The 41,276-nt window shown below is 62.5% G+C and carries 38 protein-coding genes and 1 pseudogene; 29 read left to right on the forward strand and 10 right to left on the reverse strand.

The window, feature by feature from the left end; genetic code table 11:
- Together DYI22_RS16810 and DYI22_RS17720 are read left to right on the forward strand one after the other, a co-directional pair.
- On the forward strand, positions 1-251 hold a 251-nt coding region (locus DYI22_RS16810), incomplete at its 5' end, for a hypothetical protein (protein ID WP_213479215.1).
- Positions 193-558 carry a SecDF P1 head subdomain-containing protein gene (locus DYI22_RS17720; protein WP_416234605.1) on the forward strand — a complete coding sequence of 122 codons (366 nt, stop codon included), beginning with the start codon at positions 193-195 and terminating at the stop codon, positions 556-558. The genes DYI22_RS16810 and DYI22_RS17720, both read left to right, overlap by 59 nt.
- A 358-nt stretch (positions 559-916) precedes the next feature.
- Here DYI22_RS17720 and DYI22_RS16815 read toward each other — a convergent pair whose 3' ends face one another.
- Complete coding sequence (locus tag DYI22_RS16815; protein ID WP_213479216.1) at positions 917-1,126, reverse strand: type II toxin-antitoxin system RelE/ParE family toxin; 210 nt, start codon at positions 1,124-1,126, stop codon at positions 917-919.
- A complete protein-coding gene (locus DYI22_RS16820; RefSeq protein ID WP_213479217.1) occupies positions 1,126-1,365 on the reverse strand; it encodes a type II toxin-antitoxin system ParD family antitoxin in 240 nt (79 codons plus the stop codon). Before DYI22_RS16820 ends, DYI22_RS16815 begins: the two co-directional genes overlap by 1 nt.
- A gap of 168 nt (positions 1,366-1,533) precedes the next feature.
- Here DYI22_RS16820 and DYI22_RS16825 point away from each other — a divergent pair, with 168 nt between their 5' ends.
- From DYI22_RS16825 to DYI22_RS16860, 8 genes and pseudogenes are all read left to right on the forward strand, one after another.
- Positions 1,534-1,776 (forward strand): type II toxin-antitoxin system Phd/YefM family antitoxin, encoded by a 243-nt coding sequence (locus tag DYI22_RS16825; protein WP_149391919.1) that lies wholly within the window; start codon positions 1,534-1,536, stop codon positions 1,774-1,776.
- Positions 1,773-2,036 carry a Txe/YoeB family addiction module toxin gene (locus tag DYI22_RS16830; protein ID WP_213479218.1) on the forward strand — a complete coding sequence of 88 codons (264 nt, stop codon included), beginning with the start codon at positions 1,773-1,775 and terminating at the stop codon, positions 2,034-2,036. Before DYI22_RS16825 ends, DYI22_RS16830 begins: the two co-directional genes overlap by 4 nt.
- Before the next feature lie 127 nt (positions 2,037-2,163).
- Positions 2,164-2,985, forward strand: a complete 822-nt coding sequence (locus DYI22_RS16835; protein ID WP_213479219.1) for a methyltransferase, TIGR04325 family — start codon at positions 2,164-2,166, stop codon at positions 2,983-2,985.
- Positions 2,986-3,040: 55 nt separating this feature from the next.
- A pseudogene (locus DYI22_RS16840) lies at positions 3,041-4,242 on the forward strand (monovalent cation:proton antiporter-2 (CPA2) family protein); the annotation flags it as partial.
- A 124-nt stretch (positions 4,243-4,366) separates the two neighbouring features.
- Positions 4,367-5,881: a diguanylate cyclase gene (locus DYI22_RS16845; protein WP_213479220.1), complete on the forward strand. Its 1,515-nt coding sequence runs from the start codon at positions 4,367-4,369 to the stop codon at positions 5,879-5,881.
- Between the two features lie 78 nt (positions 5,882-5,959).
- Positions 5,960-6,826: an MBL fold metallo-hydrolase gene (locus tag DYI22_RS16850; protein ID WP_213479221.1), complete on the forward strand. Its 867-nt coding sequence runs from the start codon at positions 5,960-5,962 to the stop codon at positions 6,824-6,826.
- A gap of 7 nt (positions 6,827-6,833) precedes the next feature.
- A complete protein-coding gene (locus tag DYI22_RS16855) occupies positions 6,834-8,618 on the forward strand; it encodes a SulP family inorganic anion transporter (RefSeq protein WP_213479222.1) in 1,785 nt (594 codons plus the stop codon).
- Positions 8,619-8,654: 36 nt separating this feature from the next.
- Positions 8,655-9,314 carry an energy-coupling factor ABC transporter permease gene (locus tag DYI22_RS16860; protein ID WP_213479223.1) on the forward strand — a complete coding sequence of 220 codons (660 nt, stop codon included), beginning with the start codon at positions 8,655-8,657 and terminating at the stop codon, positions 9,312-9,314.
- Positions 9,315-9,363: 49 nt separating this feature from the next.
- On the opposite strand, the gene DYI22_RS16865 is transcribed toward DYI22_RS16860, so the two are convergent.
- Positions 9,364-9,813: a potassium channel family protein gene (locus tag DYI22_RS16865; RefSeq protein ID WP_213479224.1), complete on the reverse strand. Its 450-nt coding sequence runs from the start codon at positions 9,811-9,813 to the stop codon at positions 9,364-9,366.
- 103 nt (positions 9,814-9,916) lie between these two features.
- On the opposite strand from DYI22_RS16865, the gene DYI22_RS16870 reads away from it, so the two are divergent.
- From DYI22_RS16870 to DYI22_RS16890, 5 genes are read left to right on the forward strand one after another with little or no spacing between them, the layout of a single operon-like run.
- Positions 9,917-11,155, forward strand: a complete 1,239-nt coding sequence (locus tag DYI22_RS16870) for an efflux RND transporter periplasmic adaptor subunit (RefSeq protein WP_213479225.1) — start codon at positions 9,917-9,919, stop codon at positions 11,153-11,155.
- Positions 11,152-14,301: an efflux RND transporter permease subunit gene (locus tag DYI22_RS16875; RefSeq protein WP_213479226.1), complete on the forward strand. Its 3,150-nt coding sequence runs from the start codon at positions 11,152-11,154 to the stop codon at positions 14,299-14,301. The genes DYI22_RS16870 and DYI22_RS16875 overlap by 4 nt, the downstream gene beginning before the upstream one ends.
- Positions 14,302-14,312: 11 nt before the next feature.
- Complete coding sequence (locus DYI22_RS16880; protein ID WP_213479227.1) at positions 14,313-15,038, forward strand: ABC transporter ATP-binding protein; 726 nt, start codon at positions 14,313-14,315, stop codon at positions 15,036-15,038.
- Complete coding sequence (locus tag DYI22_RS16885) at positions 15,035-17,296, forward strand: FtsX-like permease family protein (protein WP_213479228.1); 2,262 nt, start codon at positions 15,035-15,037, stop codon at positions 17,294-17,296. The genes DYI22_RS16880 and DYI22_RS16885 overlap by 4 nt, the downstream gene beginning before the upstream one ends.
- Positions 17,293-18,384 carry a lipocalin-like domain-containing protein gene (locus DYI22_RS16890; protein ID WP_213479229.1) on the forward strand — a complete coding sequence of 364 codons (1,092 nt, stop codon included), beginning with the start codon at positions 17,293-17,295 and terminating at the stop codon, positions 18,382-18,384. The genes DYI22_RS16885 and DYI22_RS16890 overlap by 4 nt, the downstream gene beginning before the upstream one ends.
- A gap of 12 nt (positions 18,385-18,396) precedes the next feature.
- Here the strand turns inward: DYI22_RS16890 and DYI22_RS16895 are convergent, their stop codons facing one another.
- A complete protein-coding gene (locus DYI22_RS16895) occupies positions 18,397-19,605 on the reverse strand; it encodes an ammonium transporter (RefSeq protein WP_213479230.1) in 1,209 nt (402 codons plus the stop codon).
- A gap of 207 nt (positions 19,606-19,812) precedes the next feature.
- Positions 19,813-20,220, reverse strand: coding sequence for a YkvA family protein (locus DYI22_RS16900; RefSeq protein WP_213479231.1), 408 nt, complete (start codon positions 20,218-20,220; stop codon positions 19,813-19,815).
- Positions 20,221-20,628: 408 nt separating this feature from the next.
- Between DYI22_RS16900 and DYI22_RS16905 the strand changes: the two genes are divergently transcribed.
- The 12 genes from DYI22_RS16905 to DYI22_RS16960 all read left to right on the forward strand — a co-directional run bounded on the left by DYI22_RS16905 (position 20,629) and on the right by DYI22_RS16960 (position 32,471).
- Positions 20,629-20,790 (forward strand): Flp family type IVb pilin, encoded by a 162-nt coding sequence (locus DYI22_RS16905; RefSeq protein WP_213479232.1) that lies wholly within the window; start codon positions 20,629-20,631, stop codon positions 20,788-20,790.
- A 21-nt stretch (positions 20,791-20,811) separates the two neighbouring features.
- On the forward strand, positions 20,812-21,252 hold the full coding sequence (locus DYI22_RS16910; RefSeq protein ID WP_213479233.1) for a TadE/TadG family type IV pilus assembly protein: 441 nt from the start codon (positions 20,812-20,814) through the stop codon (positions 21,250-21,252).
- A gap of 24 nt (positions 21,253-21,276) precedes the next feature.
- Positions 21,277-22,137 (forward strand): Flp pilus assembly protein CpaB, encoded by an 861-nt coding sequence (cpaB, locus tag DYI22_RS16915; RefSeq protein ID WP_213479234.1) that lies wholly within the window; start codon positions 21,277-21,279, stop codon positions 22,135-22,137.
- On the forward strand, positions 22,127-23,308 hold the full coding sequence (locus tag DYI22_RS16920) for a type II and III secretion system protein family protein (protein WP_228301104.1): 1,182 nt from the start codon (positions 22,127-22,129) through the stop codon (positions 23,306-23,308). The genes cpaB and DYI22_RS16920 overlap by 11 nt, the downstream gene beginning before the upstream one ends.
- 4 nt (positions 23,309-23,312) lie before the next feature.
- The gene (locus tag DYI22_RS16925) at positions 23,313-24,509 is read left to right on the forward strand and encodes an AAA family ATPase (RefSeq protein WP_213479235.1); all 1,197 of its coding nucleotides are present in this window, start codon (positions 23,313-23,315) and stop codon (positions 24,507-24,509) included.
- Positions 24,510-24,520: 11 nt separating this feature from the next.
- The gene (locus DYI22_RS16930) at positions 24,521-25,726 is read left to right on the forward strand and encodes a CpaF family protein (protein ID WP_213479236.1); all 1,206 of its coding nucleotides are present in this window, start codon (positions 24,521-24,523) and stop codon (positions 25,724-25,726) included.
- Positions 25,723-26,640 (forward strand): type II secretion system F family protein, encoded by a 918-nt coding sequence (locus DYI22_RS16935; RefSeq protein ID WP_213479237.1) that lies wholly within the window; start codon positions 25,723-25,725, stop codon positions 26,638-26,640. The genes DYI22_RS16930 and DYI22_RS16935 overlap by 4 nt, the downstream gene beginning before the upstream one ends.
- A complete protein-coding gene (locus DYI22_RS16940; RefSeq protein WP_323132934.1) occupies positions 26,633-27,508 on the forward strand; it encodes a type II secretion system F family protein in 876 nt (291 codons plus the stop codon). The genes DYI22_RS16935 and DYI22_RS16940 overlap by 8 nt, the downstream gene beginning before the upstream one ends.
- A 65-nt stretch (positions 27,509-27,573) precedes the next feature.
- Entirely contained in the window at positions 27,574-28,257 is a 684-nt protein-coding gene (locus tag DYI22_RS16945; RefSeq protein WP_213479238.1) for a hypothetical protein, read from the forward strand.
- Entirely contained in the window at positions 28,254-28,541 is a 288-nt protein-coding gene (locus tag DYI22_RS16950; protein WP_213479239.1) for a hypothetical protein, read from the forward strand. Before DYI22_RS16945 ends, DYI22_RS16950 begins: the two co-directional genes overlap by 4 nt.
- On the forward strand, positions 28,528-30,357 hold the full coding sequence (locus DYI22_RS16955) for a hypothetical protein (RefSeq protein WP_213479240.1): 1,830 nt from the start codon (positions 28,528-28,530) through the stop codon (positions 30,355-30,357). Before DYI22_RS16950 ends, DYI22_RS16955 begins: the two co-directional genes overlap by 14 nt.
- Positions 30,358-30,395: 38 nt before the next feature.
- Positions 30,396-32,471: a diguanylate cyclase gene (locus tag DYI22_RS16960; RefSeq protein WP_213479241.1), complete on the forward strand. Its 2,076-nt coding sequence runs from the start codon at positions 30,396-30,398 to the stop codon at positions 32,469-32,471.
- 1 nt (position 32,472) lies between these two features.
- Here DYI22_RS16960 and DYI22_RS16965 read toward each other — a convergent pair whose 3' ends face one another.
- Positions 32,473-32,979: a DUF6231 family protein gene (locus DYI22_RS16965; protein WP_213479242.1), complete on the reverse strand. Its 507-nt coding sequence runs from the start codon at positions 32,977-32,979 to the stop codon at positions 32,473-32,475.
- Positions 32,976-34,301, reverse strand: a complete 1,326-nt coding sequence (locus DYI22_RS16970; RefSeq protein WP_228301105.1) for a DASH family cryptochrome — start codon at positions 34,299-34,301, stop codon at positions 32,976-32,978. Before DYI22_RS16970 ends, DYI22_RS16965 begins: the two co-directional genes overlap by 4 nt.
- A 111-nt stretch (positions 34,302-34,412) precedes the next feature.
- Between DYI22_RS16970 and DYI22_RS16975 the strand changes: the two genes are divergently transcribed.
- A complete protein-coding gene (locus DYI22_RS16975) occupies positions 34,413-35,525 on the forward strand; it encodes an S-(hydroxymethyl)glutathione dehydrogenase/class III alcohol dehydrogenase (RefSeq protein ID WP_213479244.1) in 1,113 nt (370 codons plus the stop codon).
- Between the two features lie 66 nt (positions 35,526-35,591).
- On the opposite strand, the gene DYI22_RS16980 is transcribed toward DYI22_RS16975, so the two are convergent.
- The 3 genes from DYI22_RS16980 to DYI22_RS16990 all read right to left on the reverse strand — a co-directional run bounded on the left by DYI22_RS16980 (position 35,592) and on the right by DYI22_RS16990 (position 40,489).
- Positions 35,592-38,483, reverse strand: coding sequence for an Ig-like domain-containing protein (locus DYI22_RS16980; protein ID WP_213479245.1), 2,892 nt, complete (start codon positions 38,481-38,483; stop codon positions 35,592-35,594).
- A gap of 242 nt (positions 38,484-38,725) precedes the next feature.
- Complete coding sequence (locus DYI22_RS16985) at positions 38,726-39,751, reverse strand: peptidoglycan -binding protein (RefSeq protein ID WP_213479246.1); 1,026 nt, start codon at positions 39,749-39,751, stop codon at positions 38,726-38,728.
- Between the two features lie 6 nt (positions 39,752-39,757).
- Positions 39,758-40,489, reverse strand: a complete 732-nt coding sequence (locus tag DYI22_RS16990; protein WP_213479247.1) for a flagellar motor protein MotA — start codon at positions 40,487-40,489, stop codon at positions 39,758-39,760.
- Positions 40,490-40,637: 148 nt separating this feature from the next.
- Between DYI22_RS16990 and DYI22_RS16995 the strand changes: the two genes are divergently transcribed.
- Positions 40,638-41,276: cupin domain-containing protein (locus tag DYI22_RS16995; RefSeq protein WP_213479248.1), on the forward strand; the 639-nt coding region annotated here is incomplete at its 3' end.

The raw sequence follows: 41,276 nt of genomic DNA on the forward strand, positions 1-41,276 counted from the left end.
GCTACGCACTGGTTACCGGTCTCTCGAATGAGGAGCCTGCCATCATCGAGCTGCTGCATGAAGGCCCCCAGCGGCCACTGGGGGTGGGCCTCAATTTACCCAAACACGGCAGGAATTATCCATACAAGTCATTCAAGTTCGTGCGCATAACCGAGTGTCTACTTTTCGTGGATAGGACCAGCAATCGTGATGATGAAATGGGTCGCAACTCTCTTGTTGGTTACCCCCGGTGCCGTACTAGCAGAGACTGAGCTAGACTTTCACCTGTGTTCGGCTTATGTGCAGCAATCGGAAGCAGGTACACAGATCGAAAATGAATGGCCGGTTCACGTAAAGTTGACAGAGGTTGGCGCCATAAGTTTTGAGCGTTTCACTGATGCGAACATTGGCAGAATGAGCCGAATTATTGTCGGTGGTCGCGTATTTTTGAGAGCGACGATATGGACGCCAGTTCCTAGTGGAACCTTACGTGGGAAATTCAGCTCCCAGGAGGTTGCCAAAGCATGGCAGCGAACTCTTGTAGGAGAGTTACCGGCAGCTCCGTGCGGTGTGAACTAAAAAATGCCTAACCAATCGCTCAAGTACGTTATGCACTACATGGATGACGAGACGTGAGTAAGAATCTTTATTTACTGCTGCTGTGTATTTTGGTGGCGGGATGTAGCAGCAAAGCCGTGTACGACAATATGCAGCGGAACAACCGACAAGAATGTGTCAATGTGCCACCGGCTCAGTATGAGGAATGCATCCAACGTTCCAGTAAATCATACGAAGAGTACGAGAGGGATCGGGCAGAGGTGCTCAAGTCCGAGTGATAGTGCTTCGGGCTCTCGAACATCGGGTCATAGGCCTGCCCAGCGGTGGTGGCTGCATAACAAGGCGCATCAATTCGCGGCCGGTGGCCGCCGGACGCCCTTTACATTGCGGCTGCGCCTCCATTCCAAGGGCGCTGAATTTCGGCGTCATTGACTTGCCCCAAGTTCGGATTGTCAGCCAGAAGGTGGAAGCATTGATCGAACTGGAGAACATAGTGGTTTCGTTGATCTCGACCCCATTCACGCTCCGTGTATCGGGCAATAGATTTGAGGTCAGCTTTGGCCTTCCTGGAAAGCTTGAAACTTGGCATCAGCGCCCTTCGTTGTCCAGTTCACGAATAAACGAGTCATAGGAGTAGTCTTCGAAACCACTATCTTCGCCTTCCTTAAGCAGTTTGCGGAGCGTAGTCAGGCGGGTTTCAGACTCTTCGAGCAGGCGCAATCCTGCACGAACAACCTCACTGGTTGAGCTGTATCGGCCGTTTTTGAGCTGTTCTGCAATGAACGCATCAAAATGTCGGCCTAAAGTGATGCTGGTGTTCTTTTGCATGGTTCCATCTCACTAGTACCAATAATTGGTATATTTTGGTTCAGCTGGCATAACAATGCAATCGACGCGACAAGCGCGTGATTGCGGGCGCCATGCAATACGTTCGTCTTGACGTACGTACCTATAGGCGTACACTTGGTTAAAAGTTGAACACGCAAGAGGTGCGTCATGACCGGAATCACAGCAACTGAGGCGCGCAGCAACCTTTATCGGTTGATTGACGAGACCGCCGAGTCCCACCAACCAATCGTCATCATGGGTAAGCGGAACAAAGCTGTTCTGGTTTCCGAAGAAGACTGGTCTGCTATTCAGGAAACACTTTACCTGCTCTCCGTACCCGGTATGCGGGAGTCTATTCGTGAGGGGATGGATACCCCCGCGGATGAATGCGATGAGGAGCTGGACTGGTGACATGGAAGTTGGTTTACACCAAGCAAGCCCAGAAAGATTCAAAAAAGTTGGCCTCCAGCGGCCTCAAACCAAAAGCCCAGGAACTGTTAGCGCTTATAGCGGAAGATCCATACCGCAAGCCGCCTCCGTTTGAGAAGCTCATCGGTGATCTTGCGGGGTCCTATTCACGCCGTATTAATATTCAGCATCGCCTGGTCTACCAAGTACTGGAGGACGAGCAAGTGGTGAAAGTCCTCAGGCTCTGGAGCCACTACGAATAATGCATAACCAGCCGCTGTTGCCGGGCGATCATTGCGATAACGTTTTTCCGGGCTGTTTCCGTCGCTAGCAAAACCGCCTGGAGCTGCTAATCTACATCATTATTGTCTCTTTATAAGGGCAATTGTCATGTACGAGCGAGCCAAGGAACTGTTGCATCAGGTCGAGCAGCTGCCATTGATTAACGAGGCGCTCGAACGTCATTACGCCAGACGCTTCGCCAGTGCCACGAACGCCAATCTGTTCTGCGGAGTCTATCCGGATTTTGCGACCGCGTCGGAGCATGCGCCGGCCGGCAAACCGATCGGTTACGACAACGATGCGCCGGCCTCGGCGGAGATGTATCGGTTCCGCATGGCAGCTATCTCGCCGTGCGACTACCCCGTGGCGTTCTGGCTGAACCGGCTGATGCAGCCTGGCCAGCGGCTGCTGGATTTTGGTGGCCATGTGGGGGTGCTGTACTACGCGCTCTCGCGCTATCTCAGTTTTCCGGATGGGTTTGAGTGGCAGCTCTACGACGTACCCGCTGTTATCCGCGAGGCCCGGCAGTTCGCCAAGGCCAGCAATGCGCCCCCCGCCCTGACCTTCTGTGACGACCTGAAGCAGGCACCCGCTTGTGACTGGGTGCTGTTCTCCGGGTCATTGCAGTATCTGCAAGATTCCTTAAGCAGCCTCGTGGGTCAGCTTCGCACCCGCCCCACTTACGTGTTGATCAACATGTTGCCGGTGCACCGCACCAAAAGCTTTGTGACGCTGCAGAACATCGGTACCGCCTTCTGTCCGTACAAGATCTACAGCGCCGATGAACTGGCCGCCGAGGTGGCGACCCTCCGTGGTGAAGTGGTCGATCACTGGCGAAATGCCGACAAGGCGTGTTCCATCCCGTTTCACGCCGGGCACTCCCTCGACTATTATTGTGGGCAACTGATCCGGTTACCGGCAACGCAGTAAGCATCCCGTTGACTGGCGGCCCCACCCACAGCCATAGACACATGGACTCCCATCGATGACTGAGTATTTCATCCAGGCCTTTATTTACCTGGCGGCCGCGGTGATTGCGGTGCCTCTGGCAAAACGTTTTGGCCTCGGTTCGGTCCTCGGTTATCTGGTCGCCGGCGTGGTCATCGGCCCGGTGACCGGTCTGGTGGGTCAGGAAACCACCACGATTCAGCATTTTGCCGAGTTCGGCGTGGTGATGATGCTGTTTCTGGTGGGTATGGAACTGGACCCGAAATCCCTGTGGGCGATGCGGGTACGTTTGCTGGGGCTGGGTGGCCTGCAGGTGGTGCTGACGTCGCTGGCGGGCATGGCCATCGCCTGGTCGCTGGGCCTGGCATGGCAGACCACGGTAGCGGTCGGGCTGATTTTTTCGTTGTCGTCCACCGCCATTGTGCTGCAAACCCTTAACGAGAAGGGGCTGAACAAGACTGAGGGTGGCCGCGGCGCGTTTTCGGTGCTGCTGTTTCAGGACATCGCCGTTATCCCAATGCTTGCGGTGATTCCGCTGTTGGCGGTAGCAAGCCTCGCCCAGATCGGTGAGGGCGATGCCCAGCCGCATGGAGGCTTCAGCCTGGTGGCGAACCTGCCGGACTGGGCGCATGCGTTGGTGGTGGTCGGCGCCGTTGCGGTTGTGATCGTCGGCGGTCACTACCTGAGCCGACCGCTGTTCCGCTACGTAGTGCAATCGGGGATGCGGGAGGTGTTTACCGCCATGGCGCTGATGCTGGTCATCGGCATTGCCGCGCTGATGAGTGTGGTGAATCTGTCGCCCGCCCTTGGCGCTTTTCTGGCGGGGGTGGTGCTGGCCAACAGTGAGTTCCGCCATGAGCTGGAGGCCAATATCGAGCCCTTCAAGGGGCTGCTGCTGGGGCTGTTCTTCATCACCGTGGGGGCCGGCATCAACTTTGAGGTGCTGTCAGCGCAATGGCCAACGGTGCTGACATTGGGGTTGCTGGTCATTGCGGTCAAGGCCGGGGTGCTGCTGTTGCTGGCGCTGGTGGTGGCCATCGATGACCGCGATCGAGCCCTGGCGCTGGTTCATCAGGTGAAGCAGCATTGTGGGTTCTGGCGCGGGCCTTTGACCGTGGCCATGGTTACGACCTGCGCGCTGCCGGCGCCGATGACGTGGTCAGTGAAACCTATCATTCCGCGCTGGAGCTGGGCGGCGAGGCGTTAACCGCGTTTGGTGTGCATCCCCTGCGCGCCCGACCGGGAGAATCCCGGCTGAACAGCCGGCCCGAATGCCTTGCCGCAGTCGCGGCATGGCCGGCGGTACTCTACACTTTTCTCAGGGGCGGTAATAAACCGCCGGGGAAAGGAACAGGGTTGTTCTATGCACCATGAGCAGGCTGCGGACGATTCGGAGCGCCGGTCGCCGGCGTTCTTCAATAAACTGACCGCCAGTGTACCGGGGGTTATCTTTACCTACTGGCTCAGTGCCGACGGTCTAGAACACCGGTATCCCTACGTCAGTGGCCAGGTCATGCGGCTGTTCGGGATAGAGCCGGCTGAACTGCAGGCCAGTGCCGACGTCATCTTCAGTATTATCCATCCCGAAGACGCCGAGGGCGTGCGTGACAGTATTCATGAATCGGCGGCAAAGCTGACGCCGTGGCAATACCGGGCCAGGCTGCGGTTGCCCTCGGGCGAGTATCAGTGGTTCGAGGCTAATTCGGAGGCCGAGCGGCAGTCAGACGGCAGCACCCTCTGGTACGGCCAGTTTCACAACATTCACCACTACAAGACTTTGGAGCAGACGCTGCGCGAGAGCGAGGCGGAGTTTTCCTTTCACGCCGGTTTCCAGCACCTGATTGCGCGGCTGTCCACCGAGTTCATCAACCTGCAGTTCGGCAGCATCGACGAGTGCATCAACGAATTGCTGAAAGCCATCGGCGAGTTCTTCAGCGTGGATCGCGCCTACCTGTACGAATTCTCCGACGACTACCGGGTGATGACCAACACCCACGAATGGGCCCGCGCCGGTGTGCCCGCCCTGATCGAGACCCAGCAGGCAGTGCCGATCAGCGACTTCCGGTGGTGGCACGACCAGATTGACGCCATGGTGCAACACAACCGGGTGGTGTTTATCCCGGACGTGGCCGGGTTGCCGGCCGAGGCGGTGGCGGAAAAGGCGTTGCTGGAAGAGCAGGGGGTCAGTTCCATGTTCTGCGTGCCGGTGAAGGTGCGCGGGCGGGTGGCCGGCTTTTTCGGGGTGGATTCCCTGCGCCAGCGCGGCTGGCGGGAAGATCAGGCCGATCTGCTGATCATTGTGTCGGGGCTGCTGTCCGGTGCGCTGGAACGTTACCGGCTCGAGCAGGAGCTGTTGAACCAGTCCATCCGGGACCCGCTGACCGGGCTGCATAACCGGCGTTACCTGATGCCCCGGCTGTTCGAAATGCTGGGTCGGGCGGCCCGGGATCAGGAGTCCTTTGCGGTGGCCCTGTTCGACATTGATCACTTCAAGCAGATCAACGATGAGTTCGGGCACCTGGCGGGCGATTTCGTGCTCACGGAATTTGCCCGCCTGCTGGGAATGCAGGTACGCACCACGGATGTGGTGGCGCGCTTTGGCGGCGAAGAGTTCGTGGTCGCCTTTGTGCTGGAAGAGGCGGATAACGTCGCCAGCCTGGTGGGTAGAATCCTGCAGTCGGTGCGCGGCCATGACTTCCTGTTCGAGGGCGCGGCGATGGATGTAACGGTCAGCGCCGGCATTGCCGGGGTGGTGGACCTGCCTTCGGTCCCTCTCACGCCGGAGCCGGTGATCGGCAAGGCGGATCAGCATCTGTATCTGGCGAAGCAGGCCGGGCGGGATTGCTTCGTCGATGCATCAGGCGTATGCCGCCTATAACGAAAGATCATTTCACCTCATATGCAAAAAATGTATATCCTTATTCCTAAATTACCGAGGCATCGGTGGAGGTGACCCATGACCAATCCAATCGTTCAGCATTTTTTCGATGAGCCGACGAATACCTTCAGTTACGTGGTGCGTGACCCGGAGAGCAGCGCCTGTGCCATCATCGATTCGGTGCTTGATTTCGACTACGCCGCCGGCCGCACCGACGTGGGCTCGGCCGACGACATCATTGCCTATGTCCGTCGCGAAGGGCTGACCGTGGAGTGGATTCTGGAAACCCACGTTCACGCGGACCACCTGTCGGCGGCGCCCTATCTGCATGATCAGCTCGGTGGCCGCACCGGCATTGGCGCCCACATCGTCGATGTCCAGAACATCTTTGGCAAGGCCTTCAACGCCGGCACCGAGTTTGTTCGCGACGGCAGCCAGTTCGGCCGGCTGTTCAACGACGGCGACGAGGTGACGATCGGCCATCTGACGGTGCGCGTGTTGCACACCCCCGGCCATACCCCCGCGTGTCTGACCTACGTGATCGGTGATGCGGCGTTTGTCGGCGACACCCTGTTCATGCCGGACTACGGCACCGCCCGTTGCGACTTTCCCGGCGGCGATGCGCGAACCCTGTACCGGTCGATTCAGAAGGTGCTGGCGCTGCCGCCGCAAACCCGCATTTTCCTGTGCCACGACTACAAGGCACCGGAACGGGAGACCTATCAGCACATGACCACCGTGGTGCAGCAGCGTCGCGAGAATGTGCATGTGCATGAGGGCGTCTCGGAAGACGAGTTCGTGCGTATGCGCACCGAGCGGGACGCCACCCTTGATATGCCGCGGCTGATTCTGCCGTCGGTGCAGGTCAACATGCGGGCGGGCCACATGCCTCCGGCGGAAGACAACGGTCAGGTGTACCTGAAAGTGCCCATCAACCTGTTCTGAGCCGCCCATGAGCCTGAAACGTTACCTCCCGCTGCTGCAGTGGCTGCCGGGTTATCGGCGGGAGCACGCCGTCAGTGACCTGATCGCAGCGGTGATTGTTACCATCATGCTGATCCCTCAGTCACTGGCCTATGCACTGCTGGCGGGCCTGCCGGCGCAGGTGGGGCTGTACGCGAGCATCCTGCCGCTGGTGCTTTACGCGGTGTTCGGCACCAGCCGCACCCTGTCGGTGGGGCCGGTGGCGGTGGCGGCGCTGATGACCGCGGCGGCGCTGGCGCCGATCGCCGAACCCGGCAGCGCGGAATACGTGGCGGGCGCGGTATTGCTGGCGGTGATGTCGGGGTTGATGCTGACCGCCATGGGCCTGCTGAAACTGGGGTTTCTGGCGAACTTTCTCAGCCATCCGGTGATTTCCGGTTTCATTACTGCCTCCGGCCTGGTGATCGCCGCCAGTCAGGTCAAACACCTTGTAGGCATCGAGGCAAACGGCCACAACCTGCTGGACATTGTGATCTCGCTGGCGGCCAACCTTGGCAGTGTGCATGGGCCCACGCTGCTGATCGGGGGCGGTGCCCTGCTGTTCCTGATCTTCGCCCGCAGCCACCTGAAACCGCTGTTGATCCGCGTGGGGGCGAGCCAGCGCGGGGCGGAGTTGGTCGCCAAAACCGCGCCCATTCTGGTGGTGGTGGCCACCACGGCACTGGCCTGGGGGCTCGGGCTGGATGCCCGTGGGGTACAACTGGTGGGCGAGGTGCCGGCCGGGTTGCCGGAACTGACCCTGCCACCGCTGGAGTGGGGGCTGTGGAAACAGCTCGCGGTGGGTGCCCTGCTGATCAGCGTGGTGGGGTTCGTGGAATCGGTGTCCGTGGGGCAGACCCTGGCGGCCAAGCGGCGCCAGCGCATTGATCCGGATCAGGAGCTGATCGGCCTGGGGGCGGCCAATCTCGGCGCCGGCTTTTCCGGCGGTATGCCGGTGACCGGCGGTTTCTCCCGCTCGGTGGTGAATTTCGACGTCGGTGCACAGACCCCTGCCGCCGGCGCCTACACCGCAGTCGGCATTGCCCTGGCTACGCTGGTACTGACGCCGGCCATTGCCTGGCTGCCGACGGCGACATTGGCCGCCACCATCATTGTGGCGGTGGCCTCGTTGATTGATTTTCCCGCGCTGGTGCGGACCTGGCGCTATTCCCGCACCGATTTCGGCGCCATGCTGGCGACCATCGTGCTGACCCTGCTGCACAGTGTGGAGGCCGGCATCATGGCCGGCGTGGGGTTGTCGATCGGGCTGTTCCTGTTTCGCACCAGCCGGCCCCACAGCGCCGTGGTCGGGCGGGTGCCAGGCACCGAGCATTTCCGCAACATCCAGCGCCATAAGGTGGAAACCAGCGCCCATGTGACCTTCCTGCGGGTGGATGAGAGCCTGTACTTCGCCAACGCCCGGTTTCTGGAAGAGCGGGTGATGGACCTGGTCACCCGCCAGCCCGACCTGCAGGATCTGGTGCTGGTGTGCCCGGCGGTTAACCTGATCGATGCCTCGGCGCTGGAAAGCCTGGAAGCCATCAACGAGCGGCTGACCGATGCCGGCGTGCGCCTGCACCTGTCGGAAGTGAAGGGGCCGGTGATGGACCGGTTAAAGAGCACGCAACTGCTCAGCCGTCTCGGCGGTCAGGTCTTTCTCAGTACCTTCGAGGCCTGGCGCAGCCTCGTATTGCCTGAAGGGAAGCCCGAAGATAAGCCTGGAGGCGAGCCTGGAGGGAAGCCGGCGGAGATGCCGGCCAGCGGCGCGCGCTGATACACTGGGTGCTCGCCAGATGAAGGTGAATTGCCCATGGGCATGACGGACAACCTGCTCTCACCCACCCAGTGGGTGGTGACTGCACTGCTGTTTCTCGGGGTGCTTGTGGCCGCGGTGCGCCAGGTGGACTGGCAGGCGCTGCGCCGGGACAACGCCCTGCAGCACTCGTTCTTTGGCGCGGCGGTGGTGCTCGGGTTTCTCTGGCAGTTGCGGGCGGGGTTGTCGCCGGGGCTGTCCATCCACATCTTCGGCATGACGGTGATCACCCTGATGCTGGGGTGGGGGCTGGCGGTGCTGGCAGGCTTGCTGGCACTGGTTATAACCGTGATTACCGGGCGGGAACCGCTGGTGATGTTCGCCGCCAATGGCCTGGTCACGGTGATGGTGCCGGCGCTGGTCAGCCACGGCATCATGCTGTGGGAGCGTCGTCGCAATTTCCGCAACTTCTTCGCCTACATCTTTTTCTGTGGCTTCTTCGGCGCCGGCATTGCCGTGGCCTGCGCCGGGCTGGTGATGTGCCTGATGTTGTGGACGGCGGGCGTGTATGAGTTCCGCGAGCTGGTCCACGAGTACATCCGTTACCTGCCGCTGATCATGCTGCCGGAGGGTTTCGTGAACGGCACCTTCGTGACCGGCCTGATGGTGTTTCACCCGGACCGGCTGACCACGCTGGATCAGCGCCGTTACCGCTGAACTTGAAAAATGAATGCCTGTACTAAACTCAGGCTCAATCGGAACGTAATTATCGGGAGGGCCAGTAGCGCTGCATTTCCACGAACAGGAAGGACGCGCTCCAGGTAATCAGCACCAGCCCCGTCAATGCTTCTATGCCGGTAAGAAAACGCAGAATGCCAAGCGCTTCGATGTCGCCGTAGCCCAGGGTGGTAAAGGTGGTGAACGAGAAGTAGGCGCAATCCAGCAGGCTGCCACTGAAGTTGCCGGCGAGCTCGCCCCAGCCGTCTGCGTGGTGCATCAGGTAAAAGGCGCCGGCAAAGATCCAGACCTGGAGGGTGTGAATGGCGAGGATGCCGATAACGCCGGTCACCAGCCGGAAGTGATGGCTGCGACGCATCTGCGCCAGCACTCCACTCAGACGCAGCAGGGCTTCGTTGTGGATAACCACCACGAGCGCAACGATGAGCGCGTTGAGGATCGTGGCGTTGAGTAGATGAACCTGCTCTGCTAGCGACAAGGGTACCGTTCTCGCTGACCCGTTAGTAAGTGCGTATTGATTGTATAGTAGTCTGATATAAAACGCCCTGAAGGCCTTATTCACCTTAGCTGGCCCGCACTCAATGTCCAAACGACTTATTCCAGTACTGATCCTTGCCGTCGGAATACTCGGCTTTCTGCTGCTCAAGCTGACCCGGCCGGAGCCGGAGCCGATCACCGCCAGCGAACGTAGCTGGCGTGTGGAGGTCCAAGAGGTTGAGCCCGGCACCCATACCCCGATGCTGCCCCTGTACGGCGAGGTGCATGCCCCTGAGCAACTGACGGTGGCCGCCACGCTGGCGGGCCGTATCGCCGAGCGTCCGGTGACTGAGGGTCAGCCCGTGGCCGGGGGCGATCTGCTGGTGGCGCTGGATGAGGCGGATATCCAGCCAGCGTTGGCCCAGGCCGAAGCGCAGCAGCGCGACCTGCAGGCGCAGATCCGGTCTGAGCAGGTGCGTTACCGTAACGATCAGGCGGCGCTGGCCAGTGAGCAGGCCATACTCGACAACGCCCGCCGGCAACTGGAACGCACTCGCTCGTTGGTCAGTCGCAACCTGGCCTCCCGCGAGGCGCTGGAGGCCTCCACCGACGCGGCGGCGCGGGCAGAACTGACCGTGAACACCCGGCAGCGAGCCATCGAGGAGCATCCGGCCCGCCTGCAGAGCCTGCAGGCGAAACTGGCCCAGGCCGAGGCCAATCTCGAAAGCACCCGGCGGGATGCTGCCCGGGCACGGATGACCGCGCCGTTCGACGGCATTGTCACCGACGTTCAGGTGGCCACGGGCGATCAGGTCAGCCGCAACGAGCCGCTGCTCTCGCTGTACCCGGTCGACGGTCTTGAGCTCAGGGCGCGGGTGCCGCAGGTGTTTCATGCCGAACTGCTGGCGGCTCTGGAAAACGGCGATACCCTGCGGGCGGTCAGCAGCGACGGGCGTTACCGCTTCCGGCTGGTAAGCTTTGCCGGCACCAGCGATGCCGCGGGTACCGATGCCATTCTGGCTCTGGAGGGCGACCCAAAAGGCCTGCGCCCCGGCGCACTGGTACCGGTCACCCTCCAGCGCGCCAGCCGCGCAGACAGCGTGGTGATTCCGTTCAGTGCCCTTTACGGTGCCGACAGTGTGTACCTGCTGACGCCGGAAGGCCGGATGAAGCGCGTCGAGGTTGAACGTATCGGCGAGGCGGCCGGGCGCAACGGTGAGCGAAGCCTGCTGGTGTCCGGAGAGGCGCTGGTGCCCGGTGCCCGTCTGATCACCACCCACCTGCCCAATGCGGTCACCGGTCTGAAGGTGGATGTCGCCGCCAGCGGAGCCCCCCAGCCATGAGGCGCAGGCAGGGCGTGATCGGGTTCTTTGTTCACCACCGGGTGGCCGCCAATCTGGTCATGCTGGTGATGCTGCTTGGCGGCGTGCTGGCGCTGACACGGATGAACATCCAGTTCTTTCCCACCTTTGCCCTCGATGTGGTCAGTGTGCGAGTGGTGTGGAGCGGCGCCTCCGCCGAAGACGTGGAGCAGGGCATCACCAATCCGCTGGAGCAGCGCCTGCGCAGTGTTGATGGGCTGAAGAAGATGACCTCCACCTCGGCCCAGGGGGTGTCGGCGATTACCCTGGAATTCGAGGAGGACACCAACCCGATTCAGGCACTGGACGACGTGCGCCAGCAGGTGGACGAGTTTACCAACCTGCCCGCCGAGGCGGAGGAGCCACAGGTCACCCGGCTGGAACGCTACGAGCCGGTGGCGCGGCTGCTGGTGGTCGGCGATGTGGATCGCCGCGAATTGCGGCAGCTGGCCTATCGCTTCGAGGACGAACTGCTGCAGCGGGGCATCGACCGGGTGGCCATTCGCGGTCTGCCGGAACAGCAAATCAGCATTGATGTGCCGGTGGAGCGCCTGGAATCGCTGGGGTTATCGCTGGAGCAGATTGCTCAACGTGTCGGCGCCATTTCACGGGATCTGCCGGCCGGCATGATGGCGCAGCAGGACGCCACCCGTGAACTGCGGTCGGTGGAGCAGCGGCGTAGCCCCCAGGCGTTCGAGGATATCGCGGTGCTCAGTGGTGAGCGCATTGAGCTGAACCTGGGGGACATTGCCATCATCCGCCAGGAAGCCAGGGACAACCAGGCCACGCTCACGCGGGACGGCAAACCGGCGGTGGAGTTGCAGCTGCAACGGGCAGAGAACGGTAACTCGCTGGCCGCTGCGAAGGTGCTGGAGGACTGGCTGGCAGACACCCGGCCGGTGTTGCCGCCAACGATTGAGCTTGAGGTATACGACGAAACCTGGCAGCTGCTGGACGACCGTATCTCGCTGCTGGTAAGCAATGGCCTCGGCGGCCTGGTGCTGGTGGTCTGCCTGTTGTACCTGTTTCTGCCGGGCCGGGTGGCCGTGTGGGTGGCGGTGGGGATTCCCACGGCGTTTCTGACGGCGATGGCGGTGCTGTGGCTGATTGGCGGCTCCATCAACATGATCTCTCTGTTTGCCCTGATCATGGCACTGGGGGTTATCGTGGACGACGCCATTGTGGTGGGCGAGGATGCCGACGCCCATGCACGCATGGGGGAGGCGTCCATCTATGCCTCGGAAGGCGCGGCCAAACGCATGGTCTGGCCGGTGCTGGCGTCGTCGCTGACCACGGTGGCCGCGTTTATGCCACTGCTGGTGGTCGGGGGCGTCATCGGCAACATCCTCGGGGACATCCCCCTGGTGATGATCTGTGTGCTGGTGGCCTCGCTGATGGAATGTTTCATCGTGCTTCCGGCGCACCTGCGGCATGCCTTCGTACCCCGCCGCAAACAAAAGCCGCAACTGGAAGCGGCACCGCCGGGGGCCCTTGCGCGTTTTCGTAGCGGGTTCGAGCAGCGTTTCGACCGGTTCCGCCACGGCCGCTTTCGCCGCTTTTCGCGCTACAGCCTGGAACACCGCGGTGCAACGGTGGCCGGCGCGCTTGCCCTCGCCATCGTGACGGTCGGGCTGCTGGCCGGCGGGCGGCTCGGATTCAACTTTTTCCCCACCCCGGAGCCTTCGGTGTTCTACGCCAACGCCAGCTTCGTTGCCGGTGCCAGCCGGGAAACGGTGGAGACGTTTCTCACCGATATGCAGCTCGCCCTGAACGACACCGAAGAGGCGCTGGGTGGCGACCTGATTCGCCATGCGGTCACCACCCGCGGCAGCACCCTCGGCCCGGAGGGCGCCTCCCGTGCCGGTGATGAGCTGGGCGCGATGATGGTGGAGCTGGTGCCGTCGGACCGGCGCGATGTGCGCAATCCCCGTTTCATTACCGAGTGGCGGAGCCGGCTCGAGCTGCCGGCCGGCCTGGATTCCCTCAACATTTCTGAGCGGCAGTCCGGCCCGCCCGGCCGCGACATCAATGTGCGGCTGACCGGAGCAAGCGCCACCGACCTCAAGCGGGCGGCCGAGTCGCTGGCGGAGGCGGTGCGTAGCCTGCCGGGGGTGCTGGATGTGGAGGACGACATGCCCTGGGGGCGGGAGCAACTGGTCTATCAGGTCAGCACCTACGGCGAGGCGCTGGGGCTGACCACCAGCGACCTGGGGCAGCAGCTGCGAGCCGCCTACGACGGTCGCATTGCCCAGATCTATCAGGACGGTAGAGACGAGGTGGAAGTACGGGTCCAGTTGCCGCGGGCGCAGCGGGAGAGCATGGCGTCGCTGGCCGACATGACGGTGCGCATTCCCGACGGTCGCTTTGTGCCGCTGGTTCAGGTCATGAACCTGGATTACCGCCAGGGTTTCGAGGCCCTGCGCCACGCCGACGGCGTGTTGGCGGTAGAGGTCAGCGCGTCGCTGAACACCCGCATCAGCACCGCGGATCAGGTGCTGAACAACCTGGCGGAGAACGTGCTGCCGCAGCTGGTGCGGGATTTCAATCTGCGCTACAGCTTCGAGGGCCGGTCGGCGGACCAGCGGGAGACCCTGGCCGACATGCAGACCGGGCTGGTGATCGGCCTGGGCCTGATGTATGTGGTGCTGGCGTGGGTCTTTGCCTCCTGGAGTCTGCCGGTGATCGTGATGTCGATTATCCCGTTTGCCCTGGTCGGAGCCCTGCTGGGCCACTGGCTGATGGGACTCCAGCTGACCATTTTGTCGCTGTTCGGTCTGTTTGGCCTGTCGGGCATTGTGGTGAACAACGCCATCATTCTGGTGGCCTTCTATGGGGATGCCCGCAAAAAGGGGCTCGGCATCAACGACGCGCTGAACGAGGCGGCGGTGCAGCGAGTACGAGCGGTGTTGCTGACCTCGCTCACCACCATCGGTGGCTTGTTGCCGCTGCTGTTCGAAACCTCCCTGCAGGCGCAGTTCCTTATTCCCATGGCCACCTCCATTGCATTCGGCCTGGGGCTGTCCACACTGTTGGTGTTGTTGGTGACGCCGGCGTTGCTGTCCTACCTGGAGCAGTTCCGCGAGTGGCGTGCCCATCGTCGCGGTGAAACCGCCGAACCCATCGGATAAAAGGCAGGACCATGACAGAGCCAGTGGTGCAGGTGACCGGTCTGAGCAAGCGTTTTGCCACGGGGGCGGATGCGGTAACGGTGCTGGCAGAGCTCTCCTTCGCCCTGCCGGCCGGGGCGTCACTGGCGTTGACCGGCCGTTCCGGCTCCGGCAAGAGCACGCTGCTGAACCTGCTGTGTGGCCTGGAAGCGCCAGAAGCCGGTCGGTTGCAGGTGTTCGGCGAAGCCTTTGCCGCCGGTGACGACGGGGTCGCCGGGGATGCCTCGGCGCGCTGGGCCCGGCTGCGCCGCCGCGCCATCGGTGTGGTCTTCCAGGACGCCAACCTGATGCCGGCGCTGACGCTGCTGGAAAACGTGCGGCTGCGAGCCACCCTGGCGGGCCAGCCCACCGCGCCGGCCGCTGACTGGCTGGCGCGGCTGGGGCTGGCGGAACTGGCGAACCGCTACCCGGATCAGGTGTCCGGAGGGCAGCGCCAGCGGGCGGCTCTGGCCATGGTGTTTGCCATGAACCCGGGGCTGATTCTGGCGGATGAACCCACGGGCAGTCTCGACCACCACACCGCGGACGACGTCGCCGATAGCCTGTTCAGCCTGCAGCAACACAGCGGTTGCGGCCTGATCCTTGCCACCCACGATCCGGCCCTGGCGGCCCGCTGTCAGTACCGGCTGGATCTGGGGCACGACCGACCCGAACTGGCCGCCACCTCCGCGCTGCCTTCGGCGGCCGCTCCGCCATGACACTGTTTGCGGCTTTGTTCAGTCACTATCGTCGCCACCCGCTGCAGTTGCTGGCACTGGCGTTGATGATTGTGCTGGCGACCACCCTGTGGACCGGTGTCCACCACCTGACCGATCGCGCCCGGGTCAGCCTCGCCGAGAGTGAGCGGGCGGTGGCCGGCCAGCAACAGCTGGTACGGGACGACGGGCAGCCGGTGACCGTGCAGGATTTCGCGAACTTGCGGCGGGCCGGCCTGTGCGTCATGCCCTGGCTGGAAGTACGGCGCCCGCCCCCGGCGGGTCGGGTGATTGGTGTGGACCCGTTCGCCGCGACCTGTTTCGGCGATCAGGCGCCAGGACAGGCCGGCAGCGATGCTCTGAACGGCGAGCCGTTCCTGGACATCGGCGAGGCGGCACAACTGTCGACCAATGGCGGCGAGGGGGTGTTGTCCCTGCTGGTGCCGCAGACCGTTGACCCGGCGCAGCTGCCCCCCGGGTACCAGTTGAGGGGGTTCTCTCTGGGCCCGGCCACCGGAGAACTGGGCGAGAGTTTCCTGCTGAACCTGGATGCGCTGGGAGTACTGGTGCTGCTGATTACGGCGTTGCTGGTGCGCAGCGTTTACCAGTTGGGGTTGGTGCAGCGGCGGGAGAGTTTTGCCCTGCTGACGCGTTTCGGTGTGCCCGGTGGCCGGGTGTGGGGGTGGCTGCTGGCGGAGATGGCGGCGCTGACAGCGCTTTGTGTGTTACCCGGCCTGTGGCTCGGGCGCTGGCTGGCGGCTTTGCTGGGCGGCGGTTTTGGTGCGGCGCTGGAGAATCTGTTTGATACGCCGCTGTACGCGGTGGGAGCGGGTGGTGTGGCCGTACCGGCGCTGGTGATGGGCGCCGTTGTGCTGGCGGCCTGTTTTGCCGACCGGCGCCTGCTGCGGTACTTGCCGGCGGCCCGGTACGTCGGAACCTGGCCCGCGGCGCTGGTGGGGCTGGTTGTGGGGCTGCTTCTGGTCAGGTTTGCCACGGTCCTCGGTTGGCTGTTTGCCGGTATTGCGCTGGTGTTTGTGGCGGTGGGGGTGCTGACGCCACGAGCCCTCGCCGGGATGGCGCAGTGGCGGGCCAGGGCCGGCGAAGGCCTTGGAAAATGGCGGCGGCGGGAGCTGGCGGTGGTGTTTCGTCGCCTCGCGCTGCCGGTGGTGGCGTTGCAGTTTGCGGTGGCCATGGTGCTGGCCGTGCAGGCCCTGGTGAGCACCTTTGAAAACACCTTTGAGGTGTGGCTGGGCCAGCGCCTGGAAGCGGAGTTCTACGTGGAAGTGCCGGCGTTCGTTGCGGTGGCCGATGGAGTCCATTATCTGGACGGCCTTGCCGGGCTGGGCGACTGGCACCTGGTCCAGCGGGGCCGGGCGCAACTGGAGAGCGCCGGTGGCACGCCCGCCTTGCCCCAGGTCGACCTGTTTGCCATTTCCCCGGTGGGCCCGCTGGTTACCGGCTGGACCCTGCTGGTGGCGGCACCGGATGCCTGGTCCAGGCTGGCGGCAGGTGAGGGCGTGATGGTGAACGAGCAACTGGCGCGTCGCCAGGGTTATGAGCCGGGGGACACCATCACGTTCCGACTGGATGGCCGGGCGCGGACGTTGCCGGTGCTGGGTGTGTACGCCGATTACGGCCGACCCGCGGGGGAAATTCTGACCGCCGGGCAGGTGTTGCCCGCCGCGTTCCAGCCCCGTTTTGTGAGTTTTTCCATCAACCCCGGTGCGCTCGCGATGGACGATGTCCGCCAGGGTCTGGCGGCGGCGTGGGGCACCGAGGCGCTGACGGCGCGAGATAATCAGAGCATACAGACCCTGGCGTCCGGCGTGTTTGACCAGACCTTCCTGCTGACCCGCGCCATCACCGTGCTGACCCTGGTGTTGGCCGGGGCGTCGCTGCTGATCATGGGCTGGGTGTTTTTCACCACCCGGGTCTGGTATTACCGGCTGTTGTCGGTGTGGGGGCTAACGCGCCGGGAAGCGGCCAATCAGTTGCGCTGGCTGGCGGTCGCCCTGACCGGCTGCGTGGCATTGGTGGCCTTGCCGCTGGGTGTCTGGCTAACGTGGGTGCTGGTTGCCCGCATCAACCCGCTGGCGTTTGGCTGGTCCCTGCCAATGGCGGTCTATCCCGGATTCTGGCTGGAGATGCTGGGGTGGTGCCTGCTGATCGGTGTGGTTATTTCACTGCTGATGGGGCGGCAGCTGCGTGGCCTGACGCCGGCCCCGGCAATGGCCAACGTGGCGGCCGGGGGTGAACGATGAGCCGGCACCTGAACGCGCATTGCCCGGTGTTGCTGGCGCTGTGCCTGATGCTCGCGGCCTGTTCCGACACCCCGGAACCCGCCGGTTTTGCCGGGCTGGGGGCCGACGTCACGGAAGAAGCATTCGCCCAGCCGGCGAGGGGCGATGACCTGCGTTTTCCGGACGATTTCGGCCCCCACCCGGACCACCGGATCGAGTGGTGGTACCTGACCGCCAACCTGACCACGGATGAGGGCGAGCCGCTGGGGCTGCAATGGACCCAGTTCCGCCAGTCCCTGGTGGCCAGGAATCCCCTCACACCGGCTCCACCGGCGCACCGCTGGCCGCTGGAGGCAGGCTGGATGGCGCACGCCGCTGTCTCGTTCCGGGAGCAACACTGGTTTGCCGAGAAGCTGGCGCGGGGCGGCACCGGGCAGGCTGAGGCCCGGGCCCGGCCCTTCGAGGTGTGGCTCGACGACTGGCACCTGCAGGCAACCGCCCCCGGGCACTGGCGTCTGCGGGTGCGCGATCAGGGCTGGTCCTACGATCTGCGAATTCAGGTGGAAGGCGATCCGGTGGCCCATGGCGACCGGGGTTTCAGCGCCAAGACCGCCGGTGGCGAAGGCTCCATGTATTTCAGCCTGGTGGATCTGGCAATAGAGGGTGAAGTAACCATCGATGGTATGACCCATGCAGTGGCCGGGCGCGGTTGGTTCGATCGCGAATGGAGCAGTCAGTTTCTGAAAGCCGGTCAGCAGGGCTGGGACTGGTTTGCCCTGCACCTGGACTCCGGCGACAAGCTGATGGCGTTCCGTCTGCGTGAGGAGGACGGGGGCTATCTGTCGGGCAGCTGGGTGACGCCTGAGCGGGCGGTGATTCCGCTGGCGGCGGGTTCGTTCAGCCTGGAGGTGACCGGGCAGCGGCAAACCGGAGCGGGCACCGTGCCCGTGCAATGGCGAATCCGGGTGCCGCAGCAGGGAGTGGATGTCACGATCACAGCACCGCCGGGGCAGTACTGGAACGACGGTCTGTTCCCCTACTGGGAAAGCCCGGTCAGCGTCCGTGGCAGCCACCGGGGAGATGGCTACATGGAGCTGACCGGGTACTGAACGCCGGGGCGATCAGTCCATGGAGGTGGCGCCGATCTTGTGAATGCTCACATCGGCACCGTTGAACTCTTCTTCCTCGGTCAGTCGCAGGCCGGAGATGGCACTGATCACGCCGTAGACGATCAGGCCGCCGCCGAAGGCCACGACAACGCCGGCCACGGAGCCGATGATCTGGGACATCAGGCTGACACCTCCGAGGCCGCCAAGGGCTTCCTGACCAAAGATGCCGGCGGCGATCGCGCCCCAGACACCGCACACGCCGTGCAGCGGCCACACACCCAGTACGTCGTCCAGGCGCTCGATTTTCGCCTGCGCCCATTCGAACAGGTACACAAACACTGCGCCGGCGACACCGCCGGTGATCAGCGCGCCCACCGGATGCATCAGGTCAGAACCGGCACACACCGCCACCAGGCCGGCCAGCGGGCCGTTGTGGATAAAGCCCGGGTCCTTGCGGCCCACCAGCATCGCCACCAGCACGCCGCCGACCATGGCCATCAGGCTGTTCACTGCCACCAGGCCGCTGATGCCGTCGAGGGTTTGCGCCGACATCACGTTAAAGCCGAACCAGCCGACGGTAAGAATCCAGGCGCCGAGGGCGAGAAACGGAATGTTGGAAGGCGCGAACGCCACCACTTTGCCGTTGCGGTAGCGCCCATTACGGGCACCGAGCAGCAGCACGGCCGCCAGCGCGATCCAGCCGCCCACCGCGTGCACCACAACAGAGCCGGCGAAGTCGTGGAAGCCTGCACCAAACTGGTTCTCCAACCAGCTCTGGAAACCGTAGTTGCCGTTCCAGATCATGCCCTCGAAGAACGGGTAGACAAACGCCACGATCAGGCCGGAGGCCAGCAGCATCGGGTAGAACTTGGCACGCTCGGCGATGCCGCCGGAAACGATGGCGGGGATGGCCGCGGCGAAGGTCATCAGGAAGAAGAACTTGACCAGATCGTAGCCGTTGGCGGCGGTCAGTTCCGTGGCGCCGGCCATGAAGTGGCTGCCATAGGCGATGTAATAGCCCACGAAAAAGTAGGCCACCGCCGATACGCCGAAGTCGGTCATGATCTTCACCAGGGCATTGACCTGGTTCTTGTGGCGAACCGTGCCCACTTCCAGGAAGGCGAAGCCGGCGTGCATGGCCAGCACCATTATGGCGCCGATCAGTATGAAAAGCGTGTTGGCGCTTTCAGTCAGGGTATGTACTGCACTCGTGATGTCCACGGGTTTTCTCTCCTGATAGATAGAGTGGCTGCCTCTTGGCGGGCAGTGCGTGCATTGATGGAGTGCGCTTCAAGCAAGAGGTGTTCCAAAACAATGCAAAATCAGAAGAGGTAGGAGGTTGGATGGCTTGAGAGTCGAAAGTCCGGTGGTTTTCGGTGCTTTAATGCACCAAGAAGGTGCGTTTATGCCTGCCGCGCACCGTTATGGTCAGGGTTGTGCGTGTTCTTCCTGCTGCTCTTTCCAGGCGGCGTAGCGAATCAGATCCGACTCCACCAGTTTCAGACACAGCGCCACCACGCCGGCATCGTCCACAAAGCCAATGCCGAGGATCAGGTCCGGGATGACATCCAGCGGGTTCAGCACGTACAGCAGTGCGCCTGCGACCGCCGCGATGCTTTTCCAGGGCACGTTGCGATAGTGGCCATTCCAGTAATCACCGATCATCGCGAACATCAGCTTGATGTCACCGCTGAAGCGTTGCAGTTTGCCGCTGCTGCGTACTTTGTCTTCGATTGCCTGTTGACGGCGCAGCAGGTCGTCGAGCTTGTCGCGATCCACCCTGCCGGCTTCCGCCTGAAGCTGGGCTTCGGCGTTTTTCTGGCTGAACCGTGCCATCTGACGTCCTCCTGAAATGCGGTTGCCCAGTATCCCACCCCGGCGGCGCGGCAGGCAATGCATTGGCTGCGAAGCGGCAAATGGTACGCATGTTCAGCTATTGGCCGAGTTGGCCAAGAACCTTGTCATTCTGGGCAATATTTTGCTCCGCCTCGCGGTGGTACTGTCGTGTGACGTAATCGACATGAATTGGCTGTCCAATGATGCCCAGAGTTGATCTGCATCAACGACACCGGCAACGAAACGTGACTGTCGGTTACAAAAATCCTGAAAAATCCCGTCGCGCTTTTGACGGTCTGGGGTCTAATTTATAACTCTAAAGCATGACGCTATGAGGAGTACGGCATGACAATCCAAACAATAAAAGCAGTTCCTGCTCGCCTTTCCACCAATCTTGAGCTCCGGAAAATGGCGTTCAGATCTCGCCAGAAAGGCGCTTCCGCTCTCGAATACATTGTTCTCGTGGGTGCTATCGCGGTGGTGCTCGCCGGCGCCGTGGCCATTTTCGGAGGAGAGATTGAAGGCTTCTTCGACGGCCTGATGACGGATATTTTTGGCGAGAGCGCATAAGCCGGCGCGGAAGCCTTGGAGATGCAAACGCAGAGAGGGGCCATCGCCCTCGAGTTTCTGTTCCTGTTCCCGATGGTGATCGCCATGCTTTACGCGGCGACCACCTATGGCGTTCTGTTCTTTGGCAAATACCAGATGCAGAACGCGGTGGAGCAGGCGGCGGCGACAGCGTTGCGGCTGGATCGCAACCGCTTTGCCGCCGATGAACTCGCGGGCCAGATCCTGGTTGCGGCCAACGCGGCACTGCAGCAGAGCTGGGCGAACACGCCTGCGCGCCTGCGCGCGGGTACCGAATCCCTATCCTGTGAAGTCAACGAGAACGGCGGCATCAGCTTCCTGCGGTGTGCTGTGACCCGTGACAATCAGCAGGCGCCGATGGTGCCGCAGATGAATTTCGGCTTTCTCGGGGCGTTCCCGCCGATGCCGGACAGCATGCGGGCGGAAGCGTCCATGGCGTTCTAGTTCGAACAGCAAGGCATAACAACAATGAACAAACGACTGATCTACGCATTGCCGGCGACGGTACTGGCGCTGGTGGCGCTGGGACTGGCGGTTGCCGGACTGCTCGCTAGCGGGAATAAGGCGCCGCCGGCGCAACCGGCCAGTGTGGCAGAGCCGGTTGCGGAGCCCCGGGCACCGGAGTACCGGTACCTGGTAGCCACCGGCCCCTTGTCGCCGGGCGTTGTCATGAACGAGGAAAGCTTTGTTGCAGTGACCTCTTCACAACCCGTGGTCGGCGCCATCCCCGCCGACGAAGCCCCCTTCGGACAGATCATCCGCAGCCGTCTGGGTGCCGGCCAGATGTTGACCGAGGTCAATCTCCGCAACAACAGCGTGCTTGATTCGCTGGTCCCGGAGGGTCACCAGGCGATGGCAATGGCCGTTGATGAGGTGTCCGGTGTTGGCGGCCTGCTGCGCCCCGGTGATCGCGTGGATGTGACTGCCTCGTTTCGCCGCTCCGACAAGGATGCCCCGGCGGCATTGAAACTACTGCGCAATGTACTGGTACTGGCGGTCAGGGGGGTTCCCTATCAGGGGGAGGCGGACGATGAGAACGATGCCCGTCGCAACAACACGGTCGTCCTGTCGGTTCCCGAAGCGGCCGTTTCGCGGTTGCTGCTGGCATCCAGTGAGGGCAGTCTGCGGCTGGCGGCGGTGGCGCCGGCACCCGCCTCGCCTGCCTCCGAGCCCGCCACCGAGACGCCATCTTCGGTCACCGCCGTCTATCTTGAGGATCTCTTCCCCGCCAAGCCGGAACCGGCCCCGGTGCGGCGCGCATCTCCGCCGCCGGCCACCCGGGTGCAGTTGTTTGAAGGCACCGAATCAAGGAGTGTTTATGTACGGTAAGCCCGGGGCCCCAGGCCTGATGTTTCGTTTCTGGCTTGCCATGGTGAGCAGCCTGTTGGCTGCCGCGCCGCTTGCTGCCCAGGACAGTGATCTGACGGACGGCGCACCGGTCAGCCTGGGAGAAGGCGAGCAGAAAGTGCTTTCGTTTTCTTCGTCGCTGACCAAAGTGGCGATCTCGGACCCGGATGTCGCCGGAGTGTCGGTTGCCGATGACCGTGAACTGCTGCTGACCGCGAAAACCAGTGGTACCGCGGTGTTGTCGGTCTGGCTGGATGGCCGTTCCGGGCCGTTGCGCGCTCCCGTTGTGGTGGCTTCCACGCTGGGCGAAACGCTGCCGTTCGGCACCCAGGTGCAAACGGATATCCGCATCGTGGAAGTGAACCGCAACGAACTGAACGAGCTCGGCATGTATTACTCGAAGCTGTTCGACGGCGGCCGCCTGGGAGCGTCCTTCGCGGCGCCCAGCTCGACGGTGCCGAACTTCGGCAACGGCATTGCCACCAACGGTTTTAATTTTTTCCGCTTCGGCAGCAGTTCCCTGAGCATTCTCAGTGCCCTGGAATCCGGCGGTTTCGCCTACACCCTGGCGGAGCCATCGCTGGTGACCCTGAGCGGCCAGAGCGCCACGTTCCTGTCCGGAGGCGAATTTCCCATCCCGGTGCGCAGCGACGACAACGGCCTGCAGGTGGAGTTCAAACAGTTCGGCGTCAGCCTCAGCCTGACGCCCACCGTGGTCAACGAAAACCAGATTATCCTCAGAGTGGCACCGGAGGTGAGCGATCTGGACGAATCCGCCGGCGTCACTTCCGATGGCATTACCATTCCCGGCCTGCGGGTGCGTCGCACGGAAACCACCGTGGCCATGGCTTCCGGCGAGACGTTCATCATCAGTGGACTGGTCAGCCGCAGCACCTTTAACAACAGCGACCGTATTCCCGGGCTGGGCAATCTGCCGGTACTGGGGGCACTGTTCCGCTCGGATCGGGTGTCCCGTGAGGATCGTGAATTGATCATGGTAGTAACTCCGCATCTGGTCAGCCCCGGTAATCAGGGCAACGGTCAGCTCGAGACCATCGCCCGCGACTACCACCACAGCAGCATGGGCTGGCTGGATATGGCGACCGACGCGACGCCCGGCGAGCGCCCCATCAAACACGGACTGAGCTGGTGACCCCATGAGCAGAGATGACATTCTGGTCTGCGTGGCAGACGATATCGGTATTCGCACCTGGCTGGAACGCACCCTGGATGGCCTCTGGCCGGTGGAATTCGTGGCGTCTTCAGACCTGTCCCGGGTCAGTCGTCTGGTGGAGGCCACGGGCAGCCGCTTTGTGATGGTGGCGGCGGATGACAACGAGCCCGAGAAAGCACTGCGCATCATCAGCGCTGTCACCAAAGCCCGCGACGACCTCGCCGTGGTGTCAGTGACCCGCCGACTGAATCAGGACTTTCTGTTGCGCAGTATGCGGGCCGGTGCCCGGGACTGCTTTGTCGCCAGCAGCGACGGTGAGGAAATTCGCAATCGCATTCAGCAGTTTCTCCACGACACACCGGCACGATCGACGGCAGAGTCTCCTGCCACAGTCAGTCGCAACAAGATTACTCTGGTGACGGGCGCCAGCCCGGTGGTCGATGCCCGCTTCTTTGCCCAGAATCTTGCCTTCACCACCAACAAGCTGTTTCCCGCGGCGCGCATTCTGGCGCTGGATACGTCTGCCACCGACCGCCATGTGTTTTATCTGGACAGCAACAACCGGGTGACGCTGCAGAGCCTGTTGCAGAACCCGGAGGCGCTGGATCAGTCGATGATCGAGACCGCGCTGGAGGAATATACCCCGAACCTGCGCCTGCTGGCGGGCAAGCTGTCGCCGGAGGCGCTGGGTGACGATCGCAGTGCGGATCTCTTCATCGCCGTCAGCCAGCTGATGAGCATGTTCGACCACGTGGTGGTGAACGTGGATCCGATGGTGGCGGATTTCTGGGTCAGTGCCGTTGGCCTGCACGCCAAGGACCTGGTGATGGTGGCCCATCCGATTGTGGAACAGGCCCACGAGGCCCGGCATCGTGTTGATGCCTGGCGCGGCCACCTGGCCCGTGACTGCCGCAAATCGCTGGTGCTCGACTGTTATGAAAAGAAAGGCGCGCCGGCGGTGGGCGAGATTGAACGGGCGGTGGGAATCGACTACATGGGGTCCTTGCCGCTGGACTGGGACAGCCGCCTGATGGCCATCAACGCCGGCTTGCCCCTGCACAAGTTGCCGCGCAAGACCCAGTATCAGCGCCAGCTTGACAGCATGCTCCGGCGTTATGCGACCGATGAAAGCCGCAAAGGCCACGGGCTGATCCGCCGTGGCCTGTTGAAGGCAAGCTGAGGAGGCGCTGAGTGGCTACCCGCATTGATCAGGAGTACCAGGACCTCAAGCGCCGTGTTCACTACTTTATGGTGGAACGGCTGGACGAGGAAGGGGTGGACGTCGGGAAAACCGGCCGCGACAGCCTTTTCAGCTTCGTACAGAACCAGGTGCAGGGTTTCGTGTCCCAGCACCGCCTGCCGTTGTCAGCGCAGGACCTCGCCCTGCTGACCCGGGAAACCTTCGACGAGGTGGCCGGTTTTGGCCCGCTGGAGCCGCTGTTGGCAGACGACACTATCAACGACATCCTGGTCAACGGCCCCGAGGATGTGTTTATCGAGGTGGCGGGTGTGCTGCAACAGGCGCACACCCGTTTTATCGACGACGATCACGTTACTCGGGTGATCCGCCGGATTCTCGCTCCTCTGGGTCGCCGGCTGGATGAATCCAGCCCGATGGTGGACGCCCGCCTGCCCGATGGTTCCCGGGTGAATGCGATCATTCCGCCCATCGCACTGGATGGCCCGTCCCTCAGTATCCGCAAGTTCACCCAGAAGCACCTTACCGCCCAGGACCTGGTCAACAGCGGATCGATGACGGCCGAGTGCCTCGATACGCTGGTATCGCTGGTGGAAGGGCGTCGCAATGTGCTGATCAGCGGCGGCACCGGCACCGGCAAAACCACGATTCTGAACCTGATCAGCCAGTACATTCCCCGGGATGAACGGGTGGTGACCATTGAAGACTCGGCGGAACTGCAGTTGAACCACCCCCACATCGTGCGGCTGGAAACCCGCCCCGCCAACACCGAGGGCTCGGGCCAGATTACCGCGCGGGAGTTGGTAATCAACGCCCTGCGGATGCGGCCGGACCGGATCATTCTGGGTGAGGTCCGCTCCGGGGAAATCATCGAGCTGCTGCAGGCGATGAACACCGGCCACGAAGGCTCCATGAGCAGCATCCATTCCAACAGCGCCCGCGATGCCCTGGTGCGCATTGAAACGCTTCTGGCGGTGAATGGTTACGACGCGGGGGAGCGGGCCATCGGCCGTCTGATCGGCTCCTCCCTGGATGTGATCGTTCAACTGTCGCGGTTGCCCAACGGCCGCCGTCTGGTTCGTGAAGTGGTGGCGCTGAAGCCAACAGCAGATGACCCCTACCGCATGGAGACGCTGTACCACGCGGAGCTTGCGCAAGATGAGCCGGCAGAGCCCCAGGTCGAAGGGGTGCCCGGATGAGCAGTCAGGTCTGGTTTGCGGCGGCACTGGTGGTCGCCCTGCTGGCCAGCCTGGTGCTGATGCTGCAGTGGCTGTGGAGTCATTGGCAGAGCCGTCGGCACATCAGCCAGTCGATTCGCTCGCGACTGACCCCGGCCAGCGACGATTCGGCCATGGCCGGCGCCCGCGTGGATCTGGGGCCGGTGGAGAAGCTGTTGGTGCTGGCGGATATTCGCTGGACCCTGCAGCAATTGATCATCCTGTCGACGGCGCTGCTGGCGTTGCTGATCATTCTGGCGATGTCCCGCGGGGTTGTGGTGTTGCTGGTGAGCCTGTTCTTCATCTTCACCGTGGCGGTGGTGTGGTGGCGGTCGCGTTTCCAGAAGCAGCGGCGGATTATCCACGAGGAGCTTCCCGCGGTGATGGACGCGGTGCTGCGCAACATTGACGCCGGCCGTTCGCTCGAGCACGCGCTGATTGCGTCGTTTGATGAGGCCTCTCCGGTGTTCCGCCCGCTGGTATTCCGCCTGCGTAACGCGGTTGAGGCCGGGCGTGAGTACACCCGGTTGTTCGAGGATTTTTCCGCCCTGTACCGGGTGCCAGCGATGGTGCTGGTGGCCATCGCCCTGCGTACCACGTCGCGCTTCGGCTCGTCGGTGCGGCCTGTGCTCGAGCAGGTGTCGGCGTCATTGCGCTCGCAGCAGGAAATGCGCCAGGAATTCATGGCCGCCACCGCCGAAACCCGCTTCACCGCGGTTACCTTTGCGGTGCTGCCGCCGGGGCTGGCGGCCTTCATGGTGGTCATCAATGACGAATACTCCGATGTGCTGTTGAACTCGGCCACCGGCCACACCTTACTGGGTACGGCGGCGGTGCTGCAGGTGCTCGGCATGCTGGTGATCTGGCGGATGATTCAGGGGGTGGGGCGTGGCTGACAGCTGGTACCTCCTGTCTGCCGGCGCCGCGTTGCTGGCCCTGTGGATGGCAGGCTATATGGCGCCGAGGTGGGCCCTGCGGGCGCGCATTCATCAGCGATTGCGCAATCGGGGCGCGGCCGGCGACGACGAGCAGGGGCTGAATGCCATGCTGGCGGAGCTCGCTGAACGCTTTGTCGGCTTGTCGTCCATCGCGGGTGACTATGAGGATATGGAAGCGGCGCTGGAAACCACGGGCCGCAACCGCCAGCAAAGCCAGGCCACCTACGTCGTGCTGTGCTGGCTGCTGCCGGCGGTGGTGATTGTGCTCGGCTTTGTCATCACCGGCCCGATCGCCGGTGCGGTGGTCGCCGCCGCGGCTTTTCTGTTGCCACGCCGGATTATCCGCTCCATGGGGGCCAACGCCGAAAAGAAGCAGAACCTGGAAGCCATTGAACTGTGCCACATGACGCGAATGCTGATGGAGGCCGGGCTGTCCATTGAGCGGGCACTGCGCCTGGTTGCGGTGCAGGCACGGCCGGTGATGCCGCATCTGGCGGTTCGGCTGGACCGGTTTAACCGGGTCATGGAAAGCGGGGCCGACCGCAGCGTGGCGCTGGATGAACTGGGGCGCAACCGGCGCATTCTGGTGTTACGCAGCTACGTCAATCTGATGAAGCAAAGCGGAACCCTTGGCGCGGGGGTGACCCGCAGTCTGGATCAAATTATCCGTGAGGCCCAGCAAACCGAACGCAGCCGCCTGAAAGAGGACACCAACCGGGTGGGGGCCAAAATGACCATTGTGATGATGGTGTTCATGCTCCCCGGGCTGTTTCTGCTGGTGGGCGGCCCCGCGGTGATATCGGTGGTCGAGACGCTGAGCCGCTGAAGGCGGGAGTGATCGTTCGGGAGCGATTGTTAAGGGTGAGAAAGTTAACGCTGTCGGGAGAGTGCATGAGGATCAACATCAACAAGCGTGGACGCAACGGGGTGCTGCTGGCGATGTCGCTGGCAGTGAGCGGTTGTGCGACCAATGGCAGTATGGCGAGCGACCCGTCGGTTGCGGTCAGTTGCACCACCACCAAGCAGCCCGAACACCAGTTGCAGCTGGATGCCGTGGATGCCCTGATGGCCCGTTCCCAGCCCTACGCGGCGCTGGCGAAACTGGAAAGCGAGGGGCTGGCCACCGAGCACCACTGGGTGCGGCTGGGTCAGTTAATGGCCGCCACCAACCAGATCGCGGAGGCGGAAGAGGTGTTCCATGCCCTGGCCGGCGAATGTGATTCGGCCATGGGCCACCACGGTCTGGGGCTGGTGTACCTCAAACAGAAAAAGCTGGATCAGGGGCTGGCGGAACTGGCAACGGCGCGGAAGATGGCGCCGTCGTCGGCGGATGTGCGTAACGATTACGGTTATGCGCTGCTGCTGACCGGGCAGGACTACGAAGCCATTTTCGAGTTGCGCACAGCCTTCGAGCTGGCAGACGGCGAGGGGGCGGTGCGCCAGAACCTGGCGGCCGGCTACGTGCTCACCGGTGACCGTTCGGGCCTGGCCATGCTCAGAGACCAGTACGCCCTGTCGACGGCGGAAACGGCCCACGCCGAGCGGCTGGCGGACGATATCCGGAGGTTGCGATGAAACGACTACTGATCACCACTCTGATCGCCGGCGCCCTGGCCGCCGAGGTCCAGGCCGGCGACGGGGAGCCGCAACGCTTTGACTTCGGGCTGTCGTACTCGGTGGCGGAGCCGGAACGGGCTCCGGAAACCCGACGTAAACTCGACCGGCAGTCCGCCTCCGGCGCCGGGCCCGAGAGTGAACTGTCGGTGCAGGCCTATGTCGACAGCCAGGAGCGCATCGCGGAAACCTTCCGCCAGCCGATACCGGAACGTATAGGCGAGAACACCCGTGGCGAGCGTTAGATCCCTTGCTTCGCAACGGGGCATGCTGATCTTTCTGGCGCCCCTGATCGTGGCGAGTCTGGTGTTGCTGGCGGTGCTGGCGATTGACGGGGCGCGGTTGCTGGCCCTGAAGTCGGAGATGCAGAGTCAGGTCAACGCCGCCGCCAGTGCGGCAGCGGACGGTGCTCAGGCCTGTGGTGGTGCCGCGGTCACGGTGTCGACCATGTCGGCACGGGCGCTGACCGCCGCCCGCGCGGCGGGATTCGACGGCGAAGACGATGCGCTACAGGTGGTGCCGGGGGTGCTGGCATCCAGCGAAAACGATCCGGAGCTGGTGTTCCGGGAAGTGCCCGAGTCGGCGTTGTCCCGCAGTAACGGCGTGCGGGTGGCCATGACCCGCGAAGAGCCGATCTCCCGCCTGTTTCCCTCTGGCCTGATCGGCACGATCACCCTGGAGAGCTCGGCCGCCGTGCGCAAGGAAGTGCACGCCACCCTCAGCGCCGCGGGCTCTGCCGGGGGCATCCAGGGCGGCCTCCTGGGTAACCTCATCGGCGCGGTGTTGGGCGATCCCTCTTACAGTCTTTCGTTAACCGACCTGAGCAGCCTGGAGAACACCCTGGTCAGTGTCGGGGATCTGGCCGACCGGCTTGGCGTTGACGACCTGGCGGACCTGGTGGATGAACCGCTGATTGACCTGTTAACGGGTGTGACCGGGGTGGTCGGTGGAAGCGCCCAGCCGGTTGGCCGGGTAGTGGATGATCTGACCGCCGCAGCCGGAGTCAGCGGCCTGCGGGTTGGCGATGTACTGGAGGTGGTGGGTGGTGCCGAGGTGCCAGCCGGCGCAAGCTTTCCGGTGTACGATCTGGTGATCAGCACGGTGATGAACAGCGCACGGGCTATCAGCGACTCGGGTGCCCTGGTGGCCCTTGATCTGCAGACCTCGGAATCGCCGTTGCTGCAGAATCTGACCAGCTCCATCAGCGCGTTATCCAGCCTCGATGTGAACCTGGCACTGAATGTGGCGGAGCCGCCGAAGCTGGTGGTTGGCCCGGCGCGCCAGGATGCCGATGGGCGATGGCTGACCCGGTTTCGTTCCGCCGACGTGCGGCTGGAACTGGTGGCCTCTGCAGGGCTGAGTGAATCCGGCATCAGTACGTTGATTTCGGTGCTGTCACTGGGGTTACTGGATATTGAATTGCTGGATGTTATCGAGGTTCCTCTGGTGGTGCAGGCCGGGGGTGGAGAAGGTGAGCTGGTGTCTGCCGAGTGTGCAGCGGGCAGCAGCGACAACGACATCACCCTCGGTTTTGATCTGCGGGACACCGCCGTCAGTATCGAGACCGGCCGCCTGGTGGCGGGCACCGGCACGGTTGCCCCCGGCGCCATTGAAGCCGAGATTCTGGCGGTTGAGCTGCTGAGCATCCCGGTCGCCGATCTGTGTGTCGACGCCGGTCTCGCCGTGGACCTGTATCATGCGCCCTCCACGCCAACACTGATTGCCGATTATCCCCTGCAGTGTCTGGATCAGCAGTGTGAACGGCGCTCTGTTGGTTCTGCCGGGGCCTCTGCGGATCTTACCGCTGATGCCACCGTGACGGCACTGGATCTTTCCTGCGGTGCTAGCGGGCTGGGATCTGCAATCGGCAGTGTGATGAGCGTGCTGGAGCCGGCCATCCGTCTGCTGATCGAGGATGTTGCCAGCGAGCTGGTGGAGGGGCTGGCATCTCCCCTGTTGACCGCTCTTGGCGTGGCGCCCGGAAACATGACGGTAACGCTGCTGGGCGCGCACCAGAACACCACACAACTGATTGAAAACGTGTCTACAGTGAACGACTGACCCGGCTCACAGACAAGGATGGCTTGCGGATGGATGCAATGACAGCGACGCAGTGGTTTCCATTCTCCGACAGTTTACTCGCAGGTAGTCTGCCTCTGCTGGCGGCGGTCCTGGCGGCCCTGCTGCTGTGGGCGTTGCTGCGCTACCGACGCCTGGAGCACCGCCTTCAGGGGCTCAGCCGCGAGATGGGCTCGGCCAGCCGGTCCCTGCGCAACGCCGATCGGGATCTGCGCACACTGTTTGACCAGTCGGCCATTGCCGTTGTCCTGCTGGACAGTCGTACCAACGCGGCTCTGTACGCCAATGAGACGGCTCTGGCCGCGTTCGGGGTTCGCAGTGAAGAGCAGCTTACGGCTGAGGTGCTGCAGAAGCCGGATGCCTGGGCCGATGCGCCCTACGGTTTGATGGATTTCGAGGAGTACCTGCACCGCACCGTTCGTTCCGGCCTGCAGAAGTTCGAGTGGCGCCTGGAGCCGCAGGGGCGGAGGCCGGTCTGGCTGGACAGCTCGCTGTCGATGATCTCGTACAAGGGTGCGCAGGCACTGATGTTCACCGGTGTGAACATCACCGCCCGTAAACACGCCGAGGTGGCCGACCGTTTTCGCCACCAGGCCATGACCTCCATGGCCAGTGACAAGGGCCTGCACGTGGCTCTCGATCACCTGGCAAATATGGCCGAATCCCGGCTGCCGGGAGCCCGGTGTGGTGTGATGGTGCACGATGTTGAAGCCGGGTGCCTGCGTTGGGTGGGTGGGCAGTCACTGCCGGAGTCACTGCGTGAGCGGCTGGATGGTTTGCCGGTGGCCTTCGGTGCGGCCAGCAGCGGCACCGCGGTGTTCATTCGCGGGCGGGTGGTGAGCCGCGACGTGCGGGCCGACGATCGCTGGGATCGTTACCGCGAGGACGCCGCACTGGCCGGGGTGCGGGCGTGCTGGTCAGAGCCGGTGCTGGGCAGCGGCGGCGAGATGCTGGGGACCTTCGACGTCTACCACGACGAACCCTGGACGCCCGGCGACGACGATATCGATGCGCTGACCGATCCCATTGCCCTCGCCAGCCTGGCCATTGAGCGCCATCGCGCCAAAGGACAGCTTGAGAAAATGGTGCTGGCGGAACAGATGGTCCGGCGTATCAGCACCGACCTGCTGACCCTGGCTCCGGAAGAGACTGATGAGGGCATTCTGCGCACCTGTCGCGGGCTGGGCGAGTTCTACCGGGCCGACCGGGTGTTTCTTTGCCAGTTCGAAGATGTCAGCCAGCAACTTAAGATCAGCCATGAGTGGGCGGCGGTGGGTGTGTCGCCGTTGCAGGACAGTACAACCCGCAAGTTTCCGTTGTTGCCCCAGGCCGTGGCCACGCTGTTTGAAGGCGCGCCGAGTGTCGTTCTGGCCGCGGACGGTGAGATGCCACCGGCCCTCGAGTTCCTGTCCGGACTTCTGTCGCTGCAGGCCAAGCAGTCGTTGCTGCTGGCCATGGTCTATCGCGGCGACCGGATGAGTGGGTTGCTGGGCATCCAGATGACGGCAACCGCCAATCCCTGGACACCACAGCGGATAAACACCTCGGAGTTGATAGCGAACCTGTTTGGCAGCGCCCTGGCCCGGAATGAGCTGCTGCACTCGCTGACCTACCAGGCCGTCCACGATCAGCTCACCGGGTTGTACAACCGGCACAAACTCGAAAGCTTCATGGATCAGGAAGTGGCCCGTTGTACCCGTTATGGCAGCACCTTCTCGCTGGTGATCTTTGATCTGGACCATTTCAAGTCAATCAACGACCGCTTTGGTCACAACGAAGGCGATGCCGTACTGGCCGGGGTTTCCGCGCTGATGAAAGAGGGTATTCGCGAATCGGAGATTGCCGGCCGCTGGGGTGGTGAGGAGTTTCTGATCATCCTTCCGGAAACCACGCTCGACTGCGCGCTGCCAGTGGCGGATCGTCTGCGCAGCAGCATCGAGAGCCATCGGTTCAGCATTCCTGAGCGGGTCACCATCAGTGTGGGGGTGGCGGCGTTCCACTCGGGCGATACGCCTCACGAGATTATCCAGCGAGCGGATGCGGCCCTTTACAGTGCCAAGGAGTCCGGCCGTAACTGTGTGAAGGCGGCATTCTGAACTACCACCAGGCCTTACCCCACATTTCCGGGTTGGCCCAGTTGTCCGGGTTGTTCCACGTGCGTTTGTGGTTGTAGCTGTCGATGTTGTAGGTGTAGAGGGTGAACGCACCCGCACCTTCCCCGAGCGTCGCCTGACGCTGGAATCCCAGGCCGATGAAATCGGTAAAGGCCCAGTGGGCCTCGTTTGGCGTGATCACGGCTATCTGATGGGTGCCGTAGTTCCGTAGCTGGCCGAGCAGCCGTTCGCCCTGGTCGTGGCTCAGATGTTCCAGGGTGTCGGTGATCAGCGCCAGGTCCTGGGTCTGGGCCAGCGGAAAGGCGTCGTTGGGTGTCTCCGGGCTGAGGGTGGTGAGTGTGGCCTCGCGGCGGTGCGAACACCAGTGCCGGCCAATGTCCTCGGCCACGGCGCCGCACACCACCAGAGTCTTCGGCTGGCAGCTGTCAACGAGGCGGCCCAGGGCTGCCCGCAGTGTGTCGGATTCGTTGGTGGCTGTCGGTTCGTTCATGATATGGGCCAGTCCGCCGCATCAACTGTGTGTAAGCCTACAGGCTGTTCCGCGTGCCCGCCCCAGCGATCCACGAACGTACCCGTGGGATCATACTGCTGGGTCTGTTTCTCCAGATTGAACTGCCTTAGTCCCCGTGGGTCCGCACCTACGCCGGCGAGGTACTGCCAGTTGCCGTAGTTGCTTGCTACATCATAGTCGATCAGCTGCTCTTCAAACCACGCCGCGCCGTATCGCCAGTCCAGGCCCAGCTCGTTGACGAAGCAGCTGGCGACCAGTTGCCGGGCACGGTTGCTCATGTAGCCGGTTTCCCGTAATTGGTTCATGGCGGCATTGACGATCGGATACTCGGTATTGCCCTCGCACCAGGCTTTGAAACGATGGCCGTAAAAGGTGTTGTGGCGATGCCGGCGTTGAACGCCATCACGGCGAAACAGGTTGGCACCGTGTTTCAGCGCGTACCAGTAGAAATACTCTCGCCAGAGCAGCTCGAACCAGAGCCAGTAGGTGGAGTCGTTGCGGGTTTCATGGGCCTCGTATTCCGTGATGGTTTCCGCCACTTCCCGTACCGACAGGTCGCCATTGGCGAGCCACGGGGAAAATTTGGAGGAGGCATCGAAGCTGTCCAGGGCGTTGCGGGTTTCCTTGTAACGGTCAATGTTGTGGCTACCGTACAGAAACGCCTGCAGGCGTTTCAGCCCCGCCGCTTCACCGCCCATGAACTGCAGCGGGTGTCGTGGTTCGGTGATGGGTGGGCAGTCGCCACGGTTGTCCTCGGGAAATCCGGGTGGCGGCGGCAGTGCCGTCAGGGTGCGAATTCTCAGCCGCTCGGTGCATCGTTCACCGCTTTTCTCAACCTGCTTACGGAATTGCGAGAAGGTATCCGGCAGATCCGCCAACACCATGGGCAGGGAGCCTTCGGTGAACAGGCTCAGGGTTTCAAACTGCTGGAACAGGGTGTCGGGCAGCTTCGATTTGATTGTCTGCCATTGTGCCGCCTCCCGGGTGCCGGGTTGGCGTGAACGGATCACGCGGGCCATTTTGTGACTGTGAACCAGTTGCGGTATCACCGCTTCCGGCTCGCCGAAGGCGATGTGGAGGCGCTGCCCCAGCGGTCGCAGGCTGCGTTCCAGCGCCAGCAGGCTCTGCCAAAGAAAGCGCCAGCGGTGACTGCCCATGGCCTTGCTCTGCATCGGGCCGGGCACGAACCAGCGCGGATCGACCACATATACGCAGAGCAGCATGTCCGAGCGGGACGCAGCCAGCAGTGCGGCGTTATCGTGCAATCGCAAATCCCGGGTAAACCAATAGAGCGTGTTCAAGCGTAAACCTGCCGTGTCCGGTTTGTTTCGATACTGTACGTTAACCATTGTATAAGCGATTATGGGCCGGTGAACCCTGACTTCGAATCCAAGGATCCAAGGAGTGTGCCAGTGATCAAATCCCGAGCTGCGGTGGCGTTTGCCCCCAACAAACCGCTGGAAATTGTGGAAGTGGATGTCGCCCCGCCCCAGAAAGGCGAGGTACTGGTGCGGATCGTCGCCACCGGTGTCTGTCATACCGATGCCTATACCCTGTCCGGTGCGGATTCCGAAGGTAATTTTCCGGCCATTCTGGGCCATGAAGGTGGCGGCATTGTCGAGGCCGTGGGCGAAGGCGTCACCTCTGTGGAAGTAGGTGACCACGTGATCCCCCTGTACACCGCCGAGTGTGGCACCTGTAAATTCTGCACCTCCGGCAAGACCAACCTGTGCGGATCGGTGCGAGAAACCCAGGGCAAGGGCGTGATGCCGGACGGTACCTCCCGCTTCTCCTACAAGGGTGAGCCCATCTACCACTACATGGGCTGCTCCACGTTCTCCGAGTACACCGTGCTGCCGGAAGTCTCGCTGGCGAAAATCCCCAAGGAAGCACCGCTGGACAAGGTGTGTCTGCTGGGCTGTGGCGTGACCACCGGCATCGGTGCCGTGCTCAACACCGCCAAGGTGGAGGAAGGCGCAACGGTGGCCATCTTCGGGCTCGGCGGTATCGGCCTGGCCGCGATCATCGGTGCCACCATGGCCAAGGCCAGCCGCATCATCGCCATCGACATCAACCCCGGCAAATTCGACATCGCCAAACAGCTGGGCGCCACCGACGTGGTCAACCCCAACGACTACGACAAGCCGATTCAGGAAGTGATCGTGGAGATGACCGATGGCGGCGTCGACTACTCGTTTGAGTGCATCGGCAACGTCAAGGTCATGCGCGCCGCGCTGGAGTGCTGCCACAAGGGCTGGGGCGAATCCATTATCATCGGTGTCGCGGGCGCCGGCGAGGAAATCAGCACCCGGCCGTTCCAGCTGGTGACCGGTCGGGTTTGGAAGGGATCGGCGTTTGGTGGCGTAAAGGGCCGCACCGAATTGCCGGGCTACGTGGAAAAAGCCGAGAAAGGCGAGATACCGCTGGATGTGTTCATTACCCACAACATGCCGCTGGAGGACATCAACGAGGCGTTCGAATTGATGCACGAAGGCAAGAGCATCCGCTCGGTGATTCACTTTTAGAAGCCAGTCATCCGGACACAAAAAACCCGCCAGTCGGCGGGTTTTTTGTTGATCGGGCGGTGATTCTCAGCCCGGGAGCAGGCCCAGCGGGTCACCCAGCAGGGGAATCTCGCTGAGTGAATCCACATTGCCACCTTCGCTCAGCGTCAGCAGCTGCTCGACCAGATCGCCCAGCACCGGAACAGAGGTCAGCGGGTTGCCATCGAACTCGCCGAGGTTGGCCGGATCCAGCAGCTGGATCAGGTCACCGATCAGCGGAAGCTGTTCAGCGCCGCCCTCCGGAAGGTCGCCCGGGAAATCGTCAGGCAGCGCGGCCAGGATATCGCCGATCAGCGGCAGGGTTTGCGGGTCGAAGTCGAAATCCTCCGGCAGTTGCAGCAAATCTCTCAGCTGACCGAGGCTGTCGGGATCCAGCGGGCTGTTTTCCATGTTCAGCAGGTCGCCGATCAGGGGCAGGTCTGCCGGTGACAGCGGCAGGTCACCGCCGGGCGTGCCGCCCTCCTCGGGGACCAGTTCAAGCAGCAGATCGAACAGCGCGCCGCCCAGGTTGAGAACGCCTTTTTCCCCGATAAACGTCTCGGTGCCGCTCAGCACATCCAGGGATGCCAGTCCGCCGAGATCCACACCCAGCAGGGAGCCCTCAAACAGGCCAAGGTCGACGAGCGATTTGTTGTCGGTGAGGTTGAACAGTTCACCGAGCACCGGGATGGCGTTGAACGCATCCAGCACGGTCAGCAGGGCATCCTCCGCCTGGGATGGCAGCGGAACGCTGCTGTCGTCCACCAGGCGGAACTCGACGCCGATGCCGTCACCGGACGGGAACAGTTGTCCACCCAGAGCCTCTGCCAGTTCAGGAGGCAGGTTGTTGAAGTCGCCGGAGGCGAAAGCCTCCGCCATCGCCTGAATCAGCGCCGGGATCTGTTCCGGGTTACCACCGGTGAACGCCTCGGCCAGGCTCTGCAGTTGGGTGGCGTCGAGGCCCAGGTCCAGGCCCAGTGCGCAATCGGCTTGCGGATCCGTGGTGCTGATGGATTTCGGGTCACACACCGCGACTAGGGCCGAGGAATACGCGTTGGGGTCAAAGTCGTCCAGCGAGGGTGTGTCGCCGGTGCTCAGGCCCGCCATCGCCTGCAGCAGGTCTTCGACCAAGGGAATCTGCAGAATCAGTGCATGGTCGAGGCTGTTAAGGCCGTCCTCGGCGTCACCGAACTCCAGCGCGGACAGCAGGGTGCCGCTGAGGGTGTCCAGGCCATCCATCAGAACGCTGCTGTCGAAGCCACTTCCGGACTGGGCCAGTTGAGGCTGTGCCAGCAGGGTGTTGTCCAGCAGGACCACCAGGCCGCCGGTGCGGAAGGTGTACGTTTGCGGCTGCACGAGACCATTGCCCGCCAGATCGGTGATCGTGGTATCCACGGAGATCTCATAGAAGGTCTGGAAATCCAGATTGCTGGTGGGCTCGAAACGGATCGAATTGCCAAGCGGGCTGAGGATGCCATCGACGGTGCCCACGGCGTTGCCGTTGGCGTCGATTTCGGTGACCGTGAAGCTGTTGGCGGTCACTGACTGTGGGTCAATCTCCTCGTCAAACTCCACGAAAATGGTGCTATCGGTTGGCGCCAGGGTTTCGCCATCCTCAGGGCTGGAAGCCACCGCTGTTGGGCCCTGATTGTCCTGCTGGTCGCCGGTCATGAAACTGGCGGAATCCGCGTCGGCGAGGCTCTTGACCTGATCGCCCTGTTGATCGCACAGGGCTCGCAAGTCCGATGTTGCCGTTACCGTGTAGCGGGTGTTGTCCTGCAGGTCCTGAACCGGATTGATCACCACCGCGGTGCCCAGCACGCTGTAGGAGGCGGACACCAGGGTGGCGTTGCCGTTGATGGTCAGTGGCAGGGTGTTCTGGTTGACCGAGGCTTCGTCGACCGCCGCGTTGAATGTTACCCGCAGGCTACGGTTGGTCTCGATGCCCTGGGCGCCATTCGCCGGCACAAACTCGGTCACTTCAAACACTGTGCTGTCGGAGCTGCAGAAGGTTTCGGAATCACCGGCCACGTCGGAATTCGGGCTTCCGGGGCTGTTGTCCGCGGGGATGCGCGGGTCGCTGGGACCGCCGCTGCCAGTGCTGTCGGTGTGACCTTCCAGCAGGATCCGGCTGCTGGGATACTGGGTCATCAGATCGGCGAGTTTGCCGATTTCATCGAAATAGGTGGGTTTGACCTCGGTACCGTCGAGATCAAACTCGACGTACAGGGTTTCGCGGATTTCGCGGGTCAGTGTTTCGGCGCAGCCGTCGGCATCCACCAGAGCTCCACGGGGCGTATCGGGGCAGAGATCCTGGGGATCGTTTACGCCGTCACCATCGGAATCCTTCGGTGGGGCGACCGGCTCCGGGCGTTCGAACGTGGTCGGCCTGGGCGGCTGGGGGTAAGTCCGGTTGAACAGAAACTGGACGCCGGCAAAGGCTTGCCCGTCCACGTAACCGTCTTCCAGTTCGGTGCGGGCGCGAATGCCGGCTTCGAACACGAAACGTTCACCCATCATCCGCTGTAGACCACCTTCCAGAAACAACGCGTCTTCGGTTTTTGAGCTGGGCGCGCCATCCACATCGATGTCGCTGTAGCTGTAACCGAGGCCGGCGAACGGCCGCCAGCCGCCGAGACGGAATCGGCCGGGGTGGACCCGCCCGGCGAGCGAGCCGCGAAGAATCTCGGTGTCAATGTCGGTGGCGCGGGTTTCTGCATCGCCGTAGCTGAATGCACCCATCAAGGTGAAATTGGGATTGAACTGGTGCCCCAGTGTCAGCCCGTACTCGGGGTAGTTGTCGAGATTGTCGATGTTTGATGTCTTGTTGCGGGAGTTGCCCGAATCCACGTAGCTGATTTCCGCTCCGACAAAGCTGTAGCTCAGAGGGAAGTGTGTCGATTCTGCGTGGGCGAACTGCGGGGGGGGAGTGCCAAACATCCTGCCAGTACAACTTTATGCAGATTGGTCATATTGTGTGATCCTTCTCACGTTTCTGGTTTTTGTCTGTCGCTGAGGAGTCCCTGGATGCGTAGTATCTGCTTCAAGATGCGCAAATTTTTTCTGAGTGTTTATTTTTGTTAATGATTGAGAAAATACGGGAAGGGGGCAGGCCTCGGCATTGGCTCAATCGTCCGAGGGGGTCGGGCAGATTGACCAGTCAGGCAGGTTGTTGAAGGTCGTTATCGATCGGTCAGTTTGAGTTCGATACGGCGGTTCTGTTGCAAGGCCTGCGGCGAGGTGCCTTCCGCCACCGGGAAGAATTCGCCAAAGCCGGCGGCCACCATGCGCCGCTCGGGCACGCCCTGCTCGGCCAGGTAACGCACCACCGCGACGGCCCGGGCGGTGGACAGTTCCCAGTTGGATGGGAATCTCGGCGTATTGATGGGGATCAGGTCGGTGTGTCCGTCGATCCGCAGAATCCAGTCGATGTCGTCCGGAATCCGCTTCACTACATCCAGCAGTACATTTGCCAGTTTATCCAGTTCGCCCTGACCTTCCTCGCCCAGTTGCGCTGAGCCAGAGGCAAACAGCAGTTCGGACGGCAGCAGGAAACGGTCGCCGACCACCCGGATGTTTTCGTTGTCTTCCAGAATACGGCGCAGGCGGGCAAAGAACTCAGATTGGTACTGCTGCAGTTCGTTGACCCGCTCGGCGAGCAGGGTATTCAGACGCCGACTGACATCTTCCAGTTCGGCTTCCTTCTCGGCGGTTTCCTGCTCCTGCAACTCAAGCGCGGAGGCGATCTGCCGAAGCTGATTCTCCAGCGCCGCAATCTGGTTCGACAGCCGCAGAATCATCGCCTGCTGGCTGGCGGAGAGTTCGTCCTGTTCTTCGGCTTCCTGGCCGAGGGCATCCAGCCGTTCCTGTTGCGCCTCGTTCTCCGCGGTTTTTTGCATCAGCTGATTGCGTACGCTGTCAAAGCGGTTCTGCATCTGCTTGCTGCGCTCGATACTGGCGTCCAGCTGGCTCTGCAGCACGGTGTTGCGATCTTCCTCCAGGCCCAGGAGCCGGGATATGTCGTTCAGCCGCTCGTTGAGTTGCGCCAGCTCCTGATTGCGGTCGGACAGCGTCTGCGACAGGTAGAGCTGACTGACCACGTAGATCAGCAGCATGAAGATGATCAGCATCAGCAGCGCCGACAGGGCATCCACATAGCCTGGCCAGACATTGACGGTGCTGCGACTGCGGCGGCGGGAGCCAATCACGGCCGGTTACTCGGTTTGCTGTCGTGGATCATCAACGTAGTCCACCAGGTTGGTCACACTGGTCAGCCACTCTTCAAGGCCGTCGTAGAAACGGTTCTGGGCATGGCCGGCCTGGAGGTCCATAAAGCCCAGGATCAGCGAGCCGCCAAGACCCAGCAAAGAAGAGCTGAACGCGGTACCCATGCCCTGAAGTGGCGTTTGCAGGCCCGCCTGCAGGTCGGCGAAAACCTTGCCGAAATCCTCCTGATCCATGTTGAGATTGGTGATCACGTCGCCCACTGCGTTGATGGTGCCCAATAGCCCCCAGAACGTGCCGAGCAGGCCGAGAAAGATCAGCAGGCTGATGAAGTAACGGGTGATTTCCCGCTGCTCGTCCATCCGTGAATGGATGCCGTCAAGCACGGTGCGCAGGGACAGCGTGGACAGGGTGAAGCGGTCACGTTTGTATTCATCCCCCAGCTGTTTCGCCAGCGGCTTCAGCAGTCGTGGTTCCTGCAGCACCGACAGCCCGGCATTGCCGGTGCGGAACTGGGAAATCCAGCGCAGTTCCGGGAACAGCACGAACACCTGGCGGTAGGTCAGCGAGATGCCGATGATCAGCACGCCGAGAATCAGCAGGTTAAAGACCCAGTTGGCCATGAACGCTGTGGTCAGGGGCGCGTGGATGAGGGCGCATACAACCACCACAACGGCAAGGAATAGTGTCATCCAGAACAACGTGTGCTTGGGGTTGCTCATAGGCACGGCCTGCGTGTTCAGAAAGGTTTCCCAGAACATAGCACAGGAACGTGAAGGGCGTGTGTCGTTTGCCGCAAAACTGGTCGTTGATTGATCACCTGAATTTATATAAGGTGAACGAGTTAATAATAAGTAAATGAGGCGAGCGATGTTTGGTCATTCCCTGTCAGGCGCCACCGTTCTTCAGGGCGCGCATCCGGATGAGGTGTCCGCCTTCGTCAACCAGCACATCGGCCAGCACAGGCTGAAGATGCTGGGTGAACCGAAAGGCACTTCACGGCTCAGCTTCCGGGAGTTTGCCGGTTTCAGTCTGTCCCAGCTCAGTTATGGCAGCCACGTGCGGGTTCAGAGCCCGGAGCTGGAATCCATCTACCATTTTCAGGTGGTAACCCGCGGTGAATGTGTGTGGCGGCAGGGCGGTGAGCGGATGCAGGTAAGCCGTGGCCAGGCGGTGATGGTGAATCCCTATGAAAGTATAGACCTGGAGTACTCGGACGACTGCGAAAAGCTGATCATCAAAGTGCCGGAGTCGATGCTGAACAATGCGCGGCTGGGTTCCTGCGCCCATACGCCGGACGATGGGGTCCGCTTCGACCGGGTGCCAGTGGATCTGCAGAGGTGTCCGTCACTGGTCAATGTGATGGAAGCGGTACTGGCGGAGCTGGAGGAAGCGGAGGCGGATGATCTCGGTTCGGTGTGCGGCCACTACCGTGGCATTATTCTGAACAAACTGTTGAACGTGTTCCCCAGCAACTGTTCTGTACGGGATCGCACTGCTCCCTGCCCA

This window comes from Marinobacter lipolyticus, assembly GCF_018424605.1.
Taxonomy (GTDB): domain Bacteria; phylum Pseudomonadota; class Gammaproteobacteria; order Pseudomonadales; family Oleiphilaceae; genus Marinobacter; species Marinobacter lipolyticus_B.

Coding starts and splice junctions, on each gene's coding strand:
- DYI22_RS16965 (WP_213479242.1), bottom strand. CDS start 32,979: ATGAACGAACCGACAGCCACCAACGAATCCGACACACTGCGGGCAGCC.
- DYI22_RS16980 (WP_213479245.1), bottom strand. CDS start 38,483: ATGTTTGGCACTCCCCCCCCGCAGTTCGCCCACGCAGAATCGACACAC.
- DYI22_RS16885 (WP_213479228.1), top strand. CDS start 15,035: ATGACACTGTTTGCGGCTTTGTTCAGTCACTATCGTCGCCACCCGCTG.
- DYI22_RS16960 (WP_213479241.1), top strand. CDS start 30,396: ATGACAGCGACGCAGTGGTTTCCATTCTCCGACAGTTTACTCGCAGGT.
- DYI22_RS16935 (WP_213479237.1), top strand. CDS start 25,723: ATGAGCAGTCAGGTCTGGTTTGCGGCGGCACTGGTGGTCGCCCTGCTG.
- DYI22_RS16855 (WP_213479222.1), top strand. CDS start 6,834: ATGAGCCTGAAACGTTACCTCCCGCTGCTGCAGTGGCTGCCGGGTTAT.
- DYI22_RS16825 (WP_149391919.1), top strand. CDS start 1,534: ATGACCGGAATCACAGCAACTGAGGCGCGCAGCAACCTTTATCGGTTG.
- DYI22_RS16835 (WP_213479219.1), top strand. CDS start 2,164: ATGTACGAGCGAGCCAAGGAACTGTTGCATCAGGTCGAGCAGCTGCCA.
- DYI22_RS16815 (WP_213479216.1), bottom strand. CDS start 1,126: ATGCCAAGTTTCAAGCTTTCCAGGAAGGCCAAAGCTGACCTCAAATCT.
- DYI22_RS16945 (WP_213479238.1), top strand. CDS start 27,574: ATGAGGATCAACATCAACAAGCGTGGACGCAACGGGGTGCTGCTGGCG.
- DYI22_RS16900 (WP_213479231.1), bottom strand. CDS start 20,220: ATGGCACGGTTCAGCCAGAAAAACGCCGAAGCCCAGCTTCAGGCGGAA.
- DYI22_RS16910 (WP_213479233.1), top strand. CDS start 20,812: ATGCAAACGCAGAGAGGGGCCATCGCCCTCGAGTTTCTGTTCCTGTTC.
- DYI22_RS16870 (WP_213479225.1), top strand. CDS start 9,917: ATGTCCAAACGACTTATTCCAGTACTGATCCTTGCCGTCGGAATACTC.
- DYI22_RS16925 (WP_213479235.1), top strand. CDS start 23,313: ATGAGCAGAGATGACATTCTGGTCTGCGTGGCAGACGATATCGGTATT.
- DYI22_RS16850 (WP_213479221.1), top strand. CDS start 5,960: ATGACCAATCCAATCGTTCAGCATTTTTTCGATGAGCCGACGAATACC.
- DYI22_RS16820 (WP_213479217.1), bottom strand. CDS start 1,365: ATGCAAAAGAACACCAGCATCACTTTAGGCCGACATTTTGATGCGTTC.
- DYI22_RS16890 (WP_213479229.1), top strand. CDS start 17,293: ATGAGCCGGCACCTGAACGCGCATTGCCCGGTGTTGCTGGCGCTGTGC.
- DYI22_RS16880 (WP_213479227.1), top strand. CDS start 14,313: ATGACAGAGCCAGTGGTGCAGGTGACCGGTCTGAGCAAGCGTTTTGCC.
- DYI22_RS16990 (WP_213479247.1), bottom strand. CDS start 40,489: ATGAGCAACCCCAAGCACACGTTGTTCTGGATGACACTATTCCTTGCC.
- DYI22_RS16920 (WP_228301104.1), top strand. CDS start 22,127: ATGTACGGTAAGCCCGGGGCCCCAGGCCTGATGTTTCGTTTCTGGCTT.
- DYI22_RS16905 (WP_213479232.1), top strand. CDS start 20,629: ATGGCGTTCAGATCTCGCCAGAAAGGCGCTTCCGCTCTCGAATACATT.
- DYI22_RS16860 (WP_213479223.1), top strand. CDS start 8,655: ATGGGCATGACGGACAACCTGCTCTCACCCACCCAGTGGGTGGTGACT.
- DYI22_RS17720 (WP_416234605.1), top strand. CDS start 193: ATGAAATGGGTCGCAACTCTCTTGTTGGTTACCCCCGGTGCCGTACTA.
- DYI22_RS16875 (WP_213479226.1), top strand. CDS start 11,152: ATGAGGCGCAGGCAGGGCGTGATCGGGTTCTTTGTTCACCACCGGGTG.
- DYI22_RS16845 (WP_213479220.1), top strand. CDS start 4,367: ATGCACCATGAGCAGGCTGCGGACGATTCGGAGCGCCGGTCGCCGGCG.
- cpaB (WP_213479234.1), top strand. CDS start 21,277: ATGAACAAACGACTGATCTACGCATTGCCGGCGACGGTACTGGCGCTG.
- DYI22_RS16950 (WP_213479239.1), top strand. CDS start 28,254: ATGAAACGACTACTGATCACCACTCTGATCGCCGGCGCCCTGGCCGCC.